Origin of the sequence: Enterococcus sp. DIV1279b, from assembly GCF_050531515.1 — a bacterium.
GTDB classification, from domain to species: Bacteria; Bacillota; Bacilli; order Lactobacillales; family Enterococcaceae; genus Enterococcus_D; species Enterococcus_D casseliflavus.
The window spans coordinates 1,103,872-1,160,698 of the sequence record NZ_CP172891.1; the positions used below are offsets into that span (position 1 = coordinate 1,103,872).

At 42.7% G+C, this 56,827-nt stretch carries 62 protein-coding genes, 1 pseudogene, 1 riboswitch and 1 other annotated feature (2 of these 65 running past the window's edge); of the genes and pseudogenes, 48 read left to right on the top strand and 15 right to left on the bottom strand.

Translation table 11 applies throughout. The features are described from left to right. From IGI71_RS05170 to IGI71_RS05195, 6 genes are all read left to right on the top strand, one after another. Positions 1–280, top strand: partial view of an MFS transporter gene (locus IGI71_RS05170; RefSeq protein ID WP_010747782.1) — the final stretch only. 941 nt of this gene lie to the left of the window's left edge; only the last 280 of its 1,221 coding nucleotides appear in the window; its start codon lies beyond the left edge, outside the window; the stop codon is at positions 278–280. 123 nt (positions 281–403) lie between these two features. Beyond that, on the top strand, positions 404–1,735 hold the full coding sequence (locus IGI71_RS05175; protein WP_201688725.1) for an APC family permease: 1,332 nt from the start codon (positions 404–406) through the stop codon (positions 1,733–1,735). Beyond that, positions 1,732–2,691 (top strand): D-2-hydroxyacid dehydrogenase, encoded by a 960-nt coding sequence (locus IGI71_RS05180; protein WP_167822993.1) that lies wholly within the window; start codon positions 1,732–1,734, stop codon positions 2,689–2,691. Before IGI71_RS05175 ends, IGI71_RS05180 begins: the two co-directional genes overlap by 4 nt. 168 nt (positions 2,692–2,859) lie before the next feature. Further along, on the top strand, positions 2,860–3,891 hold the full coding sequence (locus IGI71_RS05185) for a YibE/F family protein (protein WP_201688726.1): 1,032 nt from the start codon (positions 2,860–2,862) through the stop codon (positions 3,889–3,891). Then, positions 3,888–4,649 carry a YibE/F family protein gene (locus IGI71_RS05190; protein WP_167822994.1) on the top strand — a complete coding sequence of 254 codons (762 nt, stop codon included), beginning with the start codon at positions 3,888–3,890 and terminating at the stop codon, positions 4,647–4,649. The genes IGI71_RS05185 and IGI71_RS05190 overlap by 4 nt, the downstream gene beginning before the upstream one ends. Positions 4,650–4,666: 17 nt before the next feature. Then, complete coding sequence (locus IGI71_RS05195) at positions 4,667–5,188, top strand: GNAT family N-acetyltransferase (RefSeq protein WP_086294879.1); 522 nt, start codon at positions 4,667–4,669, stop codon at positions 5,186–5,188. 82 nt (positions 5,189–5,270) lie between these two features. On the opposite strand, the gene IGI71_RS05200 is transcribed toward IGI71_RS05195, so the two are convergent. Further along, positions 5,271–6,269 carry a LacI family DNA-binding transcriptional regulator gene (locus IGI71_RS05200; RefSeq protein ID WP_430616200.1) on the bottom strand — a complete coding sequence of 333 codons (999 nt, stop codon included), beginning with the start codon at positions 6,267–6,269 and terminating at the stop codon, positions 5,271–5,273. A 254-nt stretch (positions 6,270–6,523) separates the two neighbouring features. Here IGI71_RS05200 and IGI71_RS05205 point away from each other — a divergent pair, with 254 nt between their 5' ends. The 4 genes from IGI71_RS05205 (at position 6,524) to IGI71_RS05220 (ending at position 12,101) form a co-directional block, all read left to right on the top strand. Next, on the top strand, positions 6,524–7,795 hold the full coding sequence (locus IGI71_RS05205) for an extracellular solute-binding protein (RefSeq protein WP_201688730.1): 1,272 nt from the start codon (positions 6,524–6,526) through the stop codon (positions 7,793–7,795). Between the two features lie 138 nt (positions 7,796–7,933). Continuing rightward, positions 7,934–9,169 (top strand): carbohydrate ABC transporter permease, encoded by a 1,236-nt coding sequence (locus IGI71_RS05210; RefSeq protein ID WP_016608233.1) that lies wholly within the window; start codon positions 7,934–7,936, stop codon positions 9,167–9,169. A gap of 1 nt (position 9,170) precedes the next feature. Beyond that, on the top strand, positions 9,171–10,025 hold the full coding sequence (locus IGI71_RS05215; RefSeq protein ID WP_010747791.1) for a sugar ABC transporter permease: 855 nt from the start codon (positions 9,171–9,173) through the stop codon (positions 10,023–10,025). A 9-nt stretch (positions 10,026–10,034) separates the two neighbouring features. Beyond that, entirely contained in the window at positions 10,035–12,101 is a 2,067-nt protein-coding gene (locus tag IGI71_RS05220) for a beta-galactosidase (RefSeq protein WP_194186037.1), read from the top strand. Between the two features lie 83 nt (positions 12,102–12,184). Here IGI71_RS05220 and IGI71_RS05225 read toward each other — a convergent pair whose 3' ends face one another. Further along, positions 12,185–13,699 (bottom strand): flavocytochrome c, encoded by a 1,515-nt coding sequence (locus tag IGI71_RS05225; protein ID WP_034857667.1) that lies wholly within the window; start codon positions 13,697–13,699, stop codon positions 12,185–12,187. A 573-nt stretch (positions 13,700–14,272) separates the two neighbouring features. Here IGI71_RS05225 and IGI71_RS05230 point away from each other — a divergent pair. After that, the gene (locus tag IGI71_RS05230) at positions 14,273–14,995 is read left to right on the top strand and encodes a metal ABC transporter ATP-binding protein (protein WP_060791832.1); all 723 of its coding nucleotides are present in this window, start codon (positions 14,273–14,275) and stop codon (positions 14,993–14,995) included. A gap of 1 nt (position 14,996) precedes the next feature. Then, complete coding sequence (locus IGI71_RS05235) at positions 14,997–16,754, top strand: metal ABC transporter permease subunit (RefSeq protein WP_194186035.1); 1,758 nt, start codon at positions 14,997–14,999, stop codon at positions 16,752–16,754. Positions 16,755–16,782: 28 nt separating this feature from the next. On the opposite strand, the gene IGI71_RS05240 is transcribed toward IGI71_RS05235, so the two are convergent. The 3 genes from IGI71_RS05240 to IGI71_RS05250 form a co-directional block, all read right to left on the bottom strand. Then, positions 16,783–16,956: a hypothetical protein gene (locus tag IGI71_RS05240; RefSeq protein WP_010747796.1), complete on the bottom strand. Its 174-nt coding sequence runs from the start codon at positions 16,954–16,956 to the stop codon at positions 16,783–16,785. A gap of 134 nt (positions 16,957–17,090) precedes the next feature. Beyond that, complete coding sequence (locus IGI71_RS05245) at positions 17,091–17,951, bottom strand: metallophosphoesterase (protein ID WP_015509322.1); 861 nt, start codon at positions 17,949–17,951, stop codon at positions 17,091–17,093. Positions 17,952–18,124: 173 nt separating this feature from the next. Then, the gene (locus IGI71_RS05250; RefSeq protein WP_194186034.1) at positions 18,125–18,841 is read right to left on the bottom strand and encodes a hypothetical protein; all 717 of its coding nucleotides are present in this window, start codon (positions 18,839–18,841) and stop codon (positions 18,125–18,127) included. Between the two features lie 185 nt (positions 18,842–19,026). Here IGI71_RS05250 and IGI71_RS05255 point away from each other — a divergent pair, with 185 nt between their 5' ends. From IGI71_RS05255 to IGI71_RS05375, 25 genes and pseudogenes are all read left to right on the top strand, one after another. Beyond that, a complete protein-coding gene (locus IGI71_RS05255; RefSeq protein ID WP_194186033.1) occupies positions 19,027–19,797 on the top strand; it encodes a TatD family hydrolase in 771 nt (256 codons plus the stop codon). Beyond that, on the top strand, positions 19,790–20,362 hold the full coding sequence (rnmV, locus tag IGI71_RS05260) for a ribonuclease M5 (protein ID WP_430616346.1): 573 nt from the start codon (positions 19,790–19,792) through the stop codon (positions 20,360–20,362). Before IGI71_RS05255 ends, rnmV begins: the two co-directional genes overlap by 8 nt. Further along, positions 20,359–21,246, top strand: a complete 888-nt coding sequence (gene rsmA, locus IGI71_RS05265; RefSeq protein WP_086294887.1) for a 16S rRNA (adenine(1518)-N(6)/adenine(1519)-N(6))-dimethyltransferase RsmA — start codon at positions 20,359–20,361, stop codon at positions 21,244–21,246. Before rnmV ends, rsmA begins: the two co-directional genes overlap by 4 nt. A 119-nt stretch (positions 21,247–21,365) precedes the next feature. Then, a complete protein-coding gene (locus IGI71_RS05270; protein WP_034857664.1) occupies positions 21,366–21,977 on the top strand; it encodes a hypothetical protein in 612 nt (203 codons plus the stop codon). Positions 21,978–22,115: 138 nt separating this feature from the next. Next, positions 22,116–22,886, top strand: a complete 771-nt coding sequence (locus IGI71_RS05275) for a C39 family peptidase (protein WP_194186030.1) — start codon at positions 22,116–22,118, stop codon at positions 22,884–22,886. Between the two features lie 398 nt (positions 22,887–23,284). Beyond that, complete coding sequence (locus IGI71_RS05280) at positions 23,285–24,253, top strand: homoserine O-succinyltransferase (RefSeq protein ID WP_010747802.1); 969 nt, start codon at positions 23,285–23,287, stop codon at positions 24,251–24,253. After that, positions 24,243–25,442: pseudogene (locus IGI71_RS05285) on the top strand (MalY/PatB family protein). Before IGI71_RS05280 ends, IGI71_RS05285 begins: the two are co-directional and overlap by 11 nt. Next, entirely contained in the window at positions 25,432–26,526 is a 1,095-nt protein-coding gene (locus IGI71_RS05290; protein ID WP_194186028.1) for an aminotransferase class I/II-fold pyridoxal phosphate-dependent enzyme, read from the top strand. Before IGI71_RS05285 ends, IGI71_RS05290 begins: the two are co-directional and overlap by 11 nt. 256 nt (positions 26,527–26,782) lie before the next feature. Then, a complete protein-coding gene (locus tag IGI71_RS05295) occupies positions 26,783–27,613 on the top strand; it encodes a MetQ/NlpA family ABC transporter substrate-binding protein (RefSeq protein ID WP_015509329.1) in 831 nt (276 codons plus the stop codon). 51 nt (positions 27,614–27,664) lie between these two features. Continuing rightward, the gene (locus IGI71_RS05300; protein ID WP_121261888.1) at positions 27,665–29,245 is read left to right on the top strand and encodes an ABC transporter substrate-binding protein; all 1,581 of its coding nucleotides are present in this window, start codon (positions 27,665–27,667) and stop codon (positions 29,243–29,245) included. Positions 29,246–29,317: 72 nt separating this feature from the next. Further along, the gene (locus IGI71_RS05305) at positions 29,318–30,277 is read left to right on the top strand and encodes an ABC transporter permease (protein ID WP_002307597.1); all 960 of its coding nucleotides are present in this window, start codon (positions 29,318–29,320) and stop codon (positions 30,275–30,277) included. Continuing rightward, positions 30,277–31,107, top strand: coding sequence for an ABC transporter permease (locus IGI71_RS05310; protein WP_010747808.1), 831 nt, complete (start codon positions 30,277–30,279; stop codon positions 31,105–31,107). The genes IGI71_RS05305 and IGI71_RS05310 overlap by 1 nt, the downstream gene beginning before the upstream one ends. A gap of 3 nt (positions 31,108–31,110) precedes the next feature. Continuing rightward, on the top strand, positions 31,111–31,989 hold the full coding sequence (locus IGI71_RS05315) for an ABC transporter ATP-binding protein (protein WP_121261885.1): 879 nt from the start codon (positions 31,111–31,113) through the stop codon (positions 31,987–31,989). Further along, positions 31,989–32,879, top strand: coding sequence for an ATP-binding cassette domain-containing protein (locus IGI71_RS05320; RefSeq protein ID WP_002316738.1), 891 nt, complete (start codon positions 31,989–31,991; stop codon positions 32,877–32,879). The genes IGI71_RS05315 and IGI71_RS05320 overlap by 1 nt, the downstream gene beginning before the upstream one ends. Then, positions 32,876–33,268, top strand: a complete 393-nt coding sequence (locus IGI71_RS05325; RefSeq protein WP_121261883.1) for an OsmC family protein — start codon at positions 32,876–32,878, stop codon at positions 33,266–33,268. The genes IGI71_RS05320 and IGI71_RS05325 overlap by 4 nt, the downstream gene beginning before the upstream one ends. Positions 33,269–33,446: 178 nt before the next feature. Next, complete coding sequence (locus tag IGI71_RS05330) at positions 33,447–34,097, top strand: KDPG and KHG aldolase (RefSeq protein WP_016608211.1); 651 nt, start codon at positions 33,447–33,449, stop codon at positions 34,095–34,097. Beyond that, entirely contained in the window at positions 34,094–34,573 is a 480-nt protein-coding gene (locus tag IGI71_RS05335; protein ID WP_016608210.1) for a PTS system mannose/fructose/N-acetylgalactosamine-transporter subunit IIB, read from the top strand. The genes IGI71_RS05330 and IGI71_RS05335 overlap by 4 nt, the downstream gene beginning before the upstream one ends. A gap of 18 nt (positions 34,574–34,591) precedes the next feature. After that, positions 34,592–35,341, top strand: a complete 750-nt coding sequence (locus IGI71_RS05340; protein ID WP_016608209.1) for a PTS mannose/fructose/sorbose/N-acetylgalactosamine transporter subunit IIC — start codon at positions 34,592–34,594, stop codon at positions 35,339–35,341. Next, on the top strand, positions 35,338–36,171 hold the full coding sequence (locus IGI71_RS05345) for a PTS system mannose/fructose/sorbose family transporter subunit IID (RefSeq protein ID WP_016621554.1): 834 nt from the start codon (positions 35,338–35,340) through the stop codon (positions 36,169–36,171). The genes IGI71_RS05340 and IGI71_RS05345 overlap by 4 nt, the downstream gene beginning before the upstream one ends. A gap of 12 nt (positions 36,172–36,183) precedes the next feature. After that, positions 36,184–37,110 (top strand): phosphoglycerate dehydrogenase, encoded by a 927-nt coding sequence (locus tag IGI71_RS05350; RefSeq protein ID WP_121261879.1) that lies wholly within the window; start codon positions 36,184–36,186, stop codon positions 37,108–37,110. Positions 37,111–37,131: 21 nt separating this feature from the next. Then, positions 37,132–37,524, top strand: a complete 393-nt coding sequence (locus IGI71_RS05355) for a PTS sugar transporter subunit IIA (protein ID WP_228074079.1) — start codon at positions 37,132–37,134, stop codon at positions 37,522–37,524. Positions 37,525–37,528: 4 nt separating this feature from the next. Then, positions 37,529–38,425, top strand: a complete 897-nt coding sequence (gene dapA / locus IGI71_RS05360; RefSeq protein WP_121261875.1) for a 4-hydroxy-tetrahydrodipicolinate synthase — start codon at positions 37,529–37,531, stop codon at positions 38,423–38,425. A 72-nt stretch (positions 38,426–38,497) separates the two neighbouring features. Then, positions 38,498–39,580 carry a PucR family transcriptional regulator gene (locus IGI71_RS05365; RefSeq protein ID WP_016608203.1) on the top strand — a complete coding sequence of 361 codons (1,083 nt, stop codon included), beginning with the start codon at positions 38,498–38,500 and terminating at the stop codon, positions 39,578–39,580. Next, entirely contained in the window at positions 39,577–40,071 is a 495-nt protein-coding gene (locus IGI71_RS05370; RefSeq protein WP_121261871.1) for a PTS sugar transporter subunit IIB, read from the top strand. The genes IGI71_RS05365 and IGI71_RS05370 overlap by 4 nt, the downstream gene beginning before the upstream one ends. A gap of 14 nt (positions 40,072–40,085) precedes the next feature. Next, the gene (locus IGI71_RS05375; protein WP_194186025.1) at positions 40,086–40,691 is read left to right on the top strand and encodes an SIS domain-containing protein; all 606 of its coding nucleotides are present in this window, start codon (positions 40,086–40,088) and stop codon (positions 40,689–40,691) included. A 144-nt stretch (positions 40,692–40,835) separates the two neighbouring features. Here the strand turns inward: IGI71_RS05375 and IGI71_RS05380 are convergent, their stop codons facing one another. After that, complete coding sequence (locus IGI71_RS05380) at positions 40,836–41,492, bottom strand: Crp/Fnr family transcriptional regulator (RefSeq protein ID WP_061054390.1); 657 nt, start codon at positions 41,490–41,492, stop codon at positions 40,836–40,838. A 222-nt stretch (positions 41,493–41,714) separates the two neighbouring features. Here IGI71_RS05380 and IGI71_RS05385 point away from each other — a divergent pair, with 222 nt between their 5' ends. The 4 genes from IGI71_RS05385 to IGI71_RS05400 all read left to right on the top strand — a co-directional run bounded on the left by IGI71_RS05385 (position 41,715) and on the right by IGI71_RS05400 (position 45,442). Beyond that, a complete protein-coding gene (locus IGI71_RS05385) occupies positions 41,715–42,980 on the top strand; it encodes an MFS transporter (protein ID WP_430616201.1) in 1,266 nt (421 codons plus the stop codon). Between the two features lie 31 nt (positions 42,981–43,011). After that, on the top strand, positions 43,012–43,194 hold the full coding sequence (locus IGI71_RS05390; RefSeq protein ID WP_005225550.1) for a hypothetical protein: 183 nt from the start codon (positions 43,012–43,014) through the stop codon (positions 43,192–43,194). A gap of 232 nt (positions 43,195–43,426) precedes the next feature. After that, a riboswitch (THF riboswitch) is annotated at positions 43,427–43,528 on the top strand. Positions 43,529–43,554: 26 nt separating this feature from the next. Next, on the top strand, positions 43,555–44,085 hold the full coding sequence (locus IGI71_RS05395) for a folate family ECF transporter S component (RefSeq protein ID WP_121261863.1): 531 nt from the start codon (positions 43,555–43,557) through the stop codon (positions 44,083–44,085). 130 nt (positions 44,086–44,215) lie between these two features. Next, positions 44,216–45,442: a glycoside hydrolase family 3 protein gene (locus tag IGI71_RS05400; RefSeq protein ID WP_194186024.1), complete on the top strand. Its 1,227-nt coding sequence runs from the start codon at positions 44,216–44,218 to the stop codon at positions 45,440–45,442. 73 nt (positions 45,443–45,515) lie between these two features. On the opposite strand, the gene IGI71_RS05405 is transcribed toward IGI71_RS05400, so the two are convergent. From IGI71_RS05405 to IGI71_RS05445, 9 genes are all read right to left on the bottom strand, one after another. Next, the gene (locus IGI71_RS05405; protein ID WP_081116612.1) at positions 45,516–46,367 is read right to left on the bottom strand and encodes an Rgg/GadR/MutR family transcriptional regulator; all 852 of its coding nucleotides are present in this window, start codon (positions 46,365–46,367) and stop codon (positions 45,516–45,518) included. Between the two features lie 404 nt (positions 46,368–46,771). Beyond that, positions 46,772–46,960 carry a hypothetical protein gene (locus IGI71_RS05410; protein WP_005225554.1) on the bottom strand — a complete coding sequence of 63 codons (189 nt, stop codon included), beginning with the start codon at positions 46,958–46,960 and terminating at the stop codon, positions 46,772–46,774. Between the two features lie 223 nt (positions 46,961–47,183). Then, positions 47,184–47,606: a glyoxalase gene (locus IGI71_RS05415; protein ID WP_074535039.1), complete on the bottom strand. Its 423-nt coding sequence runs from the start codon at positions 47,604–47,606 to the stop codon at positions 47,184–47,186. Positions 47,607–47,709: 103 nt separating this feature from the next. Beyond that, positions 47,710–48,294: an AAA family ATPase gene (locus IGI71_RS05420; RefSeq protein ID WP_060793076.1), complete on the bottom strand. Its 585-nt coding sequence runs from the start codon at positions 48,292–48,294 to the stop codon at positions 47,710–47,712. 84 nt (positions 48,295–48,378) lie between these two features. Then, positions 48,379–48,795, bottom strand: coding sequence for a YybH family protein (locus tag IGI71_RS05425; RefSeq protein WP_005225558.1), 417 nt, complete (start codon positions 48,793–48,795; stop codon positions 48,379–48,381). A 35-nt stretch (positions 48,796–48,830) separates the two neighbouring features. Next, the gene (locus IGI71_RS05430; protein ID WP_074535041.1) at positions 48,831–49,202 is read right to left on the bottom strand and encodes a hypothetical protein; all 372 of its coding nucleotides are present in this window, start codon (positions 49,200–49,202) and stop codon (positions 48,831–48,833) included. A 226-nt stretch (positions 49,203–49,428) separates the two neighbouring features. Next, on the bottom strand, positions 49,429–49,914 hold the full coding sequence (locus IGI71_RS05435; RefSeq protein ID WP_430616202.1) for a tetratricopeptide repeat protein: 486 nt from the start codon (positions 49,912–49,914) through the stop codon (positions 49,429–49,431). 57 nt (positions 49,915–49,971) lie between these two features. Further along, complete coding sequence (locus IGI71_RS05440; RefSeq protein ID WP_074535043.1) at positions 49,972–50,499, bottom strand: GNAT family N-acetyltransferase; 528 nt, start codon at positions 50,497–50,499, stop codon at positions 49,972–49,974. Positions 50,500–50,523: 24 nt separating this feature from the next. Beyond that, a complete protein-coding gene (locus IGI71_RS05445) occupies positions 50,524–50,736 on the bottom strand; it encodes a hypothetical protein (protein WP_005225563.1) in 213 nt (70 codons plus the stop codon). Between the two features lie 675 nt (positions 50,737–51,411). Further along, positions 51,412–51,465, top strand: a sequence feature (sodium ion sensor (DUF1646 type); this cis-regulatory element may regulate processes involved in with the transportation of sodium ions). A gap of 110 nt (positions 51,466–51,575) precedes the next feature. On the opposite strand from IGI71_RS05445, the gene IGI71_RS05450 reads away from it, so the two are divergent. The 7 genes in view from IGI71_RS05450 to IGI71_RS05480 are tightly spaced (at most 15 nt apart) and all read left to right on the top strand, a layout consistent with a single transcriptional unit that may run on beyond the window. Further along, positions 51,576–51,908 (top strand): hypothetical protein, encoded by a 333-nt coding sequence (locus IGI71_RS05450; protein WP_015509344.1) that lies wholly within the window; start codon positions 51,576–51,578, stop codon positions 51,906–51,908. After that, positions 51,886–53,847 (top strand): V-type ATP synthase subunit I, encoded by a 1,962-nt coding sequence (locus IGI71_RS05455; RefSeq protein WP_005225566.1) that lies wholly within the window; start codon positions 51,886–51,888, stop codon positions 53,845–53,847. The genes IGI71_RS05450 and IGI71_RS05455 overlap by 23 nt, the downstream gene beginning before the upstream one ends. Beyond that, positions 53,844–54,314, top strand: a complete 471-nt coding sequence (locus IGI71_RS05460) for a V-type ATP synthase subunit K (protein WP_005225567.1) — start codon at positions 53,844–53,846, stop codon at positions 54,312–54,314. The genes IGI71_RS05455 and IGI71_RS05460 overlap by 4 nt, the downstream gene beginning before the upstream one ends. A 13-nt stretch (positions 54,315–54,327) precedes the next feature. Beyond that, positions 54,328–54,912 carry a hypothetical protein gene (locus IGI71_RS05465; protein WP_430616203.1) on the top strand — a complete coding sequence of 195 codons (585 nt, stop codon included), beginning with the start codon at positions 54,328–54,330 and terminating at the stop codon, positions 54,910–54,912. Positions 54,913–54,915: 3 nt separating this feature from the next. Beyond that, the gene (locus tag IGI71_RS05470) at positions 54,916–55,902 is read left to right on the top strand and encodes a V-type ATPase subunit (RefSeq protein WP_121261857.1); all 987 of its coding nucleotides are present in this window, start codon (positions 54,916–54,918) and stop codon (positions 55,900–55,902) included. Continuing rightward, on the top strand, positions 55,892–56,200 hold the full coding sequence (locus IGI71_RS05475) for a V-type ATP synthase subunit F (protein WP_005225570.1): 309 nt from the start codon (positions 55,892–55,894) through the stop codon (positions 56,198–56,200). Before IGI71_RS05470 ends, IGI71_RS05475 begins: the two co-directional genes overlap by 11 nt. Before the next feature lie 15 nt (positions 56,201–56,215). Further along, positions 56,216–56,827 carry the 5' portion of a V-type ATP synthase subunit A gene (locus IGI71_RS05480; protein ID WP_121261855.1) on the top strand. 1,176 nt of this gene lie beyond the right edge of the window, so 612 of the gene's 1,788 nt are visible here — the first part of the coding sequence; it begins with the start codon at positions 56,216–56,218; its stop codon lies off the right edge, out of view.

Genomic DNA, 56,827 nt, shown 5'->3' on the forward strand with positions numbered 1-56,827 from the left:
GATTATGTGGCCAGGGGTCTTTAGTCTTTCTGCGCAATACATTCGCAACGGCGGAACGGCGCTATTTGCTTATTTGGCATTAGCAGGAGATTTAGGGTGTTCAATCGGACCCGCTGTCGTCGGCAGTATCGTCGAATGGACGGGACAACAGTTACAGGTTGGGATTCTAGGGGCGATCGTTTTCCCGATCATCTTGCTGGCAGGAATTTATTTGGTTCAACAAATGCACAAAAAACGACAGCTTCCGTTGCTGGTTTTTCAAGAATCCACAAAAGAATAAAAAAATTTTGGAGCAAATGCCGTCTTTTCATGGTATTTGCTTTTTGTTTTCTGAAATTCCTCTAGTCAAGATAGTTTCTATCCGCTATACTTTGACTTATTCATTTAAAAAGGAAGTGATGTTGTGAAAAGTCAATTGAAAAAAGAAATCAGTTTTTTTGGGGCATTATCGACAGTAATGGGAACGGTGATCGGCGCCGGCGTGTTTTTCAAAGCAGCGGCTGTGGTCCAGCAGACCCAATCCACCGGTTTGACCTTGTTGGTCTGGCTGCTTGCCGGCTTTCTAACGATTTGCGGCGGTTTGACGGTGGCGGAGTTAGCGACGGCGATTCCTGAGACTGGCGGACCCATTCGATATATTGAAAGAATTTATGGGAAATTACCCTCCTTTTTATTAGGCTGGGCACAAAGTATCATTTACTTTCCAGCAAACGTGGCGGCTTTAAGTATTATTTTTGCGACCCAGTGTTTGAACTTATTTCATCTACCCAGCAATTATTTGCTTCCTTTATCGATTTTGACCGGAACGAGTGTGACCTTGATCAATCTTTTGGGAACAAAAGCCGCTGCTCAAGTCCAGTCCGTCACGTTAGCAGTCAAGCTGATTCCGATTGCGGTGATCATCGTGGCGGGCCTGTTGACACCAGGGCAAGTATCGGTCTCATTGGTGGATTTTTCTTCCAATACTCAAGGATCGCTTGCAGCTGGCATCAGTAGTGCCCTCTTAGCAACCCTTTTTGCTTATGACGGCTGGATGGGAGTCGGTAATGTCGCTGGGGAAATGAAGCGACCCGAAAAAGATTTACCAAAAGCCATCATCTTTGGGTTGAGTTTTGTTACCTTGGTGTATGTGTTGATCAATGTTGCCTTTTTAAAAACATTGCCGATCGATCAAATCGCTGGTAATTTGAACAGTGCTTCAGAAACTGCGATGGCCTTGTTTGGTAGCTTTGGCGGAAAACTGGTCACGATCGGTATCCTGATCTCTGTGTATGGCGCATTGAACGGCTATACAATGACTGGCTTGCGGGTCCCATATGCCATGGCGTTGGAAGATGAGATTCCTTTCAGCAAGACCTTTGCCACTTTAAGTAAAACCACCAATACACCCTATGCGGCGGCTTTTTTACAATTAGGGATCGCGTGTATCATGATGCTTTTAGGCACCTTTGATCTCTTGACCGATATGCTGGTTTTTGTTATGTGGTTCTTTAGTGTATTATTATTTGTAGGAGTTTTTCGTTTGCGAAAAACAGAACCGCAGATGAAGCGTCCGTATAAAGTTCCCTTCTATCCAATCATTCCCTTGATTGCGATCTTAGGTGGCTGTTTTATCTTGATTATGACCTTGATCACTGACACGTGGTTAGCAGTCGTGGGAATTGGCGTGACGTTACTAGGAATTCCCGTTTTTTATGGAAAAGCAAAAGGAAAAGCGAGAGGAGCGAAAGAATGAAGATCGTTGTACTTGATGGCTATGCGTTGAATCCAGGAGATTTGTCTTGGCAAGGGTTTGAAGAATTAGGAGAGGTGACGGTGTATGATCGTACCTCGTATACAGATAAACAAGAAATTATTGAGCGAATCGGCGATGCCGAAGCAATTTTGACAAATAAAACGCCGATCACCGCAGATGTGCTCAAAGCATGTCCGCAATTGACCTACATTGGGGTCTTGGCAACTGGATACAATGTCGTTGATTTGGCAGCAGCGAAGGAACAGGGAATCACCGTGACCAATATTCCTAGCTACAGTACCAATGCAGTGGCACAAGCGACCTTTGCTTTGCTGCTGGAAGTGACGAATCAAGTGGGACACCATAATCGTTCCGTGCATCAGGGCGACTGGCAAACCAGCAAAGATTTTTCTTATTGGCAGACACCATTGATGGAATTGGCAGGCAAAACGATTGGGCTGATTGGATATGGTGCGATTGCTCAAGCAGTTGCCACGATCGCTCATGCGTTTCAGTTGAAGGTGATCTACTTTAATCATCGACCAAAACCAGCACAAGCAGATTGGGCAAAACAAGTTTCGCTGGCGGAATTGTATCAAGAAGCAGATATCATCAGCCTTCATGTTCCGCAGTTTCCTGAGACAGAAAAAATGATCGATCGCACAGCATTGGCACAAATGAAATCTTCTGCGATCCTGATCAATACCGCCCGTGGCGGCTTGATCGATGAAGCGGCAGTTGCTGAAGCGCTGCAAACTGGGCAGATCGCAGCCTTGGCGGCAGATGTCGTTTCAAAAGAACCGATCGAAGCTGACAATCCCTTATTACAGGCGCCAAATTGCTATTTGACACCGCATATCGCTTGGGCACCCGTCGAAACGCGGCGTCGTTTGATGGGGATTGCTGTGGCGAACTTAAGCGGCTTTAAAGCAGGTACACCGCAAAATGTCGTGTAAGCAAAACGAGCAAGGAAAAGGACTTTGACAAAACAGGCGACTAGCAAAGCAGTTAGTCTCGCCGACACAGTAACCATTTCGACCAGTCATCCAGCCTCACAAGGTGATTGGTCGTAGGACTGGTGGTTTGTCTAAGTCTTTTTTTGCTGAAAATGAAAGGAGACGGTCTTGAAAAAGTATTATTATCTAGCGGCCTTTGTTAGCTTGCTGGTCTTAAGCTGGCTGATCCAAACCCAAAGTAGCCGCTTTTATGCACAGCCGATCATAGAAGTACAAACGGTTCAAGTCACCGCCGACCAGCAGCAGATCCAAGGGATCGTTCGTAACGGAGAAGAAGCTGGGGTACTACGGACAGTCACTACGCAATACACCCCCAACGGTGCGATTCATCCGTTGTATCAGACCGGACAACAGCTGCTTTTGCAAAAAGAAGGGGATGGCTGGCAGGTACAAGCACAAAAACGGGATGGGTATCTCTTTTTCTTCCTTGCCTTATTTTTGATGGCAGTAGTCGCAATTGGTGGCAAAAAGGGCTTGCGGGCTTTACTTAGTATCTTTGTGAATACTGGCTTGCTGCTCCTTTTTCTGTGGTTTCACAAAGGCAACAGCTCCTTTTCATTGGTCTTTTTGATGATCGTTTTTACGATCGTCTCGTTGGTTTTGACGATGGGGATTTCCTGTGGCTTTCGTACGATCGACAGCCGTAAAATCATTGCCTCGTTAGCCAGCGTCCTCTTGGCGTTTTTTCTCTGTCGGTTCGCCATGGATCTTTTGCAAGATCATGGGTTGCGCTATGAAGAAATGTCGTTTCTGACCCGTCCGTATCGCAGTGTCTATCTAGGGAGTCTGCTGATTGGCGCGATTGGTGCCAGCATGGACAATATTGTCATGCTGATTGCCAGTCTAGATGAGATCCAGCGCATCAATCCCCAGACTAGCCGCAAGGAACGATTAGCGATCGGTCGATCCATCGCGCAAGATACGACTTCTTCGATGATCAATGTCTTGTTGTTTGCTTATTTAAGTGGGAGTATGCCAGCGCTATTGTTTTACCTAGCAAATGGCTGGCTGCTGTCGCAAGCATTGCCGATGCATCTTTCTTTAGAAATAGTGCGTACATTATGCGGCGGCTTTGCGCTGGTTTTATCGGTACCGTTGACGCTCCTTTGCTTTGAACTACAAAGGAGGAAAGCAAGATGAATGTTTTGTTTGTGTTGAGCTTGCTTTTTCTCTTGCTGACTTTCGCTGTTTTTCGGATCGAAGGGCTGTTTCAAGTCACTGGTCTGTTTATGAATGTGGCTGTCTTTCTAGCGCTTCTGGTCCTGATTGACCGAGGGGCACCGATCATACCAGCGGCTTGTGTTGCCTTTTTAGCCGTGGCGGCGATCACCTTGTTTTTCGTGAACGGCGTCAATCAGAAAACCAAAATTGCCTTTGTCTGTGTGTTGGTCTTCCTAGGGCTTTTTCTACTACTATTTCCGCTTGTGCTCTCTGCAATGAATCTGCATGGGTTTTCGGCAGAGGAACTGGATGAGTTGGCGATGTATTCCTTTGATGTAGCCATCGATTTTAAGACATTGATGACTGCGATCATTTTGATGAGTTTTTCGGGGGCGGTGGCAGATGGGAGTATGGCAATCAGCACTGCGACCTATGAACTTTTTCAAGCAAACCCGCAAGTCTCGATCAAGGCATTAAGTAAAAGTAGTATGACCGTGGTATCAGACGTATTGTCTTCAACGATCAATACCTTATTGTTTGCCTTTATGGGAAGTAATCTGGCGTTGATTGCGTGGTTTCAAGATTTGTCGATCTCCTTTGGTGAAATGGTCAATTCGAAGGCGTTCGTCTCAGAATTGGTCGTTTGTTTGGTCACGGGTCTGGCAGCGGTGATTATTTTACCCATCACCGCATGGGCAGCAAGTTGGTATTTTTTGAAAAGAAACCGAATGGAATAGGAAGGGGCGCAACCACCATGGAACCACTAATTGAAACTAAGCGATTAGTCCTGCGAGAAATGAGTCATGACGATCGACCAGCGATTGAAAAGATTTTGCAAGATCCAGAAGTTATGATTGCCTATGAAGGACCCTTCAGTGAGCAAGAAGTCACTGGTTGGATCGACAAACAGCTGCAACGCTATCAAAACGATCACATTGGCTTGTGGCTAGTGATTGAGAAAGCATCCGGGCAAGCGATCGGTCAATGCGGGTTGACATGGCAAGACGTCAAGGGAGAAGCCGTTTTAGAAATTGGGTACTTGTTTCAAAAGAACTTCTGGCATCATGGGTTTGCCACAGAAGCCGCCCAGGCTTGTAAAGGCTATGCGTTTGCAACGCTGAATGCCGCCATTGTTTATTCGATCATTCGTGAGACCAATCAAGCCTCCATAAATGTGGCATTGCGCAATGGAATGAAGCTGGTGGATCGCTTTGTCAAACACTATCGGCAAGTGGACATGCCGCATCTTGTGTATGCTGTGGCGAAAGAGATGTGAAAAACGTAAGAATGCTTTTTTCGATTTAGACAATGAAACGCCCTTAGAAAGTTAGCTTTTTCTAACTTTCTAGGGGCGTTTTTTATGCTTGCGTAAAGCTTTTTCGTTCGATGAGTTCAGCCCCTAAAAGGACTGTTTTGGTGATCGCTCGAGGATGAACGATCTGATCCACCAATAAATCGATCGCGGTTTTGGCGATTTCCTCCACATCAATTTTAAACGTTGTTAGAGGGGGAGCCACAAATTTTGCGATCTCATTGTCGTTGATACTGATTAATTCCAAGCGATCAGGAATGATGATGGATCGTTCATTTAACGCTTGGAGCACACCAACTGCGATGGTGTCAGAAGCCACAAAGAGCGCCTCTGGCAAATTGTCACCAAGGGATTCCACCATTTTTTTCGCCAAACGATAGCCGGTTTCAACGGAAAAATTGCCACCACTAAATAAGAACGCCTCATCGAGCGCATCTCGACGAGCCAGCGTTTGACGGAAGATGACCTCGCGACTATCCATTTCTGCACATTGGGTATCAGGATTTAGATAAGTACCACCAATAAAGCCGATCTTTCGGTATCCTTTTGTTAAAAATAGATCGATCGCCAGTTGCGTCATTCGATCAGTATCAGGTTTGACCGTATCGAACAGCTCTGGACAGGGGTTGATTTCCAAAAGGACGCCATAGGGGCAAACGGATTTGAACTGTTGCGTTTCATTCTCAGTGAAAGAGCCAATCCCAATAAATCCGGCGACTTCTTGCAGTGTTTCTAAAACATCATCTTCATGGGTGATCAGTTGAATTTCCAAATTGTTGATTTTCGCATATTTTTCTAAAGAGATACGCAATTGTCGAAAATAGACATCTTGCAGCTCTTCTTGTTCTGTCAGCCAGAAAAGGACGGCGATTTTTTCTAGTGTTGTTTTTATTTTTGAGCGATCATAACCTAGTGATAAAGCGGTATGAATAATTTTTTGACGCGTATCGGCTGCGATCGACAATGATTCGTCGCCTTTCAATAATCGGGAAACAGTCGCTTGTGAAAAGCCTGATTGCTCGGCAATTTTTTTTATTGTAACCAATCTTCTTCACCTCTTTCTTCTAGTATACGCTAACAACTTTACCAAGTAAATGAATTTACTAAATATATTTACTGAATAGTGAAAATTTAGAGCGTGGTGGTATTTTGAAAAAATATTTGTGAGATAAACCTTGATTTTATCCGTTTATTTACTTCATTGAAGAAATTAATTTAGTAAAACTATTTACATATTAAGTAAAATAATTTATTATAAACAAGAAGATAGCGTTTGCAAAATAAAGAAAAGGTGGAGAAATGATGATGAAAAAAATGTCTCGAGTTCTTTTTTTAAGTGTAGCAGCTTTAGGATTAGGTGCTTGCGGTCCACAAAGTGAAGGGACAGATAGTACTGCAGCAAATAGTGGCAGCGATAAGGACTATGATCTATTGGTCTGGGAAGACCAAGCAAAATCAGCTGGGATTGAAGAGGCAGTCAAACAATTTGAAGAAGAACACGATGTGACGATCAAAGTGGTCGAAAAAGCCTATGGTGGACAGATCGAAGATTTACGATTGGATGGACCCGCTGGTACAGGTGCGGATGTCATCACGATTCCTGGCGATCAAATCGGTACAGCCGTTACCGAAGGTTTGTTGAAAGAATTAACAGTCGATCAAACGCTACAAGAGCTGTATACAGAATCAGCAATGCAATCGCAAATCGTTGACGGCAAAGTCTACGGCTTACCAAAAGCGGTTGAAACACAAATTTTGTATTATAACAAAGAACTAATTTCCGAAGAAGACTTGCCACAGACAACGGATGAGTGGCTGGAGTATTCCAAGTCTGTCTTAGATGCTGACAGTTATGGGTTACTGGCATTATGGGATCAAATTTATTACGCACAAGGTGTATTGAGCGGTTATGGCGGTTATGTTTTTGGCGAGAATGCCGATGGATCCTATGACCCTGAAGATATTGGATTAGCTAATGAAGGCGCGATCGAAGGAGCAGACTATATCCAACAATTTTATGATGCAGGTGTTTTTCCATCGGGATTGGTCGGTGAACAAGGAATCAATGTGTTGGACTCTTTATTTACGGAAGGAAAAGCTGCCGCTGTCATCTCGGGACCATGGAACTTGTCTCCATATAAAGAAGCGGGCATCGACTATGGTGTGAAAGAATTGCCATTATTAGGCAATGGTGAACATATGGGCTCCTTTATCGGTGTCAAAAGCTACAACGTAAGTAGCTATTCCCAAAACCCTGAATTAGCTGAAGCATTCGTCAAATTTATCAGCAATGAAGAAAATTCAAAAGGTCGTTATGAAAAAACACAGGAAGTACCAGCGGTTGCTTCATTGGCAGATGATCCAGCAGTTCAAGAAAGTGAAAGTGCTGCAGCCATTGCCGCTCAGTCCCAACACGCAGAACTAACGCCTGGGATCACTGAAATGAATTCAGTATGGGAACCAATGGATGCCGCATTGCAAACCATTGCTACTGGAAAGGCTGAACCGAAAACAGCTTTACCACAAGCAGTCGAACAGATCAAATCAGCCATTGCGGCAATTCAAAACTAGAAAGTCGTCTCAAGGACAAACGTTTCGGAGGTCATTCATCACTAGGAATCAAGTAAGGCCGAACGAAACGTTTGTCAGCGGCTTTTTCTTACAGGGGGCGAAAATGTGAAAAACACGCAGTCGTATGCAAAACGAGCAATGCTATTCTCGATCATACCAGGATTCGGTCAATTTTATAATCGGCAAAAAATCAAAGGCGCTTTATTTTTCTTCTTTTTTGCTATGTATCTTGTCGTCTTTAAAGATTTATTTAATATGGGACTTTGGGGCATCGTGACATTAGGCGTGGAAGTGCCGAGAGACAATTCCATCTTTTTATTAGCAGAAGGATTAGTTGCCTTGATCGTCATCGGTTTTGGTCTGTTGTTCTATTATTTAAACATCCGTGATGCCTATAAAAACGGTGAATTAAGAGATAATGAGCTACCAGTCAACTCTATCCGTGAAAGCTACCAGGCACTATTAAGAGAAGGCTATCCTTATTTAATGAGTAGCCCAGCATTTTTCTTACTCGTGTTTTCTGTTATTTTTCCGATTCTCTTTAGTATCGCGTTAGCTTTTACGAACTATGATCTGTATCATTCTGCACCTGCCAATTTAGCAGATTGGGTGGGATTAGAGACCTTTAAGAAGATTTTTACTGTCGATATTTGGCGTAGTACCTTCTTCAATGTTCTGGGCTGGACAGTTATCTGGACCTTGATCGCCTCAACGTTACAAGTTTCTATCGGAATATTTTTAGCGGTGCTGGTGCATCAAAAAGAATTACGACTCAAAAAGTTCTTTCGAACGATTTTGATCCTCCCATGGGCAGTTCCGGGATTTGTTACGATCTTGGTGTTTTCAGGAATGTTCAATGATTCCTTTGGTGCGATCAATCATTCGATTTTGAATTTCTTCCAGATTTCACCGATTCCTTGGCTAACGAGTGCGAATTGGACCCGCTTAGCTTTGCTACTGATTCAAGGCTGGCTAGGCTTTCCGTATATTTTTATCGTGACTACAGGGACGCTGCAATCCATTCCTGATGATTTGTATGAGGCGGCGACCATCGATGGTGCTTCAGCTTTACAAAAATTTCGCCGAATCACATTGCCATTACTGCTTTATGCAATGGCACCGATTTTGATTACGCAATATACGTTTAACTTCAACAATTTCAATATTATTTATCTGTTTAATTCTGGTGGACCAGCAGTTCCTGGTTCGACCGCTGGTGGTACCGATATTTTGGTTTCGTGGATCTATAAGCTAACGATGCAAAATAGTCAATATGCACTGGCAGCAGCGTTGACGATTCTCTTATCGATCGTCGTGATCGCGATTGCTTTATGGCAATTCCGCCGAACAAATTCATTCAAGGAGGTTGGATAACATGAAGGCAGCAAGTATGAAGAAACAAAAATTTGTCCGCCTATCCTTGACGTATCTCGTACTGATTTTTACGGTAGTAGTGATCGTCTACCCTTTACTTTGGACGATCGGTGCTAGTTTTAATCCTGGGAACAGTTTAGTAAGTACGAGTTTGATTCCGACGAGTCCGACATTAAGTCACTACACGAAATTGTTTGCTGGCGACAACTCGCTTTATTATAGTCAATGGTATTTGAATTCATTAAAAATCAGTGTATGCACCATGTTCTTGTCACTGATTTTTGTCTCCATGACGGCGTATTCCTTTTCACGATTTCGTTTTACAGGCCGTAAAAATGGGTTGATGCTGTTCTTACTACTACAAATGATCCCGCAGTTCTCTGCCTTGATCGCAATTTTTGTATTGGCGCAAATGCTCGGCTTGATCAATAGCCATTGGTTGCTGATCTTGATTTACGTTGGGGGCCAGATTCCCATGAACACGTACTTATTGAAAGGGTATTTTGACTCGATCCCGTTAGATTTAGACGAGAGTGCCAAGATAGATGGCGCAAGCAATACGCGAATATTCTGGCAAATTTTGATTCCTTTATCACGACCAATGCTGGCAGTCGTTGCCATGAATGGCTTTACTGGACCGCTTGGAGACTTTGCCCTGTCTTCTGTGATTTTACGTAATCCTGAGTACTATACACTACCCATTGGGTTATACAAATTAGTCACGGATAAAATGGGAGCCAGCTATACGACTTTTGCGGCAGGGGCTATTTTGATTAGTATTCCGATCGCACTCGTCTTTATTGCATTACAAAAACATTTTGTCTCCGGTTTGACCGCTGGTGGCACAAAAGGATAGGAAGAGAAGATGACAAGATATAACTTAGAAGAACGCTTTTTACATGGTGGGGATTATAATCCTGACCAGTGGCTAAATTATCCCGAGATCTTAGCTAAAGATTTAGAACTAATGGAAAAAGCTCATGCTAATACATTTTCCCTTGGTATTTTTGCTTGGAGTGCCTTAGAGCCAGCAGAAGGGGTGTTTCAATTTGAATGGTTAGACAAAATCATGGATGAGCTCGCCGAACGAAACAGCAACGTCATTTTAGCGACGCCAAGCGGCGCGCGTCCTGCCTGGTTGTCTAAAGCATACCCTGAAGTTCTACGGACCAATGAAAAACGGGAAAAAATGTTACACGGCGGGCGTCACAATCACTGCTTTTCTTCACCGATCTATCGTGAGAAAGTGGCGATCATCAATCGGAAATTAGCTGAACGCTACCACGATCACCCAGCACTATTGATGTGGCATATTTCCAATGAGTATTCTGGAGATTGTCATTGTCCCATTTGCCAAGAAAACTTTCGTCAGTGGGTTAAGCAGAAGTACCAAACATTAGCAGCCTTGAATGAGGCCTGGTGGGGACCTTTCTGGAGCCATACGATCACCGATTGGTCGCAAATCGAATCTCCTTCACCGATCGGCGAAATGCAAGTTCATGGACTAAATCTAGACTGGCATCGTTTTGTGACCGATCAGACCATTGATTTCTATGAACATGAGATCAAAGACATTCGTCGTTTGTCTCCAGATGTGCCGATCACAACGAATTTCATGGCAGATACCCGAGATTTGATTCCCTTTTATAGCCTTGATTATGGAAAATTTGCCCAGCATGTAGATGTCATTAGTTGGGATTGTTATCCTGCTTGGCATAATGATTGGGGAACGACCGCTGATTTGGCAAGTAAGGTTGGGTTTATCAATGATCAGTACCGTAGCTTGAAAAAGCAACCCTTTTTGATCATGGAATCAACCCCTAGTGGTGTGAATTGGCATCCAGTCAATCGCACGAAACGCCCCGGGATGCATCTGTTGTCTTCTATGCAATTTATTGCTCACGGTTCAGATAGTAATCTTTATTTCCAATGGCGAAAATCTCGAGGCTCATCTGAGAAGTTCCATGGGGCCGTCGTGGACCATGACAACGACGAACAGAATCGTGTTTTTCAAGATGTAGCAGAAGTGGGAAAAGCCTTAGAAGAAATCAAAGAAATCAAAGGATTGCACAAAAAAGCCAAAGTGGCGATCATCTATGATTGGGATAACAATTGGGCGCTCAATGATGCGCAAGGTTTTGGTTTGGAGAGCAAACGCTACCCACAAACGTTGCAAGAGCATTATCGCTATTTTTGGGATCATGACATCGCGGTTGATGTCATCACGAAAGACCATGACTTTGACTCTTACCAATTGATCATCGCTCCGATGCTTTACCTTTTACCAAAAGAAACTATGAAAAAGTTTCAACAGTATACGAAAAATGGCGGGACGCTGGTTTCCACTTATTTGACGGGGATCGTGAATGAAACGGACTTGACCTATTTAGGGGGCTGGCCCCAAGAGTTAGAAGAACTGTTTGGTGTGTCTGTGAAAGAAATCGATACGTTATATCCGAAACAAAAAAATCTGCTTTTAATGAAGGAGCAGCAGTACCAAATTCATGATTATTGTAGTGTTGTTCAAACAAACACTGCCCAAACGTTAGGGGTCTACGGTGCTGATTTTTATCAAGGTCAAGCTGCAGTGACCGTAAATGATTATGGTGAAGGAAGTGCCTACTATCTTGGGGGACGGACGGATCAAGCCTTTTTGGAAGACTTCTATCAAGAAGTAACACAACAGCTTCGCATACAAAATGAGTGGGTCCGTCAAGGTTCAACGAACGTGTCGATCCAAAGTAGAGAAAGTCAGCAAGAGCAGCTTACTCCGACTACCTATTATTTTGTGATGAATTTTTCCGAAGAAAATCAAGAAGTAGAGGTAGCAACTACAGGAGTCGATTTGCTTACTGGAAAAACGACAAACCAAATGCTTCAGTTGGCGCCTTATGAGGTGCAGATTATCAAAGTGACAGCACCAGAACAATAAAAACTATTGTGTCAATTATATGAAAAAAGAAGTACTTACGTTGATGAAAAAAACGTAAGTACTTCTTTTTTATAGAGAGTGTTTTAATTTTCTTGCGCAAATTCGGCAGCTTTTGTTCCTGCTTGGCGTCCGAAGATGATGATATCGGCAACGGCATTACCGCCAATTCGGTTTTCACCATGCAACCCACCAGTTACTTCACCGGCTGCAAAAAGACCTGGAATGATCTCGTTATCCGTAGCGATCACTTCTGTGTTGGTGTTGATCTTCACGCCGCCCATCGTGTGGTGGATACCAGGAGCGATGGCAATGGCATAGTAAGGTCCTGTTGACAAATCGTTGTCCATTGCTGTGCTGCGTCCAAAGGCTTCGTCTTCACCAGCAGCTACACTGCTGTTCCACGTAGCGATCGTGTCAGCAAGCGCTGCTTCTGGCATGTCCAATTCTTTTGCTAATTCTTCGATCGTGTCAGCGGATTTGACTAACCCTTGTTGCTCGTAAAAATCAATGGCTGTCACGCGTTCTTTGACACCTGCATCAAAAACTAACGTTGCTGATTTTTCAGGTAGGGCAATGATCGCTTCAGAGACTTTGTCTCGTGTTTCCATTTCATTGAAGAACCGTTCGCCTTCTTGATTGACCAAGATCGCGCCTTCTCCACGGACAGCTTCAGTGATCAACAGTGATTTAGACTGATCCACTGTTGGGTGGATTTGGATTTGCTCTAAATCAACCGTTTGTCCACCTAATGCTTCGATCATTTTGATCCCATCACCAGTCGAACCCTCTTGGTTCGTTGTCACATAGTCTGCCAATTCTGGTTTGTATTCGGTGATCATGTCGAAATTGGCACCGAAACCGCCTGTTGTAACGACAACTGCTTTGGCATCAATGGTTTGTTCGGTTCCTTCCACTTCAACCGTCACCCCGTTGACTTGGCCATCTTCTTCATTGATTTCTTTGACATCGGCATTCACAAAAATTGGGATTTCCAATTCATGGATGTTGCGCATCAAGCCATCAACTAAGTATTCCCCAACAGCGGAACCATCCGATGGACGGTGCGTTCTTTTTTCACTCATCCCGCCAGTCGTTGTTAAGTTGTCTAAAGTGATACCCATGGAATCTAACCAATCGATCGCTTCTGCTGAATGATCCACAAAGTAGCGCAACAATTCTTCATCATTGGTGTTGTGACCGCCAGCTAATGTTTCTTCATAAAATAGATCGTTTGAATCTTCGATGCCTTCTGCTTCTTGGAATTTGGTTTCTGAAGCGTTCATTCCTGCTGAAGATTTCAATGTATTCCCACCAGAAATTGGCATTTTTTCTAAAATAACTGGGTTTGCGCCAGCTTCTTTTGCTTGGATCGCAGCGGCCATTCCAGCGCCACCTGCACCGACGATCACGACATCGTAGCTGTCTGCAAGTTCGCTAGGGTCTGTGTATTCTTGACCAGATGCAGCGGAAGTTGCATCTGTTTCTTCATTAGCAGATGAACCAGTACTTGAGCTGCTGCTTGTTTGTGAATCAGCGCCACAAGCACTCAAAGTTGCTAACGAGGTTAGGACTAATAGTGTTTGGAAAATTTTCTTCATTGTTTTTATTCCTCCTAAAACTTTTTCCAAATCAAAGACTAACATAGTTGTCATGTTATTTTTAGCTTTTGTTCGAAAAATCACATAATAATTAGAAAAGTTTAATTTATAAAGCGTTTTAGTCGAGGTGAAAGGGTTTCTTGGTCATCATAAAAAAGAGTGAATTCGTGAATTTATGGAAATAGAAGAATTATTGATTCTTTGATTTGTTTGGTATTAATCATGAAGGGAGAAAGTAAAGAGGCTTTGATTCGCCTCTCTTCTGTTATTGAAAAAACGTACGTCACTGAGGTGCCGAGGAATGATCTCTTTTATTAAGAATAAATCAAATGCTTTGCGCTCAAAAGATAGAAAGAAATTGATGGTATCCGTGTTTGTGGGCACCAATTTTTACTCAATAAATAAAGATAGAACCTTAGTTTTCAAGAGTCATTGCCAAGAAACTGTGGTGTTTCTTAAAAAAATCAAGAGAACTGTCTTGCAAAACAAATCCTTTCTAGTATAATAAAAATAAGTTAGGTCTACCTAAAAAATAAATAAACTATCCTTAACTATGGAAATGGAGTGAAAATAATGATTACTTTTTCAGAAATATCCGCAGCCTATGATGGCGATCATCAAGTGATCTCGGATTTGTCGTTTCAAGTAGAAAAACCGTCTATCGTAGGGATCATTGGTCCAAATGGGGCAGGGAAGTCGACGCTGATCAAAGCGGCGTTGAAATTGATCCCTTCCAGTGGGAACATGAGTGTCGACAAAAAAGCGTTAAAAGACTTTCAAAAGGAAATTGCCTATGTCGAACAAAAGACCGCGGTTGATTACACGTTTCCGATCACAGTCAAAGAAGTCGTATCTTTAGGCTTGTATCCTAAGATGCGCATGTTCCAAAGGATGTCGGCAAACGATTGGCAGAAAGTGACAGCCGCTCTGGCAGCGGTAGAAATGGAATCCTTTGCGGAACGTCAGATTGGGGAATTGTCCGGCGGGCAGTTTCAGCGGGTCTTGATTGCTCGAACGTTGGTGCAAGATGCCAACTATATTTTCCTCGATGAGCCCTTTGTAGGGATCGATGCCACCAGTGAAGCGATCATCGTCGGCCTGTTGCGTAACTTGCGAGATGCTGGCAAGACGATTTTTATCGTTCACCATGATCTGGGGAAAATCACCGAATACTTTGATTACTTGGTTCTGCTCAATCAAACCCTGATCGCTGCGGGACCAGTCAGTGAAGTCTTTACCGAGAGCAATTTGAAGCAAACATTTGGCGATGCGATCATCGTGAAAGGAGGCGTTTAACATGTTGACAAGCTTTTTTACGAGTTTAAGTAACTATCATTTCTTGCAAAATGCCTTGATCACGGCAGTCGCGATCGGGATCGTGGCAGGGGTGATCGGTTGTTTTATTATCTTGCGAGGGATGTCCTTGATGGGGGATGCAATCTCTCATGCGGTCTTACCAGGGGTAGCCTTGTCTTATATCTTCGGCGTTCATTTTTTTGTCGGGGCGATCTTCTTTGGGATCTTGGCTTCCATGATCATTACCTATATCGCCAATAACAGCCTAATCAAAAGCGATACGGCGATCGGTATCACCTTTAGTTCGTTTCTAGCTTTAGGGGTTATCTTGATTGGAGTAGCAAATAGTTCGACTGATTTGTTTCACATTTTGTTTGGGAATGTGCTAGCGGTGCAAGACAGCGACAAATGGCTGACGATCGCTATCGCTATCCTTGTGCTGGCAGTGATCATCCTCTTCTTCCGTCCACTGTTGATCACGTCTTTTGATCCGATGATGGCAAAGGCCTTTGGGATGAAAGTGCAAGCCTATCACTATTTATTGATGTTCTTGTTGACTTTGGTTTCAGTGACAGCGATGCAAAGCGTCGGAACGATCTTGATCGTGGCTCTGTTAGTCACTCCAGCAGCAACGGCTTATCTTTATACAAAACAATTGAAGCATATGATGGTCATCGCAGGGGTTTTAGGTGGTTTCGCCTCATTTATCGGCTTGTTTATCGGGTACAGCTTTAATATTGCCGCAGGATCAAGTATTGTTTTGACCGCAGGATCCTTTTTCGTGATCGGTTTCTTGTTCTCACCAAAACAAAAGACCAGTCCAGTCAAACGCTGGTCAGCGACGGCGGTTTTAGCAACGGCAGCTGTAGCTGGTGGCTTCTTTTTGGCACAGCAAAACGGACAGATGGCCCAAACAGAAGGGAAACTTTCAGTAGTAGCGACCAATTCGATCATTGCTGATATTACGGAAAACATTGCCGGTGATCGAATCGATCTTCACAGTATCGTACCAGTGGGGCGTGATCCCCATGAATATGAACCTTTAGTGGAAGATGTTCGAAAAGCGACCGATGCCGATCTTATCCTTTATAACGGCTTGAATCTAGAAACTGGCGGCAATGGCTGGTTTACCAAATTGATGAACAATGCCAATAAGGTAGAAAATGAAGATTACTTTGCCGTCAGTGATGGCGTGGATGTGCTTTATCTTTCTGATGATGAAGACCACAGCAAAGCCGATCCTCATGCATGGTTAAATCTAGAAAACGGTATGATCTATGCCCGCAACATTGCTCAACGCTTGAGCGAAAAGGACCCTGACAATCGCTCTTTCTATGAAGAAAACCTTGAACGCTACTTGGCTTCATTAGAAGAACTGGATCAGCAAGCGAAGGAAAACTTCCAATCGATTCCCGAAGAGAAGAAATTGATCGTCACCAGTGAGGGAGCCTTCAAATACTTCTCCAAAGCCTACGGTGTACCGTCTGCCTATATCTGGGAAATCAATACCGAAGAAGAAGGAACCCCTGCGCAAATCAAGAACTTAGTGGATCAGCTGCAAAACTCAGCCGTCGCTTCCTTATTTGTCGAAAGCAGCGTCAATACTCGTCCGATGCAAAGTGTTTCTCGTGATGCAGGTATTCCGATATTCGGAACCGTCTTTACCGATTCGATTGCAGAACCGGGAGAAGAAGGCGACAGCTACTATAACATGATGAAGTGGAATCTCGATACGATTTATCAAGGCTTGAATCAATAATGCAAAAAACATCCTTAGCTCGTTCTGGCTAAGGATGTTTTTTCGTCGTATTTTTGTGCTGGAGAAAAGCAAAGAGATAAAATCCGCAGCCCATCAAAGCAGCAAGAAAAGCGATGACAGGAAAGTACAACCCCTGACCGTATACATAGGCTGTATAAGCGAAGAAGGCGATCAAAAACCAAAGCGTTCCCGAGATGAGCATTTTTTGGTTCCTCCTAATTGTTAAAAAGTGTTTATTTAGTATATTTTAACACGGTAGACGCAAAAAGAAAATCAGCGAATCGAACGTTTGCTGAAACGAGTCGCTGATTTTTTCCCAATTGCACCGATGAACAGTTAAGAAACGTTCAATTGCTGTTGCGGTTCTAAATGGTAATAAAGGATCTCAGGTGGGACACCGAGTCGGGCGGGAATCTTGGTCATACCAACCCCGCTGGAAACACTTAATAAGGTCTCATTGCCTAAAAGGTAGAGCCCATCGGTATATTTCAACGCGCCCTTTGTTTTCGCGTAATAAAAAGGCAAGCGAATCTGCCCGCCATGGCTATGGCCAGAAAGAATCAAGTCGTAGTTTGGCAGATTGGTGATCCGAGAAACATAATCGGGTTCATGGAGCAAAAGCAGCTGCCACTCTGCTAAGGTTGCTTCATAGGTAAAACTGACTTTCGGACTTTCTATATCGATACCGACAATATTCATCGACGTCTTGTCATCAGAACCAAAAACCGACTCATTATCAAGTAAGGTAAACCCTGCATGCTGGTATATTTCCTTAACAAAGTAATGCCCGTCATTCAAATGGTCATGGTTCCCCATAACTGCGATCTTACCCAGAGGCGCTTGCAATTTTTTCAGCTTTTCGATCAGTCGCTTGGTTGAACGATGCGGCCATTTTTTATAATTATCGATCAGATCCCCCGTAATGATGATCAGATCCGGCTTGTTTTGGATCGTTGATCGAATGATGCGATTCATTCGCCGTGGTTTGTACCAACGAGAAAAATGAAGGTCGCTGATATGGGCGATCACGAGATTGCTTTCTGCTTGATAAAGATCGTAAGCCTTTGAAATATCTAAGACGGTGCGCTTGTCTTTTTTTATGAGGTAGTGCCGTTGTTTGAGAAGATGCGGTTCAATAATAAAGGAGTAAACTAGCAAGCCCGTAAGGAGGAATGCAATAAGAATGAGGGTGTACATGGCGTGGCTCCTTTTTTGATTTGCTAGTTTCTAGCATAGTAGATTCTTACAAAAAAAGCAATCATGCGAAAGCAAAAATAACAAAAAATATCCATCGTATTTCGTTTGTTTCTTCCATGAAAAAAAGATACAAAAGGGGCTGTAATAGCCGACTTTTGTATCCTAGATCGTAATTATTTGATTTTCACCAAACGTTTAAAGCGTGCTTTGTGTTTGACGGGGATCAAAGCCATGACACAATCATAAGGGACGGAGATGATCGCCCATGCGAGACTTTTACTTGAAGCAAAGGGATAGTTTTGCTTTAAGACAAAATGGCCACTGATCAAGGCAAAACCGATACTGCCGACCCACAGCCATTGCGGGTCCCAATTCGTAAAGTGTTGGAGGGCTGTGATGACAAAGGGATAACCGTAAAAGTACAATGCAGTCAAAACGAAAGTGACGTTTTTGGTTAATTGACGCAGGGTCAGTAAGAAAAATAAGCCAGAAAGAACGATACCCAATGGCGGGAACAGACTAACTAAGAAGGAATACACGATGCCCCATACGATCATGCCAGGTCCTTTGACGAGAGCGGCTAAGACAAAGACAAAAAGTAGGAATAAGAGCTGTTGCGAAAAACTTGCTGCTGTCAAAAGTCCGAAGAAACCAACCAATAGCCAGTGAGAAAAAGTCGCTGTTTGATTCTTTTGTGGTGTCTGTTCCTGCAATTTTAGCCAGGTAGCAAAATTCGGGAAATCATGCTGGAAATTTCTCTGAAAATCGCTGTTGAATGCTTGATGGGCATTTTGCTGCCGATAGTAATGATATTGATGTTTTAACGTGCCTTTCGTTGCTGCTTTTTGGCCAGAAAAAAAGCGGCCGGGATCAATTTTTGATCGTTCCATATTTCCACCTCCATACGATTTCGTTACCCTCAGTATAGAGAAAATCAGCTTCGGCGTCCTCCAACTTTGGGCGGATTTTTTTTGCTTGCTGAAAGTTTTCTTAAACTGCTGAAAAAAGCGAAGAGGATTCGTTTCTTAAACCGTCAAAATATGCTAGAGTATAGAAGGACTAAGGAGGAGATTTCATGATTTTTGATTCTCATACACATTTGAATGCAGAACAGTTTAACGAAGACATTCCCGAAACGGTCGCCCGTGCGCAAGAACTAGGAGTAACGGAGATGGCGGTCGTCGGTTTCGATCAGCCAACGATTGAAAAATCGTTAGCATTAAGCAAAGAATATCCTGGTATTTACAGTATTATCGGTTGGCATCCAACCGAAGCTGGTTCTTATACCCCACAAGTGGAAACCTATTTGCAAGAGCGCTTGGAACGACCAAAAGTCGTTGCCCTAGGTGAAATTGGTTTAGACTATCACTGGATGGAAGATCCGAAGGAAGTTCAAGAAAAGGTCTTTCGTCGGCAAATGGCGATCGCCCGTGAACATCAACTGCCTATCAGTATTCATACCCGTGAAGCCTTAGAAGATACCTATGCGATTTTAAAGGATGAAAAAGTCCAAACGATCGGCGGCATCATGCACAGCTTTAGTGGGGACGGCGAATGGGCGAAAAAGTTCTTGGACCTAGGAATGTATATTTCCTTTAGTGGTGTCGTGACCTTCAAAAAGGCGACGGAGGTACAAGAAGCTGCGCAAGTCGTGCCACAAGATCGGCTACTTGTTGAGACTGACGCGCCGTATTTAGCCCCTGTTCCTTATCGCGGCAAGCGCAATGAACCGGGCTATACTCACTATGTAGTGAATAAAATCGCGGAGCTGCGGCAAGAAGCGGTTGCTGATGTTGCGGCCTACACGAAAAAAAATGCCCATCGCTTGTTTAGGATCAATGACTGATAAACCGAAAATCGAAGAAATCATTGTCGTCGAAGGCAAAGACGACACCCGCCGATTGCAAGAAGTGTTCGATGTAGATACCATCGAGACGATCGGTTCGGCGATCGATGACACGATCCTTGATCAAATCGAGCACGCCCAAGAGACACGAGGGGTCATCGTGTTTACCGATCCCGATTTTTCGGGAGAAAAGATCCGCAAAATCATTATGGAAGTCGTTCCTGATGCCAAGCATGCCTTTTTACCGCGCAGTCAGGCAGCACCGAAAAGCAAGGGCAGTTTAGGCGTGGAACACGCCAGCGATGAAGCGTTGAAAGAAGCCTTGCGAAAAGTCGTAACCCCGATTGCTTCAAATGAAGTCAGTGAAGGGACCATTGATCGGCAACAGTTGTTAGCGTATGGCTTGATCGCAGGGGCTGGAGCGAAAGAGAAACGAGAGCGGCTAGGAGATCTTTTACGCATCGGCTATACGAACGGCAAACAATTAGAGAAGCGGCTGGCAATGTTTCGTATCACCGACGCAGAGTTGGCAGAAGCAATGAAAACAGTGGAGGAAGAATTGTGAAGGAAGAACGGGATATAGCAACCCCCTCAAGAACCAAAGAGATTTTAGCGAAACATGGCTTTACCTTTAAAAAAAGTTTAGGACAAAACTTCTTAACAGAACCGAATATTTTACGGAAAATCGTAGAAACTGCAGGCATTGACGAGACGACAAACGTCATCGAGGTTGGTCCTGGAATTGGTGCGCTGACCGAACAGTTGGCAAAACACGCCAAGCAAGTGTTGGCGTTTGAAATCGATGATCGGTTGATCCCTGTATTAGCTGATACGATGCAGCCTTACGCAAACGTAAAGATCATTCATCAAGATGTCTTGCAAGCAGACCTATCAACGACCATTCGGTCAGAATTCAGCGATACGGCTGCTTCATTAAAAGTTGTCGCAAATTTGCCCTACTACATCACTACGCCAATTATGATGCACTTTTTAGAGTCTCAGGTAAAAGTAGATGAAATGGTCGTTATGATGCAAAAAGAAGTGGCTGATCGAATCTCAGCAGTTCCTGGGACTAAAGCCTATGGCTCGTTGTCGATCGCTGTGCAATACTACATGGAAGCAAAGCTGGCATTCATCGTCCCGAAAACCGTTTTTGTGCCCCAACCGAATGTTGATTCGGCTATTTTGAAATTGACGCGTCGATCACAACCAGCAGTCGCAGTTACCGATGAAAAAGAGTTTTTCAAATTAACGAAAGCAGCCTTTCAGCTGCGTCGTAAAACCCTTTGGAACAATTTGCAAAATAGCTATGGAAAAGATGAAACAACCAAACAGTGGTTGGCAGACAGCTTAGAAGCAAGTGGGATCGATCCGAAACGACGTGGAGAAACGCTGTCGTTAGCGGAATTTGCCAAATTAAGCAATGAAATGCAAGCGCGTAAAGGATAACTTCAATAAAAACGGATGTTGAATAAACATTCGTTTTTTTTGTGTCTTGACACCTCGTGGAAATACCAGTAGAATAAGCAAGACAGAACTGTCATGACACATTGAAGGAGAGAGTATAAATGAAAAATCATTCCATCCGCCATTTAACGATCGCTGCATTGTTAATCGGCATGGGGATCGTCATTCCCATGGTAATGCCCAAAATCGTCATCGGACCTGCATCTTTTACCTTAGCTAGCCATGTGCCCGTCTTTGTGGCGATGTTCTTTTCACCAGCGATGGCGATCGCGGTAGCTTTAGGAACGACCTTTGGCTTTTTCTTAACACTGCCACCAATCATTGCTTTACGGGCATTGTCCCATGTTGTTTTTGCCGTCATCGGTGCCTTTTATTTACAGAAGCACCCAGATATTTTACTGAAAAATGGCAAACCCTCTTTATTGAATATCAAATTTCAGAGCTTTAACTTGATTATCGGACTGATCCATTCTGCCGTAGAAATGGCAGTCGTTGCCGCCTTTTACTTCACAGGAAATGTACCAGGGACCGCATTCGATGGTAATTTCTACTATTTCTTGTTCGTTTTGATGGGGATCGGCGGTTTGATCCATAGCTTGATCGATTTCAATTTGGCTTATTTTGTTGCAGGTGCCTTAAGCAAACAATTTGATATTCGTTCGTTTTCGAAAGCAAAAGGACGCTTTATTCAGAAACAGAAGGAAGCGGCATAAGCGCCAGTTTGAATAGACCCGCTGCCTAAACGGGTCTATTTTTTTGTGTTTAGATTAAGAAAATACTCCTTCCTAAAAAGTTTATTATAGTGAAATAATAAACAGAAATAAGTTATAATATACAAGAGGAGGAAGTAGATGAAGAAGAAAAAGTTAAAACGGTTACTTTTAGGTATGTTCGTCTTGATGCTCTTCTTTCTGCTGATTTTTTATGACAGTAAGAACGGGCAGTCCCCCTTTGAAAAGATAGAGGATGAATTGACACTAGCACTTTCGGATGAAGAACAAACACCAGAGCCTGAATACAGTGAGGTTATTCAATTAGATGTTCCGTTAGAAAATCAATTCGATGAAGTTGCGTTAGGGAATGGCTGTGAAGTAACAGCTTTATCGATGCTCTTGAATTTTTACGGATTTGATACCAATAAAAATCAATTGGCAGAAGAATTAGCCTATGTCCCGCTTTATGAAGATTACGATCACCATGGAGATCCACGAGAAGGTTTTGTTGGAAACATTTATGGCGGCGATAGCGCGATGGGTGTTGACGTTGAGCCGATCACCGATGTTGCCGAAAGAATTGTGAAAGAGCAATATGAAGTCGTTAGTGGACGAGACAAAAGCTTTGATGAGATCGTCAAAGTATTGCAATCTGGGAAACCAGTTTGGATGATTGCTACGTTAGAATTACAAGTACCTGCTGATACGGATTTCTTTGAATGGGAGACCAAAAGTGGGCAAATCCTTGTGACGGCATTGATCCATTCGGTGGTGATCACCGGCATTGATGGTGATATGATGTATGTCAACGACCCTTATGGATATAAGGATCGTGAAGTCAGCAAAGAAGACTTAGCAACGATTTATGAAAAAATGGGGCAACAATATTTATATTTAGAAGAACTATAAGAAAAAAATAAACTTGCCGTTGACAGTAAATGAAAAAACAATTATAATTTTTTAAAATTAAACAAAGATTTCGATAACGTTGAAGAGAAGAGTAGCAGATCAACAAAGGTACAGAGACTCCGGTTGGTGAAAAAGGAGACATGCGGTGATCAGTGAAGATGAGCTCTGAGTTTTTTTGTTGGTTCACGCCAGCAAAACGGCATGCGCCCGTTACAGCGCCAAGTATCATAGTGTACTGTTGAGGTGTTATTTGTGAGAATAGCACGAATTAGGGTGGTAACGCGCATCAAGTCGTCCCTTTTATCCGTAAGGATAAAAGGGCGGCTTTTTTTGTTTTTCTCAGCCGAAACTGTTCGCCTTCTTTTCAACAAGAAATTTATCTGTAAGGAGTTGAAGCAATGCCGATCATTATTCCCAAAGAACTACCCGCTGCAGCGGTTCTCCAAAAAGAAAATGTCTTTGCCTTACTGCAGCATAAAGCGGCGAAACAAGAGATTCGTCCCTTGAAGATCGCGATTGTCAATTTAATGCCGAAAAAGATCGCCACAGAAAATCAATTGCTGCGCCTGCTTTCTCAAAGTCCGCTGCAAATTGAAGTAACTTTACTGAAAATGAAGTACCACGAAAGTAAAAACACGTCTGTCGATCACATGGAAAAGTTCTATCAAGAATTCTCAGTGATCCAGTCCCAACGATTCGACGGCTTGATCATCACTGGTGCCCCTGTTGAAAAAATGGCCTTTGAAGCCATTGATTATTGGCAAGAACTGCAAGAGATCATGGATTGGAGCCAGACGAATTGCACTTCAGTCCTGCATATTTGTTGGGGTGCACAAGCAGGTCTTTATTACCATTATGGTATCGACAAAGTGTTGTACCCAAGCAAGTTGTTCGGTGTCTTCGAACAAGCAGTCACGCATTTTCATCCGCTCGTTCGCGGTTTTGACGACGTTTTTTATACGCCTCATTCGCGCTATACTGGCATCGATGAGGGCCAGCTCGCCCAAGCGCCTTTAGAAATCTTGGCAGCGGGTGTTGAAACAGGGCCTTCCATCTTCGTATCAGAAGATCATAAAAATGCCTTCTTGCTAGGGCATTTTGAATACCACACAACGACCTTGAATGAAGAGTACTTGCGAGACATGGAACGGGGCTTAGCTACCGCATTGCCCAAAAATTACTTTGCCTATGACCGTTTAGGCGGAAAAATTACCAACCGTTGGCGGGGACATGCCTCTTTGTTTTTCAGCAATTGGATCAATGAAACCTACTTGCGAACGCCGTATGACCTGTCCGTCACGCCGACGAAAGAAGGTTACCGAATTGGCAGTGAGCCAGAAGGTCGGGTGAGTATCAATGACGATTGAGCATTTTCTCTCCCACTATGCTAGACAGCGAAAAGGCACTGATTCTTTAAAATGGGATCTTGTGGATCAACGGTTCCAAGGAGAAAAGCTTTTGCCTTTATGGGTAGCTGATATGGATTTTGCTGCGCCAAAGGCAGTGGAAGAAGCCTTGCAGCAACTGGTTGCTCAAGGAACCTTTGGCTATGCGATTCCCCCCTCAGGCTATTTTTTAGCCTATCAAGCTTGGCAAGATCGCCACTGGGGGACGAAATTCGAGGAAAAATGGCTCTCGTTTTCCACAGGGGTCGTCCAATCTTTGGTTGATTTGCTTCATTGTTTCACAGAACCAGACGATGGCATCTTGATCCAGCCGCCCGTCTATTATCCCTTTTTTGACAGCATCAAAGAGACGAAAAGGCGCTTGATAGAAGCACCCTTGCAAAAGGTAGGGAATTTTTATCAAATCGATTTTGCTACTTTTGAAGCCAAAATCATTGAAGAAAAAGTGAAACTATTTATTCTCTGCTCCCCCCACAATCCAGTAGGGCGGGTCTGGCAAGAGAAAGAACTGCATCAATTATTGGCCATTTGCCAAAAACATGAGGTTGTCGTGATCGCCGACGAGATCCATCGTGAGCTGATACTCGGTGAGCAGCAATTTGTTTCAGCCGTGACAGTGGCACAGGGGGTCGGCTTTGAGAAGCTGATCGTTCTGGATTCGCCCTCAAAAACTTTCAACTTAGCAGGATTATTGCTCTCTCATGTTTGGATTCCTGATTTAGAGATGCGCAGAGCCTATGAGGAGTGGTGCCGACAATACAAGCAGACGGAAGTCAATCGTTTGGGATTGGTGGCTGCGAAAGCCGCGTATGAATCGGGGGATCAATGGCTAGCGGACCTGCTTTTGGTGATTGCTGCCAATGAACAAATGGTCCGCCAGTAACTGCAAGAAGCATTTCCCAAAATTGAGCTCCTGCCATTAGAAGGAACCTATCTTCTCTGGGTCGATCTGCGGCAAGTCATTGCCAAAGAACGAACCAAGCACGTGATCCAAGATACTGCCGGTCTGGCAGTCGACTATGGGGAATGGTTTTCTCAAGACGGTCAGGGCTTGATTCGTCTGAATCTTGCGACAACACCGACGATCATTCAAGAAGCCCTTGATCGCATGATCGAGGCAATCAAAAAGGAGGAACGACATGACGATTGATACAGCAACTTTTCTGGCACAATTAGGCAATCATTCGGATCAGCAAACTGGGGCGATCAGCCCACCGATCTATCTTTCCACGACCTTTGCTCATCCCGAGTTAGGGCAAAGTACAGGCTATGATTATACCCGTACCAAAAACCCGACCCGTGATATCTTAGAAGCAGGTCTTGCTGAATTAGAAAAAGGAGCTCGGGCAGTAGTGACCAGCTCTGGCATGAGTGCGATCGCTTTGATTTTTGACTTATTTACCAGCGGGAGTCGCTTTTTGGTTTCTCGTGATTTGTATGGCGGTAGCTTTCGCTATTTTGCGGAATTGGAAAAAATCCAACGGGCATTCTTCGATACCTTCAGCACTGTAACAGAATTAAGTGAAAAACTAACTGACGAGGTAACGGCTGTCTTTTTAGAGACCCCAACGAATCCTTTGATGACCGTGACGGATATTGCTGAAACCGCCAAACTTGCTCACGACCATGGGGCGCTACTGATCGTAGATAATACCTTTTTGACGCCGTTACGGCAGTTGCCCTTAGAAGAAGGCGCGGATCTAGTGATCCATTCAGGCACCAAGTTCTTATCAGGTCACAATGATATTTTGGCTGGCGTCGTCATCGCCAAAGATGCGCAAGTAGGGGAGCGCTTGAATTATTTAGCCAATACTTCGGGCCCGACCTTGAGCAGCTTTGATACATGGTTATTTATCCGAAGCTTAAAGACGCTGCCGTTGCGCTTTGAACGACAGGAAGCCAACGCCAAGGAAGTCGGCCGCTTTTTACGAGCCCATCCGGCGGTCAAAGAGGTGCTGTACCCAAATGCAGGGGCGATGATCAGTATTCGGGTGCTTGATGAAACCAAAATCAGCAGTTTTTTAGCGGCATTAAAGGTCTTTACCTTCGCGGAAAGCCTGGGTGGTGTGGAAAGTCTCATCACGTATCCAACGACACAGACCCACGCAGATATTCCTCAAGAGGTACGAGAATCTTATGGATTGACGCCGGATCTTTTACGGATCTCCATTGGGATCGAAAGTAGTAAAGATTTGATCGATGACTTAGAAAATGCACTGAAGATATTCAAATAACCCGACCACAGATCAGCTAGTGAAAAACTTACTTTTGTAGAGTAATTTTATTGACAGTTTTAGTTGTATAGGATAAAGTTACACTACATATGAATAGTGAGTCCGATGTTTTCGGTTGACGGCAACAGGGATTAACCATTTCTCCTTTGAAAAAGTAGGTTGTTTTGAGAAACAGAGGGGAAATTGGTCTAGTTGGGCCATTCGACAAGGAAATAGGACGATTGATCTGAGGAGGGAACAAAAGGGGAAAAAAGGGATGAAAAGAAATGTAGTAAATGTGTTGACGACAGGAGTGATTGGGCTGTTTGCCTTGTTTAGCTTGGCTGCCTGTGGCACCAACCAAGCGGATGAAGAAACGACCGTCGTCAAATTAGGTGTCGTTGGCGAACAAAATGAAGCTTGGGAACATGTGCAGGAAGAATTGAAGGAAAACGAAAATATCGACTTGCAACTGGTGAAGTTCACCGATTATCGCCAACCAATCGTCGCACTAGAGGATGGGTCAATCGATCTTCACGCAGCATTGACGGAAATTTTTATGGATAATGTCAACGAAGAAAGTGGTTATTCCAACACGACGATTGCGTATACGACATTAAACCCACTTGGTATTTATTCCGATAAAATCACTGATGTCAGCGAATTGGCAGATGGTGCTACGGTGGCTTTACCCAATGATGTGTCAAATGAAAGCCGCGCACTATTACTCTTACAAACGGCCGGTTTGATCACTTTGGATGAATCAAAAGGGTTACTGCCAACAACGAGTGATGTCACTGAGAATCCCAAAGCCTTGAAATTTGAGCTGCTTGATTCCAATCAAACGGCTCGGGCAATGACCGATGTCGACATCTCTTTGATCAACAACGGCATGGCAGTCGATGCTGGCTTGGTTCCTACAGAAGATGCGATTTTCTTAGAACCTGTGGCTGACTCCTCCACGCCCTATTATAATGTCATTGCTGCGCGAGCAGACGAAGCAGAAAATGATGTGTACCAAACGGTCGTAGCGTATTACCAGACCGATGAAGTAAAAGCAATTATTGACGAAGTTACCAAGAAATCAAGTATCCCTGTTTGGGAATAAAAAGCAAAAAATCTACTATAATTATATAGGAACAGGAAGTAGGATGGAAAAATGATCAATTGGAAAAAAGGTTTAGCAAGTGTTGCCGTCGTCGGACTAGGATTCGTTCTAGCAGCCTGCGGTGGATCAAATACAGAGGAAACGGCAACCAGTAGTGCAGCTGGTACTGGCGATGATGCAACATTCACTTATGCCATCAGCGGGGACCCATCGTCCACCAACCCGATCAACACCAGTGATCGCTGGGGCTTGACAGTGACAAACATGATCTATTCTCCACTCGTTACAGTGGAAGCAGATGGAACGACGAAAAATGCGTTAGCGGAATCAGTGGAACCGGCGGAAGACGGCCTTTCATTGACCGTGCATTTGAAACAAGATGTCAAATGGTCAGATGGCGAAGATTTTACTGCCGATGACGTTGTTTTCACGTATGAACAAAAAGTCAAAAAAGAAAATGGCAATGCCGATTCGCTTTGGGTCGACGACCAGCCGATCGCGATCGAAAAAGTGGATGAATACACCGTGAAATTTGTGTTGCCAACACCGAGTGCAGCAGCAATCAGCAATATCGCAACCGAAACATACATCATTCCAGAGCACATCTTTAAAGATGTTAGCGACTTTTCGGTCAGTGAACTGCCTGAAAAACCAGTTGGTACGGGTCCATATCAATTGAAAGAATACAAACGTGGTGAGTACTTTACTTTTGAAGCCAATGAAAACTATTATGGCGGCAAGCCTTCGATTCAAAACGTGACCTTGCGGATCATTGAAAGTACTGATACGGCCAAAGTTGCTTTGCAAAAAGGGGAAGTTGACGCAGCCGTTGTTTTGCCTTCAGATATTGAAGACTTAGATGATACGCAAATTTCTGTTTATCCCTATACAGAAAACCGCATCGGATACTTAGGCTTAAATACTCATTCAGATGCATTACAAGATGTGAAGGTTCGTCAAGCAGTCTTGTATGCTTTGAACAAAGATGAATTAAATCAAGCAGCGTATTTAGATGAAGACTATTATGCAACACCGTATTCATTCTTACCACCGAACAATCCATACGTTACCGAAGATGTCGAGAAATATGAAACAAATGCTGAAAAAGCAAAAGAGCTTTTACAAGAAGCAGGTGTCACTGATTTGTCATTGAACTTGGCCTTCAACTCAACTGACCCAGCTCAAACGATCCAAGCTACGTTGATCCAACAACAATTGCAACAAGCAGGCATTACAGTTACCCTTGAAGGGGGCGATGGTACTGCGATCTTCACTGAGTTGAAAAAACCTGATTCAACGAAATACAACCTGTTCCTTGGCGGGTATATCATGGGGAATGACCCTGACTTATACGGCAGTTTATTCGAAACTGGCGGCAGTGCCAACTACTTCCAAAGCAATAGCGAAACCATTGACAATTTGTTTGCGCAAGCAGCAGTTGAATTGGACACAGACAAGCGTGAAGCATTGTACGATGATCTGCAAAAAGCCATTGCTGACGAAGCGATCATTTACCCAATCGTTGACAACAAGAAAATCTTAGCGGTCAATAACCGAATTGGTAATGTAGAAGATGCAGGCTTGATCCCAATCTATACATTCGAAGATATGTCTAAATTGACAATCAAGTAAATCCATTGGCTGTGATAAAGAGGAATCTTTTTTATCACAGCTTTTTTCTATGAAAAAGAAAGAAGGTCAATTATGTTTCGATATATTGCAAAACGAGTATTGCAAGCAATCCCTTTGCTATTTGTGATCTCTTTTATCGTATTTTCACTAATACATATCGCCCCGTATGATGTGATCGATTCCATCACGACACCGAATATGTCACAAGAGCAAATCGATCTGTTGCGGCAGCGCTATGGCTTGGATCAACCCTTTTTGGTTCAATATTTTCTTTGGATCAGAAATGTTCTTACTGGTAATCTTGGCTTTTCGTTGGTTTCTCAAAGCAGCATTTCACAAGAACTTGCGACTCGGATCCCGAATACGATGCGGCTAGTGATCCCTGCATATTTGACCGCTTTATTGCTGGCGATCATTTTGGGTCTGTTAGCGGCTGCCAACAAAGGAAAGATTTGGGATCGGATCATTGACGCTGTGGCATCTCTAGGGATCGCCGTGCCGACCTTCTGGTTTGCGATGATCTTGATTTATGTATTTGGTTACTTATTGAATATGTTCCCAATCATTGGCATGTATACAGTCGGCAAAGAAGGGGATTTTGGCGATTTTCTGCAGCACTTTATTTTGCCTTATATCACATTGACTGTCGCCTTCTTCCCAGATTTGACAAGGTATATTCGGGCATCAGCGACTCAGCAAGTATCAGAAGACTACGTGATGGTGCAACGGGCATTCCACGCCAGCAAATGGCAAATCTTCAGTCGTCACATCAGTCGCAATATTTTGATTCCCGTTGTCACCCAAATCGGCTTGGCGTTACCGATGTTAGTTACCGGTGCGATCATTACAGAAACGATCTACGGCTGGCCGGGCGTCGGACCTTACTTGATGAGTGCAACGAAAAGCCTCGATTATCCTGTGATCATGGCGATCATGCTGCTGTCAGCAACACTGGTCATCTTAGGGAATTTGTTAGCGGATGTATTATATTCCGTGGTTGATCCACGTATCCGTAAAGGAGGGAGCAAGTAATGAAACGTTTCAAAAAAATCAGTGAAGTCATGCTTGCTTCGCCCATCTATACTTTTTCTGTCGTTTTCTTGACGTTATTGATCGTGTTATCGCTCGTTGCGCCTTTGATCCCGATCGATCCCAATGCAACGGATGTCAGCAACATGTCACAGCCACCGAGCTGGGCTCATTTGTTTGGGACTGATGAAGTGGGGCGGGATTACTTTATTCGGGTCGTCTACGGCGGTCGGGTGTCCTTGTTTGTAGGTGTGTTGGCAATGATCACTGCGACGTTTATCGGGACCCTTGTCGGTCTTGTTTCTGGCTACTTTGGCGGATGGATCGATAACTTGCTGATGCGGCTCGTCGATGTGTTGTCATCAATTCCTTGGCTGGTGTTAGTGATCGTTTTGAGCGTCTTTTTACGTCCTGGACTAACCACGATCATTATTGTGATCGGCGGGTTTTCATGGATGAACATCGCTCGTTTGATTCGTGGTGAAACGTTAGCAGCGAAAGAACGGGAGTATGTTGCTTACGGGAAATTTATCGGTCGTTCTTCATTCAGTATTATCGTGAAGCATGTTTTCCCCGCAGTACTGCCAACCTTGATCGTTGCGGCATCCGCAAGTATTTCTGGGGCGATCATGACCGAATCGGCTTTGAGTTTTCTAGGCTTAGGCATTCAGCAACCGATGGCTTCGTGGGGCAGTCTTTTGCAAAACGCGCAAAACAGCTTACAGCGGGCACCATACATGGCGATCCTTCCCGGGCTTTTTGTTATTTTCACCATCTATTCCTTTAACAATATCGGCGACATGATCAAACATGTCTTGCAAAGAGAGGTGTGACCGATGAAGACAGAGTTATTAGCGATCGAAGCGTTGAATGTGACGTTTCAAAGCAAAACCGGGCCGAAACCGTTAGTAAAAAATCTGGATTTAGTGATTCCAAAAGGCAAAGTGGTTGGGATCGTCGGCGAATCTGGCAGCGGCAAAAGTATGACCATGAAAAGTGTCATGGATCTTTTACCCGATAAGGTGACCGATCACTATACGAGTTATACATTTGAAGGAGCAGCAGTGACCGATCGTCGAATCTTACCGATCGCCATGATTTTTCAAGACCCGATGACTTCGTTAAATCCTTTGCGCACGATTGGCTATCATTTGATCGAAGTGATTCGCCGCTCACAAAAAGTATCGAAAAAAGCAGCACAAGAAATCGCCGTCAAAGAGTTAGAGAAGGTCGGCATACCTTTTCCAGCACAACGCATGAAACAATATCCCCACGAGTTATCAGGGGGGATGCGTCAGCGGGTGATGATCGCCATGGCTTTATTGGCGCAACCGAAATTGCTGATCGCAGATGAACCGACGACGGCTTTAGATGTGACGATCCAAGCACAGATTTTGGCATTGATCAAAAACCTGCAAAGAGAGAACCAGCTTTCCGTCGTCCTTGTGACCCATGACTTTGGGGTCGTTGCAGGAATGTGCGACTTTATTAAAGTGATGTATCAAGGTCGAGTCGTGGAAGAAGGCACCACAGAAGAAATCTTTTATCAACCGGCGCATCCTTATACGAAACAATTATTGCAAGCGGCCCATTTAGGCGACAAGCATGCCGAATTAAAAGTCTTTGACTATCATGAGACTTTGGCAGATGAGTTGCAAGAAACGCAGCTATCTAAGACCCATCGCGTTTGGCGCAATCAGGAGGTGACAGAATAATGGAAGAACTGATTCGCGTAGAACATGCGACGAAAACCTTTCGCAGCAAAAACTGGCGCGGCACTGTCAGTGAAGTCCGAGCGGTCGAAGATGTCAGCCTAACGATCCATCGGGGCGAGACATTGGGGCTAGTAGGGGAATCAGGGAGTGGGAAAACCACTTTAGGACGCAGCATTTTAAATTTAGAGACCTTAACAAGCGGGGAGATTTTCTTTGAAGGCAAAGAGCTAACAGCATTGACGGCAGAAGATCGCAAAGCAGCGTATCAGCAAATGCAGATCATTTTCCAAGATCCGTATTCATCATTGAATCCCCGCATGACGGCACTTGAACTGGTGATGGAGCCGTTGTATCATGAAACGAAAGATGCTGCCCGAGCGAAAGCCAAAGAAATCTTAGCGATCGTCGGGATCACGGGTGATGATGTCCATAAACTGCCCCGCAGTTTCAGCGGCGGACAACGGCAACGGATCGGCATCGCTCGTGCGGTGGTCAATCGCCCGGCGTTCGTCTTGTGTGATGAACCGACTTCGGCATTAGATGTCTCCATTCAGGCTCAGATCATCCAATTGCTGCTGCGTCTGCAAAAAGAATTTTCATTGTCCTATTTGTTCATTTCCCATGACTTGTCCGTGATTCGTCATATCAGTGACCGAACAGCCGTCATGTATCAAGGGAAACTAGTTGAATTGGCACCCACCGACCGTTTGTTTGACAATCCGCTGCATCCTTACACGAAGAAATTATTAGCAGCAGCGCCGATCGCTGATCCTGTGTTAGCAAGAGGTGCGATGGAACAAACGGAGATTCAAAGCACGATTACTTTGACACCATTGTATGAATGGGTCGAAGTTGAACCAGATCATTTTGTGAGGAGAGAAAAACGATGACAGTAGAAACATTGACGATCCAGCAAGGAAGCGACAAATTTGAAATGACGACCCCAACTGGCAATTGGGTATTAGCACGGGAAAAAGGCTATTCGCCAGTCCAAATGCTGGTGAGTGCGGTCGCTGCTTGCGGCGGCTATGTATACGCATCCGTCCTAGAGAATTCAAAAATCACAGCAGAAATCGAAAAGATCGAAGTCAGCTATGACCGGGACGACAACAAAAAAGCCCAACCAGTCAGTGCCATCCAAATTCAGTTTTATGCGAAAATCGCTGAAGCCGACCATGACAAAGCGACCCGTTGCCTAAAACTCGTTTCACCAAATTGCCCCGTGATCCAATCATTAGATCCAGCGATCGAAGTGACGGAAACGGTGACGTTTATTTAAAAAATAATATCCATTTTTGAAAACCTGCTTCAACAGTTGAAGCAGGTTTTTTTTTATTCTTTAAAGATTTGTGTTCTTAAATATCCTTTGACACACAAAAAATCCAATTTTTTTTGTGTGCAATGAATATATTCTTTCTGATGAAATTATGGAAAAATACTAATCAGAGGTGAGAAAGATGAAGAAAACAATGATCGCAAAAAGTATGTTTGAAGTTGGTGCACTAGCAATTGTTCGCACTGAGAGTTTTGAAAGGGCTTGCGAAATTGCCGAAGCCTGTATTCGTGGCGGAATTCCTGTAATGGAGATGAGCTATACGTTAAATAGCGCTGGAAACATGATAAGGCAGTTACGTGAAAAATACAAAGATAAACTGATCGTTGGCGCTGGGACTGTCCTGGATAGCGAAACAGCTCGTCATGCTATTTTAAACGAGGCACAGTTTATCATAGCGCCAAATTATAGTGAAGAAGTCGCAAAAATATGTAATCGATACCAGATTCCTTATGCTCCTGGCTGTACAAGCTTTACTGAAGCGGTTGAAGCATTGACATTAGGTGCTTCATTTATTAAAGCGTTTCCGATATCCGATTTTTACGGTGAACGTTTACCCAAAGTATTTAAGACGCCTTTACCCGATATGCCTATTCTAGCGAGTGGGGGAATTGATTTGAGCAATTTGCGAGATTGGCTTGCAAACGGTGTCGATGTTTGCGGCTTTGGTTCTCTTTTGACGAAAGGTTCATCTGAGGAAATCGAAACAAATGCCAAAGAGATTTGCAAAATTATTGAAGCAAATAGAAAGATACGAAAAGAGGGATTTAAATGATCGCACTAACAAGAGTAGATTTTCGATTGATTCATGGACAAGTAATTACCCGTTGGCTTAAACAATGTGACATTAATGAAATTGTGACGATTGATACACAGCTTAGTCAAGATACCTTTATGCAAGATGTATTTAAAATGGCTGCACCAAAAGGTGTTAAAATTCGAATTTTGTCTAGCGAACAGGCAGTTCTTGCTTTTCAAAATAAGGAGTTTGATCGTAATCGGATTATGCTTTTATTTAAAAATGTGCAAGAACTTTATAAAACAGTGATGAACGGCTTAGATTTAAAAGAAATTCAAATTGGTGGTTTAGGCGGAGGTCCGGGTAGAAAAGCAGTGAATAATGCCATCACTTTAGATCAGACCGATGCAGACCTACTTTTGGCTTTAGAAAAGAAAGGGATTTCGATTTATTTGCAAACCACACCAGATTATCCATCAGAACCACTAAAAAAAGCAGTCGCAAAATTATGACTTAGGGGGAAATAAAAAATGTTGATACCATCGATTTTAGTAGGTCTTACTTATTGGTTGGCAATGGGAAGAGCACAGTATTATTTTTCGTTTGCTTTTAGAAACCCAGTTGTACTCGGAGTAGTGATTGGCTGGATTTTTGGCGATGTTTCAGCTGGATTGCTTTACGGGGCGACGATCCAGCTTCTATACATGGGAGGGATCGAGGCTGGTGGAAACATTCCCAGTGATCGTGCCTTAGCTGCTTGTATTGCTATTCCTGCAGCTCTACAAAATGGGCTAGATCCAAACACAGCGGTTGCATTAGCGGTTCCTTTTGGCGTACTGGGTGTGTTGATAAATAACGTACGTAGAACCATTAATTCCTTTTATAATACCCAAGCGGATAAATTTGTTTCTGAGCATCAATATGAACGGTTATCATTGTTTTCATTCGTCATTCCTTGGTTGACTAATGGTTTACTGTATTTCACTCCCGTATTTGTAGCGACTATGTTTGGAGCAAATGTGGTTCAAGCATTTATTAATATTATTCCCGAATGGTTGATGAATGGACTTTCAAATGCTGGTGGTATGCTACCTGCATTAGGATTTGCGCTAACGCTAGTTGTTATGGGGAAAAAGCAATATTTACCATTTTTTGTCATTGGTTTCTTTGCTTATTCCGTTTTGGGCTTTTCTATGCTGACGGGTGCCGTTTTTGCTGTATGTATCGCAATGATTTCTTCGTTATATAAACAAAGTTCTGATGAGGAGGAATACGCATGAATCAAGATGTAGTCATTGAAAAGAAAATTACCCGCATGGATCTGCTTAAGGCATGGTGGAAATGGTGCTTAGCAGTAGAAGTACCTGTTAGTTTTGATAGGATGCAAGCATTAGCATTCAGTTATTCTCTAAATAAGATTCTAAGAAAGCTATATGCAAATGATCCAGATGAATTGCAAGCTGCCATGCAACGCCATGTTCAAATGTTTAATACGAATTGTGACTGGGGAAGTATAATTCATGGAATTGTTATCTCTCTTGAAGAGCAAAGGGCAAATGGAAATGAAGAAATAACACCGGAAATCATCGAGTCTTTAAAAATTGGATTGATGGGACCTTTGGCTGGTATTGGGGATAGTGTGGATCAAGGGATTGTAGCAACCATCCCATTAGCTATTTTTGTTCCGATGGCTCTTAATGGTTCAGTTATTGCTGCTTTTATTCCAGGATTGATTTATCTTGCCTGGTCGTTTGGCTGGTCTTGGCTTTTGTTTAACAAAGGATATACATTTGGAAAGAATTCCGTGTTGAATATTTTAAACTCTGGAATGATCAAAAAGGTGATCGATATAGCAAGTATTGTTGGGCTCTTTATGATTGGTTGTCTTTCGGCAGCCTATGTCAATTTCTCCACAGCGTTGGAATTTGTCAGCGACACAGAGACGGTTAAAGTACAAGAGCTATTAAATGATATTTTGCCAAATATGTTGCCGTTTTTCTTAGTAATGGCTATGTACTTTTATATTATTAAACGCGGCCCAAAATATTTGCAGATCATTCTGGTAACAATGGTATTTGCTATTTTACTGACATTTTTGGGAATTATATAAAGGAGAATCAAGATGAAGCTAGTCATAACGCCTAGAGGCTTTTCGTCCTATGGTTTAGAAGAAATAGTAGTTTTAGAAAAAGCTGGTTTTACCGTGGATTACAATGATACTGGAAGAGCGTATTCCAAAGAAGAACTTCTAAAAAAATCCCAAGACGCTGATGCGTTAATTGTGGGAGTGGACGACATCGATCGTTCATTTTTAGAAGCTTGTCCCAGACTAAAAATTATATGCAAATTTGGTGTAGGTATTGATAATATCGATACTGATTTTTGCAAGGAGAAAGGAATCGTCGTAGAAAGAACTTTGGGAACAAATACGAATGCAGTCGCTGAACATGTTGCTGCATTGATGTTTTTGGATGCGAAAAATCTCTATAGAAATATCACAGAAGTCAAGGACGGTTTTTGGAACAAGCCGACAGGATATGAAATTTCAGGCAAAGTTTTAGGAATTGTTGGTTATGGAGCGATCGGGAAAAGATTAGCTGAAATTGCCTTGAGTTTAGGAATGAAGGTCCTCGTTCAAGATATTCTTCCAATCAAAGAAAATGAATTAAAAAAATCAGCGGTTAATGAGGCTTCATTTGAAGAAATACTTTTACATGCGGACTATCTGTCTTTACATCTTCCTCTCGTAGACGAAACTAAAAACATGTTCTCACAGACGGCATTTGAAAAAATGAAGAAAAGTGCTTGCTTAATAAATACGGCTCGGGGAGGAATTGTTGATGAAGAAGCCTTGTATGAAGCCTTGACACAGGGTAAAATTCGCAGAGCTTGCTTTGATGTTTTTTCAAAGGAGCCCCCGCAATGTGGAGATAAATTAATAACACTTGATAATTTTTATCTTACTTCTCATATAGGAGCACGAACAGAAGAGGCAGAAAAACGAACCTGTAATTTATCGGCAGAAAAGATTATTAATCATTTCCAGTAATATATGAAAGAGGAGAAAGAAATGAACATAATTATTGCAACACATGGAAAATTTGGTGAAGAATTAAAAAATTCGGCAGAAATGATTTTAGGTAATCTTGAAAATGTTTATTCAATTTCACTTCTTCCACAACAATCATTTGAAGACTTTATGAATCAAGCTGATTCTTTGTTAAGAAAAATGTCTGGAACCACAATTGCTCTAGTGGATTTGTTTGGTGGCACCCCATCAAATGTGTTGACTGTTTTAACCAGAAAATATGGACACCATGTAATAGCAGGACTTAGTATGCCGTTATTCATTGAAGTGTATATGAGTAAGGATCAGCAGTCAGACACTGAAATCATGCAGCAATTTATTGCATCGGCACAGCAAGCCATTGTCTATACAAATCAAGTAGTTGAGGAGGACTAACACTATGTTCGAGGGCATCATCACTCCAATTTTAACCCCTTTTTACAGAAATTCTGAACAAGCGATTAACTATTCGGCAGCAGAAGAACTAATAGAGCATCTTATAAGTTGTGGTGTTCAAGGGATTTTTCCCTTAGGAAGCAATGGTGAATTTCATCTACTATCTAGGGAAGAAAAAAAAGCATTTCTAAAATTTGTTGTAGAAGTAACCGATCATCGCGTTCCTGTATTTGCTGGAACTGGATCATGCGCAACAAAAGAAGCAGTCTGGCTGTCCCGAGAAGCCGAAGCTTTAGGAGTCGATGCATTATCTATTGTTACTCCTTATTTCATTACACCGAGTCAACAAGAGTTACTGGGTTATTTTAAAGAGATTGCCCAATCGGTTCGAATACCTATCGTTCTTTATAACATTCCCAAGAATACAGGCTGCAATATTTCTCCCTCCTTGCTCGAAGAGTTGAAAGCTGTCGGGAATATTCAAGCAATCAAAGACAGTAGTGGGGACTTAGAAACATTAAAGTCATTTCTGTCAGTAGGTAAAGAAACTGGTATCGATGTTCTAGTGGGATCAGATTCGAGAATTAGTGATGGGTATCAATTAGGCGCATCAGGAGCTATTGCAGGAACGAGTAATCTTCTAACAAAAAGCCTTGTTCAGTTAGATAAATCTTTAAGAGAAGGCAATGAGACAAAAGTCCGAAACTATCAAAATCATATAGAGTCACTAAGAAGTATTTTGCCTCTTGGAAGTGTTCCTTCGGTATTGAAGTATGCCGTAGAACAAGCAGGCATTGCACAAGTAGGCCCAGCAAGAAAACCTGTAAATGAACTAAGCGCAGATGATCAGAACAAAGTCCAGACGTTGATTGAGGAATTTCGCAATCAAAATATTTTATAGTATTAGCAAGACACTGTTGCAAAAATGGTAGAATGTTTAAAACCTATTATTTCATGAAACAGGGTGACGAGAGTGAAATTAGAACAAATCTTTTATGAGTTTATTTTAGTCGTCAAAGACTACCGCAATTACGTAATCGGCTTGCTAGATGATTCTGGAAGGATCAAATTCAGCAGTGAAAAAAATTTGATTGGAAATATTATTCCTTTGCATAGCGCTGATAAGAGAAATCTCTTCTTCAAAGTTCATGTTAAAAAGCAGAATTTTGGTTATCTTTGGGTCTATAGTGAAGACTCCGAAATTGAAATTGTCGGTAGATTACTCGCACAGTCCTTAGCTACTCGAATAGAATATGAACTAGCTGACGAATTTTTACAGATGAATGCTAGTTTAGACGAACAGCTTATCAAATTATTGCTTGATGAAGAGAAGATGGATTTGCAAGCGACAAAAGAATTGATGCAGGAAATGAAAATTGACTGGACGCTTCCACGAGTGGCAGTACTGATATGCAGTAACCGAGGGTTTGAAGCAGAAGAAGTGAAACGTCTGAAATATCGAACAGAGCATAAAGGAACGATTCTAGCGTTATTAGATTCAAAAAGGCTCCTACTTTTCAAAACCTTACCTCAATCAATCAAGATGGGAATGGTAAAAGAAGTAATTACTTCCTTTATTGAGGAATTAAAAGATTGGGGACTCGCAGAGTGCAGGTATTATGTAGGATCTGTTCAAAATAAACTCTCCTATTATAAACAGAGTTATGAGGCTTGCTTGTGGCTAACCCATCAAAAAAGAATAGCGGTCAATCAAACTGTCTTTTTTGAAGACTATCAAGTTGATTTTTTTGTTTCATATTTAATTGAAAGTAAAGTAAATCAAACCTTTAACTATTACTACGAAACTATTTCAACAAGTGAGATTGATGAAATGGTGATGATTGCCGACGGTTTGTTTCAAGCAGACTATAATGTCACACAGGCTGCAGAGAAACTTTTTGTTCATAAGAACACACTCGTTTATAAGCTAAAGAAATACGAGGAACAATTTGGACTTGATATAAGGGGAACGTTCCAAGGGAAAGTTCTTTTTTACATGCTTTCTAAGCTGTTTAAGAATGATCAAAAGCAAGAGCAGGCAGGTGGGCAGCTATGAGCGGGAAAGTAAAGTTAGTTCGTGTCGATAATCGATTGCTTCATGCGACAGTAGCGTTAAATTGGAGCAGGTTTGTCAATGCGAGTCAAATTATTATCGTTGATGAAAAAAGTAAAGGAGATCTATTTTTCGAACAAGTACTTCAGTTATCTTTACCTTCAACAATCAATGTAAAGATACTTTCTGCAGATCAGTTATTAGCCTTTCATCAAGAATTAGAGAAGGATACCGATGGGAGAAAAGTAAACATCATATTGCTTTTCAAAAAAATTTCTGATGTTTATTCCGCTTATCAAAACGGCTATCCGCTTAGAGAAGTACAAGTACCATATCCAGCAAGTAGGTTTTTGATTAAGAAGCTAGATTATTATTATGATGATAAAGATTTGCAGAAAATACGCGAATTACAGAAAAATGGTATTCGTTTTTACTACCAAACAACTCCAATGGACGTAAAGGAGTATAGTATTTTTGAACAAATAAGAATTTAGGGAGGTGAACAACGATGCTGAAGGAATACAAAGAAAGTGCCCAGCTGGCAATAAACAGTGTGATTAGCAACGTGAATGATTCTGATTTGAAAAAAGTTGTCCAAGAAATATTGGGATGCGAATTGCAGAATGGACGTATTCATTTAACAGGAATCGGAAAACCTTCATATGTTGCTGCCTATGGCGCATCACTATTGTCATCCACTGGTACACCTGCATACTATTTGGATGGTACGGAGGCGGTACATGGTTCAAGTGGGCAGGTTGCTGAAAATGATGTAGTGATCGCTATTTCAAACAGTGGAGAAACGAAAGAAATGATTGCTACTTTGCAAGTGCTAAAAAATAATCATGCCAAGATTATAACAATCTCTAGTAATGCATCTTCTTCAATGGCTAAGTTATCGACACATGCGATCACTGTAAAAGTAGTGAGAGAAGGGGATGATTTAAACAAACCGCCAAGAGCTTCGATTCTTGCTCAGATGATGGTTATCCAAGAGTTATCCATATTACTGCAGGAAGAAAAGCAATTAGATGCTCAGACTTATTTAAAATGGCATCCTGCTGGAAGTATCGGGGAACATTTATCGAAAAAGAGCGAATCTTGTATCTACTGAGAAACTGATTAGTAAATACAGCGATACACAAATACCATACAAGGCACAACATAGCGATGATGAGTTTACTCATTGCAGTGTTGTGCCTGTCATTTTATATGCTTTTACTATTTAGTTTCCATCTATAGCTCATTCACACTAAAATCAATAAATAATATTCTCCCGAATAAAGTCGATATCTGTCACTAATAGTTTGCGATCGACACTTTTTAGGGCGCCAGATTCTCGTAATTTTTGCATCATTCGATTGACACTGCTGGCAGAGGTAATGCCGCAAAAGCGAGCGATCTCTTCATTGGTGACTTCAAAGTCGATCAAGACGCCCTCTGTTGTTTGAACCCCAAAAGTTTCATACAGCTCATTGATTTGGGTACAGACAGCACCAAATTTGCCGTTCATCAGCATTTGCTGCATCTTTTTCATCGTATCCATCAAGTTTCTTCGATAATACTCTTTGACATAATCCTGCAGCAGGCGATCACGATTGACATCTGCCCAAAATTGATCCCGCACAATTTTGTATAATTCGGCTTCTTCTGATTCAACCCGCACATTAAAAGGGGCTTCGACTTCTTGAGAGGATTCGTCTTTAAACAAAGAGACGATCTCAAAATCCGTCAAATAGCGCAAGTTGAATTCGCGCCCTTCATGGGTCACTACGCTAGTTTTGATGATGCCTTTTTTTAAAATATAGACGTACCGATCCGGGATGCCTTCATATGTCAAGTAACTCTTTTTCTTACGGATAACGACCGGTATTGCTTGTTTTTCTAAATAATCACGTAATATCTGTTTCTCCACCCACGTTACTCCTTCACTTCATGCCAACCCAACATTTTCTGAAAAAAATCTGAAATTTCCTCTATTCATGCTTCATTAAAAGACATTTCTGGTGAAAAAGCAATAACAAATGTTAATGTTTCTTGTTAATGCTCTTTTTTAACAGCAAAAGCGCATTTCAAGCAGAGGAAGTTTCGGTATAGTAAAACGCATCACAGCACAAACAGGAGGAATGGAAGAAACATGTCAGATAGGGAAACCAATCAAGAAGGAGTCGTCAGCTCGTTGCCGTCAACTAAAAATGAAAAACTATGGAACAAAGGGTTTATCACGATTACCTTGATCAATTTTATCGTCTTTCTCGTGTATTATTGTTTTGTCGTCATCACCGCGAAATTTGCCACGCAGGAGTTAGGGGCATCCACTGCACAAGCTGGCTTGGCAGCGGGGATCTACATTATCGGGACCTTGATCGCTCGCTTGTATGTTGGAAAAATTTTAGAATTAGTTGGTCGTAAAGCCGTTTTGCGCTGGGGGATATTGTTTTATGTCATTACCACCGCTGCTTATTTGGTCTCAGTCAACATTTATATTTTAGATGCGGTGCGCTTTTTCAATGGCTTTGCTTATGGTGCCGTCTCGACTGCGGCTAATGCGATCGTCACCGCTTATATCCCAGCTTCCAAACATGGCGAAGGGATCAATTACTATGGATTAAGTACTAGTTTAGCAGCGGCGGGCGGACCTTTTATTGGTATGCTATTACTACCGACGGTCGGCTTTGATTTCATTATTTGGTTAGCAACTATTTTATCGATCGCAACAGCCATCGCTTGTTTCTGGTTCCCGGTCAAAAACATCCCATTGACGGAAGAACACAAAGCACAGCTGCAAAAATGGTCCGTCAAAAGTTTTGTCGAACCAAAAGTCTTTTTCATTTCTGGGATTGCCTTTTTGATCGGGTTGGCTTATTCCAGCGTTCTCGGCTTCTTGTCGATCTACGCCAGTGACCTTGGGTTAGAAACGGCCGGTGCCTTTTTCTTCATCGTCTATGCACTTTCCGTGACCTTCACACGGCCAATGACTGGCAAACTATTTGACCGCCATGGCGCAGATGCGGTCATGTATCCCAGCTTTCTTTTCTTGACCCTTGGTCTTTTCCTATTGAGTATTACCGGCAACAGCTGGATGTTGTTGCTTGCGGGTTGCTTTGTCGGCTTGGGCTATGGCACCTTCATGTCCAATGGCCAAGCCGTCTGTCTGAAAGAAGTCGATCCTCACCGTGTCGGCGTAGCGCTCTCCACTTATTTCATCGGGCTGGATCTCGGCTTAGGCGTAGGTCCCTATGCATTAGGAAGCTTACACGGTCTGTTTGATTATTCGCAAATCTACATCTTATGCGGACTGATTCCAGTCGTCGTCCTTGTTTTATACAAATTGTTTTATAAAACGAAACGCGCAGTTGCCGCCGTTGGTACGATGAAGCAGCCAATCAACGAAGAAGACTAACCTCAACCATTACAAAAAGGAGTGTTTCACCATGGATAACAATCAATTGATTATTGAAGCATTGAACAAATTAGTAACGAATATCAACGAATTGAATGAAGAAATGCATGCCATGAAAGAGGTCACCGCAACAATGACCCATGAACAGCTTGCTATCGATCATCAATTACGCGACATCAAATCGGTATTGATCAATGACAATCTGATTGGGTAAATTGTCATAAGGCTTGAAAGGAAACAAGAAACAGGAATGAACGCTTTTTTTTGAGAATGTTTCCTGCTCACTTGCTGGTGGTAGAAAGATTCACATGAGAAAAGCGTTTTTTTGATGCACAAAAAAAGAAAAGCGAACATTGGCAGATTTTGTACAAGAAAATAAGCAAGAAAAATTGTAGCAGTCCGCGCTTGTATGCTATAGTGTGTCTGGGTAGCAATACCTAAAAAAAATCAGAGTAGGAAATAAAGCGTTAAGTGCTGAAAGGATGGGATGTTGCCTTTCGGACGAAGAACGATCATTCGTTCGCGGTTTTATTTTCGCATTCGCTGCATGAATTTGTAGCAACTCTAAAAGGAGATGCTCACTATGAAAAGAAAAGTCGATGCACACATGATTGCGGTCATGGGACTTTTGATTGCCTTAATGGTCGTCTTGTCGCAAATCTTGGGGTTTGAAACCTCCTATATCAAAATCACATTTTCCTTTGTACCACAGCTGATCATGGGTATGCTGTTTGGTCCGTTTTGGACAGCAGTTGGCTCCTCATTAGCCGATATCGCAGGAATGGTGATTTTTCCAAAATCAGCCTACTTTTTCGGCTTTACCATCAATGCCTTCGTTGGTGGACTGATTTATGGCTACTTCTTTTATCGGAAAGAAGTCACATTAAAACGAGCGGCGATGGTCGTCTTGTTAAATACACTTTTAATAACCTTGATCTTAACACCGATCTGGTTAGCTATGATGCTGAATATTCCTTTGACAAGCTGGGCGATCTGGTCGGTCCGCTTGCTAAAAGCAGTCATCATGTTCCCGATACAAACTGCGTTGATTTACATCGTAGGGCGTGCGGTACCATACAAACGGCTGATCCGACGGTTCGTTTAACGAGTAAAAAAGAACGATAACATCCATTGAAGTGAATCATCTGCGAATATTTCGTCAGTGGTTCACTTTTTTCTTTCTAAGGATTGGCTTAATCATTCTCAATAACTTGTTTAGAGGGGAAGGGTAACCTATGAATAAAAAAGGACTCGCTATGGGACTGTTTCTTTTCTTGGTCTTAGCAGCAATGGGAGGGATGAAGTGGATGATAGAACAGCAAAAACAGCAAACGGAGGAGTCAGCCGTGATCCAGCAAATCAGCTCGAGGGACGAAACAAAGGAAGAAAGCAGGGAAAGTCAGGAAACCACCTCAGTTTCCACGTCAACTTCTGTTTCAACTTCCGCGCAAGAACAGTCAGAAGAGGCAATAGCAGAAAAAATCGCTACGATGAGTTTGGAGGAAAAGGTCGGGCAATTGTTTTTTGTCCGTGTACCTGAAAGCAATCAAATCGAAGAGCTTAAAAAGTATCACTTTGGTGGCTATCTGTTATTCGGCCGTGATACCGAAAATGAGACGGCGGAGAGCTTAAAAAACAAAATTGCAGATTACCAAGCAGCCAGCGCCATTCCGCTGTTGATCGGTATGGATGAAGAAGGGGGCACAGTGACTCGCATCAGCCGCAATCCGAACCTTACGGATCAGCGTTTTCTCTCACCACAACAGCTGTATGCCCAAGGTGGATGGTCAGCGATCGAAGAAGATACAGCAACGAAAGCGGAAATTTTAAAAGCTTATGGCATCAATGCTGGGCTATTTCCCGTTGCCGATGTTTCCACTGATCCGCAGTCCTTTATCTACGACCGAACCATTGGCATGGATGCGCAGGGCACGAGTGCGTTTGTAGAACGTGTGGTTCATGTTTTACAGAAACACCACGTTGGGTCTACCTTGAAGCATTTTCCTGGCTATGGCAACAATCGTGACTCGCATGTCGAAATCGTCACCGATGACCGCCCGCTATCTGCACTGCGGGAAACGGATTTTCTGCCTTTTGCCGCAGGGATCAAAGCTGGTGCCGATAGTATTTTGGTCGCCCATACGATCGTCAATAGTATCGATAAGACCGTACCCGCCTCTATTTCAAAACCCGTGCATGAGCTGCTGCGAAATGAATTGCATTTTAAAGGGGTCATCATGACGGATGACTTGGATATGGCAGGACTTTCTGAGTTCATTCCGCAAAAAGAAGCCGCACTACAGGCGTTGCAGGCGGGAAATGATCTAGTGATCTCCTCTACCTATCAAGAACAGATTCCTTTTGTGGTACAAGCGGTTGAAGATGGCCGCTATTTAGAAGCTGATTTGAATGCTTCCGTCAAACGGGTCTTGCTCTGGAAAGAAGCATTGCATTTACTTTAAGAAAAAAATAAACCTGCTGTTTCCTCCGTGTAAGAGAGTCGTTCTCTTACTGAGAGGAAGCAGCAGGTTTTTTTTAGATACTCTGAGCCAGTGCCTCTAATTCTTTGGCAAAGGCTTCTTGCCCAATAAAACGCAGATAATCCAGTGCTTTTTCAATCGTGGCCATTCCCAGCGTACGATCTCCTTGAAACAAGGCGTAGATGCCTTCGAAATAACGAATCATCAAGCGGATACGATCATTGTCCGGCGGCAGGTGATCGGCTAGATACGTCAGCACATGCGCCAACTCGGCAGGTTTTTTGCGATCGATAAACAAGAAAGCCGCATTCGTCAGCAATTTTGTGTAGATTTGATAATTGATACTTAATGCATTGCTGTAAAAAATTTTTTTATTCAGGTGTTTCATTTGATACAAGATGTACTCGTCAGAAAAGAGGAAGAGCAGATTGGTAAATAAGGAGATTTCAAATTTTCCCCACGTGTCGATGCGTTCCAAGTATTTCTTGATGGTCGCTTCGATGATGCGCCGTTCTTCTTCGTCGGTAACCACGCCTTTTTTCTCTAAAATCAAAAAGAATTGACTATACAGTACATAATAGAAGAAATCCTTCGTGGTTTTATACAGCGCTTGGGCTTTGTTAATCAAAGAGAGGACTTCAGAATACTTGCTTTCATAGTAAGCGGTGGTCAACTGTTTGGATAGCTGCTTTTTCTCGCTGACTTGATTGTCATCCAAGCGATACTCAAATTCCTCCAAAGTGACATTTAAGCGGTCCAAATACTGGTGCAAAATATCAAAGGCGATGCGGTGCCCTTTTTGTTCAAAGGTTGCCAGTGTACTGCGTTCTGAAATGTTCTCAACCAATTTTCGCTGTGAGATATTTCGTTCCGTTCGTAACTCTTTTAACAAGTCATTGGCCTTCAAAAAATCCCTCCTAAAAAAAGTGGACGGAAAAATAGTCCAAATATGTTACAGCTTTATTTTGCGGGTAAACTTGAAGAAAGTCAATTAAAGGAGGAGAAATGGATGTTTGATTTTTTTAGTTTTCCCTGGGAAGTTGTAGAACTAATGGCTAACGTTTTTTCTTTCTTCAAATAATCGATCCTTTGTGATTGGTTAGCAATTGATTTTTTAACAGGAAAAAAGTATAAGTGGTTTCACGTAATAAGTTACTGTTCATTCGCGCATTCAAACGCCCTCTCCCCAAACAGCTTACCCTGTCAAGGTGCGTAGGTCTGCCGAATCCCTTTTAAAAAAGGAGCAAACACAACAGCGAGTGATTGCTCTTTTTTTGTTGGTCAAAAAACCTGCATACGGCATCCCAACAGTCAGTTTTGTTTTTTCTTGAACATTGGTTCATTCGGATCAGAATAGTAATCAGGATTGAATTCATCATCGATCGAGACCCCGAAAAGAGAGACGAGACTGGGAAGAACCCCAATCACGCCGAGGACGACGGCAACTGGAAGGTAGAACTTTTTGCGCTTGTACCACGGAAGCTGCGATTTCTTTTCCATAGGAACTCCTCCTTTTTAAATAGTGTAGCATGTTCTGAGTTAAGTGTGTTAATAATTACCTTCAATATTTAAAAATATACTAAAAAGGTATATTGGTATATCTGATGGGGAAAAGGCTTCCTAGTAAAATTTAGGGAGCGTTCGTTTTTGTCATTGTTGCCAGAATCAAGTTTTATAAAAAAGGAACCGAGTAAGAAAGTCATCCTTCTTACTCGGTTCCTTTTTATTGTAAGTAATCCTTGGTTTGGTCCATCAAGGTTTGAAAGTCTGATTCGTTTTTTCTTATCGCCTCTGTTAGGGTAAACAAATAACCGTTGGGGTCTTTGATGGTCATTTCAAGGGCATTCCAAGGCTTTTCCATCAAAGGTTCCACTATCCACTTTTCGGGAATTTTTTGAGCGATATTCTTAAGATCAATCATCGCTACATTCAAAATTGCCCCATCGCCAACAGTGAACGAGTCTGCGGCAATCAGCATCAAATCTTGGTAGTCAGCAAGACGCAGATGGTCCATCGTCACTTGATTTTCTTGATTGCGAAACTGATACAATGACTGGAAACCCAAGATTTCTGCAAACCATTTTGATGATTGTTCAATATCTTTTGTCTTCAATTGATAAAACATTGGCATAACATATACTTTCATTTTGACACCTCCTCTTAATTAGAGGATACCGCTTGACGCAGCGTCAAAGTCAATAGACAATTTCGTATTGAAGCAAAGCTTGAGAATGGCGTTTCTTTGGCACTTAAGTCAAGGAAAAATGGGCAATAATTGTTTGACTCACTTCATCAGGTGATAAGTGGGTATTGTTGATTTTCAGCGAAGGAATCGTTGGAAAAAGGGTAGTTAATTCCTGTGGCAGGCTTTCTAAGCGATAGTTTTCAAACGAAGACAAAAGCTCGTTTCTAGAAAAATCCAGCGCTCTTTTTGACGGCTTTGCGGCTAAACGGTCCTCATGGCAATTGCGCTTTAAGCGTTCCTCAATATCAGCCACTAGTTCGATAAAATAGACCTTTTGCTGGGCATCGGTAAATAGTTGGGCGATCTCTTGTAAAAAAGCTAAATCTCCCGCTTGATCGAAATCAATCAAGACCGTAAAAATGATTGATTTTGTCGTATTATTGGCTTCATTTTGAACAAAGGCTTTGAAGAGTTCGATCCGTGTTTGATTAGACAAAGCGAATGCTGCGGGACTATAGCCAAGAAAGTTCGCAAAAAGATCAATGGTCTGGTGATTGAATAAAAGCTTTGCATCCAATCGTTTTTCCAGTTCTTTGCCCACAGTCATTTTCCCTGCGGCTTGTGCGCCAATCAAGACGATCAATGACATCACAACACATCCTTTTTATCAATCGTAACAAAGGTGGTTTGCAATGTAAATCAGTTCTTGTGATCATTTAAATCATGACGTAGGCTAGGGGGTAACTGAGGAGCTTAAGTGTTCGTGGACCAAAACCCAGTTTCCTTCGATCTTTTCAAAAATATTCGTGGCTCTACCCGAGCCTTCAATAAATTCTTCATTCAGAAAACCTTCATAGTGATACGTATAAAGACAGACTGCGGATTGAGCAGATTTGTGGAGCCATTGTACATCTGAAATATGATAATGTTCGTCTTTGATTAAGTCCCAAGCATTCTCAAAATATTGGCAAATTTCCATAGGTGTTCGACAGGTTGCATCAGAAAAGTAATAGATCGCCTGTTTTCCAAGGAATGGCTGAACTTGACGAAAATCGTGGGTATTGGTTGCTTGAATATAACCTTCAAGAGCTTGTTCCGGTGTGTGGATACGCGCACTTCCTTTCGCAAATAGATAAGGATAGTGTATCAAGGAAACCGAAAACTGTGAACCCTTCTTCTCACTGACTATGTAAATAAGAAACGTCGGAACTTCTCCGACAAAGGGAAGAAAACCATGCAGCACAAAAGCACAGTCTGGAACAACAAAATGACTAGTAGATTGATCGTTTCAAATCGTGAATAAAGATAGAAGTGGATCAGCCACTCGAAGACATTGACAAAGACTAAATAAAGGTAGTGCGCTTTTTTGACCTTGCAGTTTTTTAACCAATAATAGCTTAAGTAATAATCTAGCAAGATCATCAATAATAGAAAAAGTTTACTGAAAGCCGTCAGATTGTCATGCTGCGAGGCGAGTTTTTGAAAAAACAACAAAAGGGTTGGTGTCGGAATATAAATGATCAATAAGGATAGGAAAAAATAGACAATAAAGGGCATAGTCATTCCTCCAATCTGTTATTAAAAAAACATAGATAAACTAACAGATTTATTGAGAGCCGTCAACTGGTTTTTCATCGAAAAATTCGATAATGATGGGTAGCGTTGCTTGGAGGAAAAGGTTCAAAGGACAGTCGGTGGTAGCAAAGGATGATCGCGAGATATCCAAAAGAAAGACTCCCTTTTACGAGAAAAGGGAGCGGAGGAGTTGCTTCATAGGGTATATTTATGCCCATGTCTCATTGAGTTTATCCGCATAAAACAAAAGTGCCTGTCGGTAAGACTGGATGTCTGGATCGCTAGAGGTTTCGGCAAGCAGGGTCAATAATCGTTTAGTGGCTTGCTCATACTCGGCGAGATTAAACAGTGTCATGGCATAGAAGGTTTGCAAAGCATGATTTTTTGGAAACTGCTTCATCGCTTGTAAAAACACGTCTTCGGCTTTTTGATAATTGCCGAGGGCACGATAGGTGCTGCCTAGACCTAGGTAGGCATCTGGCAAGTCGTTTTCTGATAACCCTAACGCGATTGCTTGTTCATAATAAGGAACTGCCTGTTGTTCTTCCCCTAAAAGATCATAGCTCCAAGCCGTTTGGTACTGCACAAAGGCATCTTGGGGATTTTCGGCAGCTAATTGAATCAATTGTTCATTTGATTGTTGGAGTTTTTTTTCAGTCCGCAGTTGGATCGCAGCAGCTACTCGTTCATTCATTGGTTGGAAGCTCCTTTTCAAATAGTAGAAAATGACTTAGATAACTTGCAAGCTTAGCTAAGGAGAAAGATCAGCCCAGCTTTCACCTGCAAAAGAAAAACCGCATGCTTCATACAGCTTGTAGGCTGGCTGGTTTTCAACTGTCACTACCAAGTAAAGGTGAATGAGTCCCATGCCTTTTGCTCGTTGGATCACTTCCTTCATCAGCAGCTTGGATAAGCCGTTGCCTTTAAAGGCTGCGTCCATAACGACAAATAATAGCAGGGGAAGCTCTTGAAACGTGCTGGTTACTACGGCACCGATAGGATGATCATCCTTTTGTAACTGAAAAGAAAGCTCTGGAATCAAGGGACCGTATTTTCCGTCAGCGGTCTCTCTCAGCTCTCTTTGCCAGTCAGCAAGCGATTCCCCTTCGTCATCTGACGTTTCATGATAGGCGGAATAAAAAAGCTCTGCGACACTTCGAGAATTCGGGAGAAAAGGCTCAAAAGAAAGGGCGGATTCTTGTAAAGCTTTGGGGGCATGTTGTAAGTCACAAGCCATAATGATTCGTTTCATAGAAGCACTCCTCTCTGCTCGTTTCATTTATTATAGCAGAGCCAAGCTTTTTCACGCTCGTTTTTTTCTAATAAAAGCCCAGATCCAACGAATTCCTTCGTAGATTGCAGTGAAGACAGCTACCAGAAACAAAAACGACATGTAGTGGATCAAAAAAGCGAGCTGAAACCATAAGCCATAGACCATCGGCAGGACGACAAGCAAACAAAGAACCAATTCGATGTTTCGCTTTCTTCTAATTTGAAACCAACGTTCATCTGACATACTTTTTTCCTCCTGTTCATTCTTTACACACACATTTCGTTAAATATCCATCTTTATATAAAACAATCGATATAGTTGCGATATTTTGATTAAAAAACTAGGAAATTGATTTAATTTTTGGTAATCTTGAAGATAAGATTAGAAATAGCTGTTGTTTTTTATTTTGACTGATTTTCCCACGAAAGACAAGGTGAGCACAATGGAAAGAAAACCGATGTATTTAAAAAATGGGCTTCCTTTAACAATGGAACTAGGTAAAATTTACACATGCCTTTATCGAGGCGGTTATTTCATTTGTGAAGAAAAGGGCCAACCGCTGCCACCGATAAAAAGAGAAGCGAAATAAGCGAACTTCTCACTTAAGATTTGTCAGGGATCGAATGGGTTGTTGGAACTGTTATCTCCTTTTGGGTACCAATTAAATGATGTCTAGCATTTTCAAAAAATCTCAACGTTCTTCATTCATACCATTCTAAGTCTTAAATTGATTTTGACCGATTTCAATTTAGTAAGAACAATCCGATCCCTGGCAAATGTTAGGTGGAAAGTTGGGCAGGTAGCAAGTGAATCAGTAATAGGTGAAAAACACTTTTTTCTCACAAAAGATGATTTCACTTGAATAGAACGCCGTTTTTTGCTATAATAGTTCAGGAATTGAAAAATAAAATAGACAAAGGTTGAGCATTTTTTATGCTTCAAGGATCAGGTTTGCCAAGGGGTGAGGCAAACATTCTTGGAGGAATGCTGGCCTTTTTTCATATCAGCATACTTCTTCGTGAGGTATGCTTTTTTTGTTTATTTTTCAGTTGAGAATACAAATCATTATAGGAGGGGAATCGATGAGAGAAGCTTTGACTCGTTTACGAGAAGCAGAAGAAGCCAATGAACAGCAATTGCGCGCTTTGAAAAAAGAATTGCAGTCGGAAGAAGCGCAGCAGCAACAAGCATTGCAAGAGCGATCAGCCGCTTTAGAAGAGGCGCTTGCTCAAGAACAAGCAACAATCGAAGAGCAGTTGCAACAGTCACTAGCAGCACAAAAGCAGCAGCTGGCAAAAGAGAATCAGCAAGTGTTAGATCGTTACCAAAAAAATATGCAAAGCTTCCAAGAGCAAGCGGTTCAACAGATCGTTGAAGGAGTGATCGGGACTTATGGCAGTAACCAAACTAAATAAACTAACGTTGATCACCCCGAAGCACTACCAAGAAAGGTTATTGACGAAGCTGCAAACGATGCAGTTTGTTGAAATCGAGAACGTATTTGAGCAGGAAGCGAACGAAACTTGGCTGCGGGAATTTTTTGCAGGAGCCACCCCAGAAGGTGCTTCTCATCAACCAATGATTCGTCGATTGCAAGAAGCGATCCGCTTTATTCGCCAAAATGGTGATGCGAAAAAAGGCACGGAATGGCAACGAGATGCCTTGCGGCTGTCGGACTTTGAAACAAGCTTCGATGAAGCAGCAGCATTAACGGAGCTGGTTGAAGTCGAGAATTTGCAGGAGCGCTGGGTAGAGACGATCGAAGCGATCGAAGCAGCGACGCAGTCGGAAGAATGGGCGACACAATGGCAAAATCTTGACGTACCCTTGGAGATCGAAGCGCCTGCACATACAAGTTTTTTTGCTGGGAGTGTCGAAGGTCCACGCTGGGAAGATCTAGCTGAAGCCTTGCGTCAATTGGAAGAGGTTCATATCGAAGTGATCTATTCTGAACCCAAAAAAGTCAATTTCAGCTGCCTGTTTTTAACAGCGATCGAAGAGCAAGTGTTCCAATTGTTTCACCGATATGGGGTGAAGAAAGAAACTGGCCTGACATCCGAATCACCAAAAGTGGTTTTGCAAAATACGAAACAAGCCTTGACTTCCTTGACGCAGCAGCGCAAAGAACTGATTACAGAAATCAGTCAGCACAAACAACGGCTGATCCTGCTGCAGCAAGCGGAAGAACTGTTTTTGACTCGTGAGAATCGGGCAATGATGCAACAGCGCTTAGCAGCTGGTCAGACCTTTGCCCTCTTGCGCGGCTGGATCGAAGAAAAGGATCAGCCGTTAGTGGCGGAAATGGTCCAAGAATCCTTTGCCAACGAGATTTACTATTCATTTGAAGAACCCACTGCAGAGGAGATCGCTGCCAATCAAGTGCCAACGAAACTAAAAAACGCCTCGTTTATTCAACCCTTTGAAATGTTGACGGAAATGTACAGCTTGCCAAAATACGATGAGATCGATCCAACCCCATGGATGACGCCTTTTTACTATGTTTTCTTTGGTATGATGGTGGCTGACTTAGGTTATGGTGCATTAATGGCTGTCGCGACCACGATTGGGCTACACGCCTTGCGTTTGCCCAAAGGGACCAAACGGTTTCTGAAATTGTTCCAGATTTTGTCTGTGCCAACTATGATTTGGGGCGCAATCTACGGCTCCTTCTTTGGTGCTACATTGCCCTTCCAACTTTTATCGCCCTCCGAAGATTTTATGGCGATCTTTGGTCTATCCATGATTTTTGGTGGGATCCAACTGTTTACAGGCCTTTATTTAGCAGCCAAAGAAAATATCCGCAAAAAGGATCTTTTAGGTGCAGTCAACGAAGGCTTTGCGTGGCTAGGACTTTTGAGTGGTCTTTTAGTGGCAGCCGCAGGCAATCTTTTGATCGATGTCCCAGCACTAACAACCGTCGGCTTGATTTTAGCAGGCTTTAGTGCCTTATTGATCATCGTGGTACCGATTCTGAAAGGGAAAACCAAAGTGGGCGGCTTCTTTTTAGGCTTGTATGACTTATACGGTGTGACCAGTTACATCGGCGACTTTGTCAGCTATAGCCGCTTGATGGCATTAGGGATCTCTGGTGGGAGTATCGCAGCAGCCTTCAACTTATTGGTGGGCTATTTGCCGCCAGCCGCTCGTTTTTCTGTAGGCATTCTCTTATTGGTTGTCCTACAAGCTTTAAACATCTTTTTATCGTTACTGAGTGCGTATGTGCATGCCGCTCGTTTACAATATGTAGAGTTTTTCGGAAAATTTTTCACTGGTGGGGGGCGCCAATTTGAAACCTTTAAGCCAAGTGAGAAATACGTTGATTTTGATAAAGAAAATGGAGGAGACAATAAATGATTGATTACTTAATTAATAATAATGGTGGTATGGTGTTTGCAATTATCGGAATGGGGATCGCTACGATCTTTTCTGGGATCGGTTCAGCCAAAGGGGTGGGCCAAACTGGTGAAGCAGCGGCAGCCTTAACGACGAATCAGCCGGAGAAGTTTGGACAAGCCTTGATTTTACAATTACTTCCCGGAACGCAAGGACTATACGGATTCGTTATTGCGTTTATGATCTATGGTAGCTTAAGTGGTGAAATGTCGACAGTGACTGGTATGGCGTACTTGATGGCATCACTGCCAGTTGCCTTTACTGGCTTATTCTCAGGAATGGCCCAAGGGAAGGTCGCTGCAGCTGGGATTCAAATTTTAGCGAAGAAACCAGAGCATTTCTTTAAAGGGGTTATGTTCTCAGTAATGGTTGAGATGTATGCCATCTTAGGCTTTGTTATTTCTTTCTTACTTTTAGGAACGATTTAAAGGGGGCGAAGGTATGGATGCAATCGACAAAATGATTGCTGAACTAGACGAAGAAGCGCAGACAAAACGGGAACGTTTGGCTGCCGCTGAACGTGCTAGGATCAGTGAAACGATGGCACGTGACTGGGCGAAAAAAGAGTCGGACTTGCAGCTTCGTGCCCAGCAAGCAAAAAAGCAAGCCGAAAAAAATTATCAGCAAGCGCTGAATCGCCAAGCAAGTGCCGCTAAGCAGCAGCAAATGGTGAAACAAAACGAATACCTGACACAACTTTTTGAGCAAGCGTATCAACAAATGGTTGCCTGGACGCCAGAAGAGCTGCAGTCATTTGCTGAAAATGTGCTGCAACAGCTGCCGATCAGCGGGACGGTGACCTTCCACGCTGGTCCTGAGCAAGCAGCCCATCTAGATGCCGCTTGGCTTACGTCTTGTCAATCAAAACTACCGTATCAAATCAAAGCAGGCGCACCATTGACAGAAGCAGGCTTTTTGGTGGATGACAACGGCATTCAATACAATTTTACCTATCAGGTACTGCTTGATGAATACAAGAAAGAAACCCGAGAACGGTGGTTGCAGATCATACAACAAGGAGGTTGATCCATGAGGAACTATCATCAATTGAATCCAATCATTCGGCTGAAAGAGATGACGTTGCTAAAGCCGCAAGAAGTCGAACAAATGATTGCGGCAGAAGGGTTTGCTGAAGTCGAAGCTGTCTTGCAGCAGACCCATTATCAACGCTATTTGAAGCCAGATTTTCATGAACGATTCGAAACCTATCTCGATGAAGAATTGTTAAAGACGATCAAAGAATTGGCCGAGCTGGTTCCTGATCAAGAGATCCTCCGACTGTATATGATGCCTTTTACTTTCCATAATCTAAAAGTCTTGACCAAAGAGTCAGTCACTGGAAAAGATTATGATCATCTACTGATCGAAGATGGTTTTTACACGATCGATGAGTGTCGGACCGCCATCAAAACGGGAACCTCAGAGGTATTGCCTGAGAAAATCGTGACTACGATCCAAGAAGTGCGGGAGTACTTAGAAGGCGGCGCCGTGCTGCAAGGCATCGATATCATTTACGATCGCCGGTATTTACATGAACAACGGCGACTGGCAGATGAAATCAAGATCCCTGAGCTACAAGAAGCTGTCATCAAGATGATCGATTTGACCAATATAACGATTGCCGCACGTTGTGTACTTCAAAAACGATCGCGCAGTTTTATGGAGGCAGTCTTAGTGAGTGTCGGCAGTATCCCGAAAGAAGAATTTTTAGCGTTTGCGGATGCGTCCTATAGTGACTTTTTAGCCTTCTTATTAGAAAGTGATTATCAGGAAGTGTTGCGGCCTTTGATTCATGAACATGTGATCGACTTTGCTGGCTTGGCACTTTTGCAAGACAATTTGATCACAGAAAGCTATGGCCAAGCCCAAACGGATGCTTTAGGACCACTGCCTTTACTCGCATTTTTGAATGCTAAGGTTTTGGAACTACAAAATCTGCGTATCTTGCTAGTAGGCAAACGCAGTGGCTTTACGGAAGAACAACTCAGAGAAAGGATGCGGCACTATGACTCATAAAATCGGCGTAATCGGCGAGAAAGAATCCGTCATTCCTTTTCAACTATTTGGCTTTCAGGTCTGCTATGCCTCGGAAGAAAAAGAAGTGAAGCAGGCGCTGGCAAAATTAATGAAGAACAGTACGATCATCTACCTGACTGAAAAATGTGCCGAGCTGATTCCCGATGAATTAGCAAAAGTCCAACAAAAAATGACACCTGCAGTCATCTTGATTCCTGATTATGATGGTTCCCGAGGAATCGGCAAGCGAATGATTCAAGAAAATGTCGAAAAAGCAGTTGGACAAAACATACTATAGAGAGGAGCCGATGTTGTGGAAAAAGGAACAATTATTAAAGTATCTGGTCCATTGGTGTTAGCCAAAAATATGGGCCATGCAAGTTTAGAAGATATCTGTTATGTAGGAGATTTAGGCGTGGTCGGTGAGATCATCGAAATGCGCGGCGACGTCGCTTCGATCCAAGTCTATGAAGAAACGTCTGGGATCGGACCTGGTGAACCAGTCGAAACCACCGGTGAACCGCTATCCGTCGAATTGGCGCCTGGGATCATGTCACAAATGTTTGATGGCATCCAACGTCCCTTAGAAACCTTCATGTCTATCACCCAAAGCAACTTCTTGACGCGTGGGGTGCAATTGCCTGCGTTGGATCATGAGAAAAAGTGGCCCTTTGAACCGACAGTCGAAGTCGGTGCAGTAGTCAGTACCGGGATGGTCATCGGCACCGTGCAAGAAACACCGTTGATCAATCACAAGATCATGGTTCCTCATGGCGTTTCAGGAACAGTCAAGGCTGTTTATGCGGGGGAATTTACCATCGATGAAACGATTTATGTTTTAGATACACCCAAAGGAGAACGGTCTTTCACGATGCTGCAAAAATGGCCCGTGCGTCATAGCCGTCCAGTAAAGCAAAAACTGAAT

Excerpts from the sequence above, each read along its gene's own strand:
- IGI71_RS05180 (WP_167822993.1), top strand. The coding sequence starts at position 1,732 with ATGAAGATCGTTGTACTTGATGGCTATGCGTTGAATCCAGGAGATTTG.
- IGI71_RS05190 (WP_167822994.1), top strand. The coding sequence starts at position 3,888 with ATGAATGTTTTGTTTGTGTTGAGCTTGCTTTTTCTCTTGCTGACTTTC.
- IGI71_RS05195 (WP_086294879.1), top strand. The coding sequence starts at position 4,667 with ATGGAACCACTAATTGAAACTAAGCGATTAGTCCTGCGAGAAATGAGT.
- IGI71_RS05205 (WP_201688730.1), top strand. The coding sequence starts at position 6,524 with ATGATGATGAAAAAAATGTCTCGAGTTCTTTTTTTAAGTGTAGCAGCT.
- IGI71_RS05210 (WP_016608233.1), top strand. The coding sequence starts at position 7,934 with ATGCTATTCTCGATCATACCAGGATTCGGTCAATTTTATAATCGGCAA.
- IGI71_RS05215 (WP_010747791.1), top strand. The coding sequence starts at position 9,171 with ATGAAGGCAGCAAGTATGAAGAAACAAAAATTTGTCCGCCTATCCTTG.
- IGI71_RS05220 (WP_194186037.1), top strand. The coding sequence starts at position 10,035 with ATGACAAGATATAACTTAGAAGAACGCTTTTTACATGGTGGGGATTAT.
- IGI71_RS05225 (WP_034857667.1), bottom strand. The coding sequence starts at position 13,699 with ATGAAGAAAATTTTCCAAACACTATTAGTCCTAACCTCGTTAGCAACT.
- IGI71_RS05230 (WP_060791832.1), top strand. The coding sequence starts at position 14,273 with ATGATTACTTTTTCAGAAATATCCGCAGCCTATGATGGCGATCATCAA.
- IGI71_RS05235 (WP_194186035.1), top strand. The coding sequence starts at position 14,997 with ATGTTGACAAGCTTTTTTACGAGTTTAAGTAACTATCATTTCTTGCAA.
- IGI71_RS05240 (WP_010747796.1), bottom strand. The coding sequence starts at position 16,956 with ATGCTCATCTCGGGAACGCTTTGGTTTTTGATCGCCTTCTTCGCTTAT.
- IGI71_RS05245 (WP_015509322.1), bottom strand. The coding sequence starts at position 17,951 with ATGTACACCCTCATTCTTATTGCATTCCTCCTTACGGGCTTGCTAGTT.
- IGI71_RS05250 (WP_194186034.1), bottom strand. The coding sequence starts at position 18,841 with ATGGAACGATCAAAAATTGATCCCGGCCGCTTTTTTTCTGGCCAAAAA.
- IGI71_RS05255 (WP_194186033.1), top strand. The coding sequence starts at position 19,027 with ATGATTTTTGATTCTCATACACATTTGAATGCAGAACAGTTTAACGAA.
- rnmV (WP_430616346.1), top strand. The coding sequence starts at position 19,790 with ATGACTGATAAACCGAAAATCGAAGAAATCATTGTCGTCGAAGGCAAA.
- IGI71_RS05270 (WP_034857664.1), top strand. The coding sequence starts at position 21,366 with ATGAAAAATCATTCCATCCGCCATTTAACGATCGCTGCATTGTTAATC.
- IGI71_RS05275 (WP_194186030.1), top strand. The coding sequence starts at position 22,116 with ATGAAGAAGAAAAAGTTAAAACGGTTACTTTTAGGTATGTTCGTCTTG.
- IGI71_RS05280 (WP_010747802.1), top strand. The coding sequence starts at position 23,285 with ATGCCGATCATTATTCCCAAAGAACTACCCGCTGCAGCGGTTCTCCAA.
- IGI71_RS05290 (WP_194186028.1), top strand. The coding sequence starts at position 25,432 with ATGACGATTGATACAGCAACTTTTCTGGCACAATTAGGCAATCATTCG.
- IGI71_RS05295 (WP_015509329.1), top strand. The coding sequence starts at position 26,783 with ATGAAAAGAAATGTAGTAAATGTGTTGACGACAGGAGTGATTGGGCTG.
- IGI71_RS05300 (WP_121261888.1), top strand. The coding sequence starts at position 27,665 with ATGATCAATTGGAAAAAAGGTTTAGCAAGTGTTGCCGTCGTCGGACTA.
- IGI71_RS05305 (WP_002307597.1), top strand. The coding sequence starts at position 29,318 with ATGTTTCGATATATTGCAAAACGAGTATTGCAAGCAATCCCTTTGCTA.
- IGI71_RS05310 (WP_010747808.1), top strand. The coding sequence starts at position 30,277 with ATGAAACGTTTCAAAAAAATCAGTGAAGTCATGCTTGCTTCGCCCATC.
- IGI71_RS05315 (WP_121261885.1), top strand. The coding sequence starts at position 31,111 with ATGAAGACAGAGTTATTAGCGATCGAAGCGTTGAATGTGACGTTTCAA.
- IGI71_RS05320 (WP_002316738.1), top strand. The coding sequence starts at position 31,989 with ATGGAAGAACTGATTCGCGTAGAACATGCGACGAAAACCTTTCGCAGC.
- IGI71_RS05325 (WP_121261883.1), top strand. The coding sequence starts at position 32,876 with ATGACAGTAGAAACATTGACGATCCAGCAAGGAAGCGACAAATTTGAA.
- IGI71_RS05330 (WP_016608211.1), top strand. The coding sequence starts at position 33,447 with ATGAAGAAAACAATGATCGCAAAAAGTATGTTTGAAGTTGGTGCACTA.
- IGI71_RS05335 (WP_016608210.1), top strand. The coding sequence starts at position 34,094 with ATGATCGCACTAACAAGAGTAGATTTTCGATTGATTCATGGACAAGTA.
- IGI71_RS05340 (WP_016608209.1), top strand. The coding sequence starts at position 34,592 with ATGTTGATACCATCGATTTTAGTAGGTCTTACTTATTGGTTGGCAATG.
- IGI71_RS05345 (WP_016621554.1), top strand. The coding sequence starts at position 35,338 with ATGAATCAAGATGTAGTCATTGAAAAGAAAATTACCCGCATGGATCTG.
- IGI71_RS05350 (WP_121261879.1), top strand. The coding sequence starts at position 36,184 with ATGAAGCTAGTCATAACGCCTAGAGGCTTTTCGTCCTATGGTTTAGAA.
- IGI71_RS05355 (WP_228074079.1), top strand. The coding sequence starts at position 37,132 with ATGAACATAATTATTGCAACACATGGAAAATTTGGTGAAGAATTAAAA.
- dapA (WP_121261875.1), top strand. The coding sequence starts at position 37,529 with ATGTTCGAGGGCATCATCACTCCAATTTTAACCCCTTTTTACAGAAAT.
- IGI71_RS05370 (WP_121261871.1), top strand. The coding sequence starts at position 39,577 with ATGAGCGGGAAAGTAAAGTTAGTTCGTGTCGATAATCGATTGCTTCAT.
- IGI71_RS05375 (WP_194186025.1), top strand. The coding sequence starts at position 40,086 with ATGCTGAAGGAATACAAAGAAAGTGCCCAGCTGGCAATAAACAGTGTG.
- IGI71_RS05385 (WP_430616201.1), top strand. The coding sequence starts at position 41,715 with ATGTCAGATAGGGAAACCAATCAAGAAGGAGTCGTCAGCTCGTTGCCG.
- IGI71_RS05390 (WP_005225550.1), top strand. The coding sequence starts at position 43,012 with ATGGATAACAATCAATTGATTATTGAAGCATTGAACAAATTAGTAACG.
- IGI71_RS05395 (WP_121261863.1), top strand. The coding sequence starts at position 43,555 with ATGCTCACTATGAAAAGAAAAGTCGATGCACACATGATTGCGGTCATG.
- IGI71_RS05400 (WP_194186024.1), top strand. The coding sequence starts at position 44,216 with ATGAATAAAAAAGGACTCGCTATGGGACTGTTTCTTTTCTTGGTCTTA.
- IGI71_RS05410 (WP_005225554.1), bottom strand. The coding sequence starts at position 46,960 with ATGGAAAAGAAATCGCAGCTTCCGTGGTACAAGCGCAAAAAGTTCTAC.
- IGI71_RS05415 (WP_074535039.1), bottom strand. The coding sequence starts at position 47,606 with ATGAAAGTATATGTTATGCCAATGTTTTATCAATTGAAGACAAAAGAT.
- IGI71_RS05420 (WP_060793076.1), bottom strand. The coding sequence starts at position 48,294 with ATGTCATTGATCGTCTTGATTGGCGCACAAGCCGCAGGGAAAATGACT.
- IGI71_RS05430 (WP_074535041.1), bottom strand. The coding sequence starts at position 49,202 with ATGCCCTTTATTGTCTATTTTTTCCTATCCTTATTGATCATTTATATT.
- IGI71_RS05435 (WP_430616202.1), bottom strand. The coding sequence starts at position 49,914 with ATGAATGAACGAGTAGCTGCTGCGATCCAACTGCGGACTGAAAAAAAA.
- IGI71_RS05440 (WP_074535043.1), bottom strand. The coding sequence starts at position 50,499 with ATGAAACGAGCAGAGAGGAGTGCTTCTATGAAACGAATCATTATGGCT.
- IGI71_RS05445 (WP_005225563.1), bottom strand. The coding sequence starts at position 50,736 with ATGTCAGATGAACGTTGGTTTCAAATTAGAAGAAAGCGAAACATCGAA.
- IGI71_RS05450 (WP_015509344.1), top strand. The coding sequence starts at position 51,576 with ATGAGAGAAGCTTTGACTCGTTTACGAGAAGCAGAAGAAGCCAATGAA.
- IGI71_RS05455 (WP_005225566.1), top strand. The coding sequence starts at position 51,886 with ATGGCAGTAACCAAACTAAATAAACTAACGTTGATCACCCCGAAGCAC.
- IGI71_RS05460 (WP_005225567.1), top strand. The coding sequence starts at position 53,844 with ATGATTGATTACTTAATTAATAATAATGGTGGTATGGTGTTTGCAATT.
- IGI71_RS05465 (WP_430616203.1), top strand. The coding sequence starts at position 54,328 with ATGGATGCAATCGACAAAATGATTGCTGAACTAGACGAAGAAGCGCAG.
- IGI71_RS05470 (WP_121261857.1), top strand. The coding sequence starts at position 54,916 with ATGAGGAACTATCATCAATTGAATCCAATCATTCGGCTGAAAGAGATG.
- IGI71_RS05475 (WP_005225570.1), top strand. The coding sequence starts at position 55,892 with ATGACTCATAAAATCGGCGTAATCGGCGAGAAAGAATCCGTCATTCCT.